Annotated in this window: 54 protein-coding genes (2 of these 54 cut by a window edge); 14 read left to right on the top strand and 40 right to left on the bottom strand. The window is 54.8% G+C overall.

Annotated features, from left to right (window positions below):
* The 11 genes from M2418_RS00510 to M2418_RS00460 all read right to left on the bottom strand — a co-directional run.
* Positions 1-731, bottom strand: the 5' portion of a protein-coding gene (locus M2418_RS00510; RefSeq protein ID WP_259142405.1) for an ABC transporter permease. The gene continues 94 nt to the left of window position 1, outside the view; the window shows 731 of its 825 coding nt (coding positions 1-731); it begins with the start codon at positions 729-731; the stop codon falls past the left edge of the window.
* The gene (locus M2418_RS00505) at positions 728-1,678 is read right to left on the bottom strand and encodes an ABC transporter permease (protein ID WP_259142402.1); all 951 of its coding nucleotides are present in this window, start codon (positions 1,676-1,678) and stop codon (positions 728-730) included. Before M2418_RS00505 ends, M2418_RS00510 begins: the two co-directional genes overlap by 4 nt.
* A gap of 56 nt (positions 1,679-1,734) precedes the next feature.
* Positions 1,735-3,270 (bottom strand): ABC transporter substrate-binding protein, encoded by a 1,536-nt coding sequence (locus tag M2418_RS00500; RefSeq protein ID WP_405049356.1) that lies wholly within the window; start codon positions 3,268-3,270, stop codon positions 1,735-1,737.
* 124 nt (positions 3,271-3,394) lie between these two features.
* Positions 3,395-4,297: a LysR family transcriptional regulator gene (locus tag M2418_RS00495; protein WP_259142393.1), complete on the bottom strand. Its 903-nt coding sequence runs from the start codon at positions 4,295-4,297 to the stop codon at positions 3,395-3,397.
* Between the two features lie 112 nt (positions 4,298-4,409).
* Entirely contained in the window at positions 4,410-5,159 is a 750-nt protein-coding gene (locus M2418_RS00490) for an ABC transporter ATP-binding protein (RefSeq protein ID WP_259142392.1), read from the bottom strand.
* The gene (locus tag M2418_RS00485) at positions 5,156-5,989 is read right to left on the bottom strand and encodes an ABC transporter ATP-binding protein (RefSeq protein WP_259142391.1); all 834 of its coding nucleotides are present in this window, start codon (positions 5,987-5,989) and stop codon (positions 5,156-5,158) included. Before M2418_RS00485 ends, M2418_RS00490 begins: the two co-directional genes overlap by 4 nt.
* A complete protein-coding gene (locus M2418_RS00480; RefSeq protein WP_259142388.1) occupies positions 5,986-6,915 on the bottom strand; it encodes an ABC transporter permease in 930 nt (309 codons plus the stop codon). Before M2418_RS00480 ends, M2418_RS00485 begins: the two co-directional genes overlap by 4 nt.
* On the bottom strand, positions 6,912-7,970 hold the full coding sequence (locus M2418_RS00475; RefSeq protein ID WP_405049369.1) for an ABC transporter permease: 1,059 nt from the start codon (positions 7,968-7,970) through the stop codon (positions 6,912-6,914). The genes M2418_RS00480 and M2418_RS00475 overlap by 4 nt, the downstream gene beginning before the upstream one ends.
* Positions 7,971-7,998: 28 nt before the next feature.
* A complete protein-coding gene (locus tag M2418_RS00470; protein ID WP_259142371.1) occupies positions 7,999-9,639 on the bottom strand; it encodes an ABC transporter substrate-binding protein in 1,641 nt (546 codons plus the stop codon).
* 31 nt (positions 9,640-9,670) lie between these two features.
* On the bottom strand, positions 9,671-10,732 hold the full coding sequence (locus M2418_RS00465; RefSeq protein WP_259142368.1) for a dipeptidase: 1,062 nt from the start codon (positions 10,730-10,732) through the stop codon (positions 9,671-9,673).
* A 212-nt stretch (positions 10,733-10,944) separates the two neighbouring features.
* Entirely contained in the window at positions 10,945-11,619 is a 675-nt protein-coding gene (locus M2418_RS00460; RefSeq protein WP_259142365.1) for a phosphoribosyltransferase, read from the bottom strand.
* A gap of 241 nt (positions 11,620-11,860) precedes the next feature.
* On the opposite strand from M2418_RS00460, the gene M2418_RS00455 reads away from it, so the two are divergent.
* Complete coding sequence (locus tag M2418_RS00455) at positions 11,861-13,033, top strand: M20 aminoacylase family protein (protein WP_259142363.1); 1,173 nt, start codon at positions 11,861-11,863, stop codon at positions 13,031-13,033.
* 66 nt (positions 13,034-13,099) lie between these two features.
* Here M2418_RS00455 and M2418_RS00450 read toward each other — a convergent pair whose 3' ends face one another.
* The 8 genes from M2418_RS00450 to M2418_RS00415 all read right to left on the bottom strand — a co-directional run bounded on the left by M2418_RS00450 (position 13,100) and on the right by M2418_RS00415 (position 21,680).
* Positions 13,100-14,893, bottom strand: a complete 1,794-nt coding sequence (locus M2418_RS00450) for an adenine deaminase (RefSeq protein ID WP_405049355.1) — start codon at positions 14,891-14,893, stop codon at positions 13,100-13,102.
* On the bottom strand, positions 14,890-15,819 hold the full coding sequence (locus M2418_RS00445) for a nucleoside hydrolase (RefSeq protein WP_259142361.1): 930 nt from the start codon (positions 15,817-15,819) through the stop codon (positions 14,890-14,892). The genes M2418_RS00450 and M2418_RS00445 overlap by 4 nt, the downstream gene beginning before the upstream one ends.
* Position 15,820: 1 nt before the next feature.
* A complete protein-coding gene (locus M2418_RS00440; protein ID WP_259142358.1) occupies positions 15,821-16,843 on the bottom strand; it encodes an ABC transporter ATP-binding protein in 1,023 nt (340 codons plus the stop codon).
* Positions 16,836-17,615, bottom strand: a complete 780-nt coding sequence (locus M2418_RS00435) for an ABC transporter permease (RefSeq protein WP_250982305.1) — start codon at positions 17,613-17,615, stop codon at positions 16,836-16,838. Before M2418_RS00435 ends, M2418_RS00440 begins: the two co-directional genes overlap by 8 nt.
* On the bottom strand, positions 17,612-18,439 hold the full coding sequence (locus M2418_RS00430; protein ID WP_259142356.1) for an ABC transporter permease: 828 nt from the start codon (positions 18,437-18,439) through the stop codon (positions 17,612-17,614). Before M2418_RS00430 ends, M2418_RS00435 begins: the two co-directional genes overlap by 4 nt.
* A 119-nt stretch (positions 18,440-18,558) precedes the next feature.
* Positions 18,559-19,581 carry an ABC transporter substrate-binding protein gene (locus M2418_RS00425; RefSeq protein WP_250982307.1) on the bottom strand — a complete coding sequence of 341 codons (1,023 nt, stop codon included), beginning with the start codon at positions 19,579-19,581 and terminating at the stop codon, positions 18,559-18,561.
* Positions 19,578-20,645: a LacI family DNA-binding transcriptional regulator gene (locus M2418_RS00420; protein ID WP_250982308.1), complete on the bottom strand. Its 1,068-nt coding sequence runs from the start codon at positions 20,643-20,645 to the stop codon at positions 19,578-19,580. The genes M2418_RS00425 and M2418_RS00420 overlap by 4 nt, the downstream gene beginning before the upstream one ends.
* A gap of 120 nt (positions 20,646-20,765) precedes the next feature.
* A complete protein-coding gene (locus M2418_RS00415) occupies positions 20,766-21,680 on the bottom strand; it encodes a LysR family transcriptional regulator (RefSeq protein ID WP_259142337.1) in 915 nt (304 codons plus the stop codon).
* A gap of 96 nt (positions 21,681-21,776) precedes the next feature.
* On the opposite strand from M2418_RS00415, the gene M2418_RS00410 reads away from it, so the two are divergent.
* From M2418_RS00410 to M2418_RS00400, 3 genes are all read left to right on the top strand, one after another.
* Positions 21,777-22,964 carry an acyl-CoA dehydrogenase gene (locus tag M2418_RS00410; protein ID WP_259142334.1) on the top strand — a complete coding sequence of 396 codons (1,188 nt, stop codon included), beginning with the start codon at positions 21,777-21,779 and terminating at the stop codon, positions 22,962-22,964.
* Positions 22,965-23,291: 327 nt separating this feature from the next.
* Positions 23,292-24,728 (top strand): NAD-dependent succinate-semialdehyde dehydrogenase, encoded by a 1,437-nt coding sequence (locus tag M2418_RS00405; RefSeq protein WP_259142324.1) that lies wholly within the window; start codon positions 23,292-23,294, stop codon positions 24,726-24,728.
* Between the two features lie 117 nt (positions 24,729-24,845).
* Positions 24,846-25,943 (top strand): DNA alkylation repair protein, encoded by a 1,098-nt coding sequence (locus M2418_RS00400; protein WP_259142322.1) that lies wholly within the window; start codon positions 24,846-24,848, stop codon positions 25,941-25,943.
* Between the two features lie 11 nt (positions 25,944-25,954).
* On the opposite strand, the gene M2418_RS00395 is transcribed toward M2418_RS00400, so the two are convergent.
* The 5 genes from M2418_RS00395 to M2418_RS00375 form a co-directional block, all read right to left on the bottom strand.
* Positions 25,955-26,980 (bottom strand): sulfate/molybdate ABC transporter ATP-binding protein, encoded by a 1,026-nt coding sequence (locus M2418_RS00395; RefSeq protein WP_192487982.1) that lies wholly within the window; start codon positions 26,978-26,980, stop codon positions 25,955-25,957.
* Positions 26,977-27,870 (bottom strand): sulfate ABC transporter permease subunit CysW, encoded by an 894-nt coding sequence (gene cysW / locus M2418_RS00390; protein ID WP_259142302.1) that lies wholly within the window; start codon positions 27,868-27,870, stop codon positions 26,977-26,979. Before cysW ends, M2418_RS00395 begins: the two co-directional genes overlap by 4 nt.
* A 4-nt stretch (positions 27,871-27,874) precedes the next feature.
* Positions 27,875-28,696 (bottom strand): sulfate ABC transporter permease subunit CysT, encoded by an 822-nt coding sequence (cysT, locus tag M2418_RS00385; protein WP_259142300.1) that lies wholly within the window; start codon positions 28,694-28,696, stop codon positions 27,875-27,877.
* 73 nt (positions 28,697-28,769) lie between these two features.
* A complete protein-coding gene (gene cysP, locus M2418_RS00380; protein ID WP_259142298.1) occupies positions 28,770-29,756 on the bottom strand; it encodes a thiosulfate ABC transporter substrate-binding protein CysP in 987 nt (328 codons plus the stop codon).
* A 177-nt stretch (positions 29,757-29,933) separates the two neighbouring features.
* Positions 29,934-31,013, bottom strand: coding sequence for an enoyl-CoA hydratase/isomerase family protein (locus M2418_RS00375; protein ID WP_405049354.1), 1,080 nt, complete (start codon positions 31,011-31,013; stop codon positions 29,934-29,936).
* Positions 31,014-31,319: 306 nt separating this feature from the next.
* Here M2418_RS00375 and M2418_RS00370 point away from each other — a divergent pair, with 306 nt between their 5' ends.
* Positions 31,320-31,541, top strand: a complete 222-nt coding sequence (locus M2418_RS00370; RefSeq protein WP_250982315.1) for a DUF2934 domain-containing protein — start codon at positions 31,320-31,322, stop codon at positions 31,539-31,541.
* A 44-nt stretch (positions 31,542-31,585) separates the two neighbouring features.
* Here M2418_RS00370 and M2418_RS00365 read toward each other — a convergent pair whose 3' ends face one another.
* Together M2418_RS00365 and nspC are read right to left on the bottom strand one after the other, a co-directional pair.
* Entirely contained in the window at positions 31,586-32,827 is a 1,242-nt protein-coding gene (locus tag M2418_RS00365; RefSeq protein ID WP_192487977.1) for a saccharopine dehydrogenase family protein, read from the bottom strand.
* An 83-nt stretch (positions 32,828-32,910) separates the two neighbouring features.
* Positions 32,911-34,008 (bottom strand): carboxynorspermidine decarboxylase, encoded by a 1,098-nt coding sequence (gene nspC, locus M2418_RS00360; RefSeq protein ID WP_259142294.1) that lies wholly within the window; start codon positions 34,006-34,008, stop codon positions 32,911-32,913.
* A 376-nt stretch (positions 34,009-34,384) separates the two neighbouring features.
* Between nspC and M2418_RS00355 the strand changes: the two genes are divergently transcribed.
* From M2418_RS00355 to galE, 3 genes are all read left to right on the top strand, one after another.
* On the top strand, positions 34,385-34,726 hold the full coding sequence (locus tag M2418_RS00355) for a YqjD family protein (protein ID WP_259142273.1): 342 nt from the start codon (positions 34,385-34,387) through the stop codon (positions 34,724-34,726).
* An 8-nt stretch (positions 34,727-34,734) separates the two neighbouring features.
* Entirely contained in the window at positions 34,735-35,151 is a 417-nt protein-coding gene (locus tag M2418_RS00350; protein WP_259142271.1) for a hypothetical protein, read from the top strand.
* Positions 35,152-35,285: 134 nt separating this feature from the next.
* Positions 35,286-36,263 (top strand): UDP-glucose 4-epimerase GalE, encoded by a 978-nt coding sequence (gene galE / locus M2418_RS00345; protein ID WP_259142262.1) that lies wholly within the window; start codon positions 35,286-35,288, stop codon positions 36,261-36,263.
* A gap of 74 nt (positions 36,264-36,337) precedes the next feature.
* Here galE and M2418_RS00340 read toward each other — a convergent pair whose 3' ends face one another.
* Positions 36,338-36,919 (bottom strand): PRC-barrel domain-containing protein, encoded by a 582-nt coding sequence (locus M2418_RS00340; protein ID WP_250982320.1) that lies wholly within the window; start codon positions 36,917-36,919, stop codon positions 36,338-36,340.
* 283 nt (positions 36,920-37,202) lie between these two features.
* On the opposite strand from M2418_RS00340, the gene M2418_RS00335 reads away from it, so the two are divergent.
* Complete coding sequence (locus M2418_RS00335; RefSeq protein ID WP_259142251.1) at positions 37,203-38,897, top strand: sensor histidine kinase; 1,695 nt, start codon at positions 37,203-37,205, stop codon at positions 38,895-38,897.
* A 252-nt stretch (positions 38,898-39,149) separates the two neighbouring features.
* Here the strand turns inward: M2418_RS00335 and M2418_RS00330 are convergent, their stop codons facing one another.
* Together M2418_RS00330 and M2418_RS00325 are read right to left on the bottom strand one after the other, a co-directional pair.
* Complete coding sequence (locus tag M2418_RS00330; RefSeq protein WP_259142241.1) at positions 39,150-40,139, bottom strand: sensor histidine kinase; 990 nt, start codon at positions 40,137-40,139, stop codon at positions 39,150-39,152.
* Positions 40,140-40,247: 108 nt separating this feature from the next.
* On the bottom strand, positions 40,248-41,042 hold the full coding sequence (locus tag M2418_RS00325) for a response regulator (RefSeq protein WP_192487969.1): 795 nt from the start codon (positions 41,040-41,042) through the stop codon (positions 40,248-40,250).
* Between the two features lie 139 nt (positions 41,043-41,181).
* On the opposite strand from M2418_RS00325, the gene M2418_RS00320 reads away from it, so the two are divergent.
* Together M2418_RS00320 and M2418_RS00315 are read left to right on the top strand one after the other, a co-directional pair.
* Positions 41,182-41,385 (top strand): NepR family anti-sigma factor, encoded by a 204-nt coding sequence (locus M2418_RS00320; protein WP_259142232.1) that lies wholly within the window; start codon positions 41,182-41,184, stop codon positions 41,383-41,385.
* A complete protein-coding gene (locus tag M2418_RS00315; RefSeq protein ID WP_250982323.1) occupies positions 41,382-41,948 on the top strand; it encodes a sigma-70 family RNA polymerase sigma factor in 567 nt (188 codons plus the stop codon). The genes M2418_RS00320 and M2418_RS00315 overlap by 4 nt, the downstream gene beginning before the upstream one ends.
* 69 nt (positions 41,949-42,017) lie before the next feature.
* Here the strand turns inward: M2418_RS00315 and M2418_RS00310 are convergent, their stop codons facing one another.
* The gene (locus tag M2418_RS00310; protein WP_192487966.1) at positions 42,018-42,488 is read right to left on the bottom strand and encodes an Lrp/AsnC family transcriptional regulator; all 471 of its coding nucleotides are present in this window, start codon (positions 42,486-42,488) and stop codon (positions 42,018-42,020) included.
* Between the two features lie 176 nt (positions 42,489-42,664).
* Between M2418_RS00310 and putA the strand changes: the two genes are divergently transcribed.
* The gene (putA, locus tag M2418_RS00305; protein WP_405049353.1) at positions 42,665-46,354 is read left to right on the top strand and encodes a trifunctional transcriptional regulator/proline dehydrogenase/L-glutamate gamma-semialdehyde dehydrogenase; all 3,690 of its coding nucleotides are present in this window, start codon (positions 42,665-42,667) and stop codon (positions 46,352-46,354) included.
* Positions 46,355-46,447: 93 nt separating this feature from the next.
* On the opposite strand, the gene M2418_RS00300 is transcribed toward putA, so the two are convergent.
* The 6 genes from M2418_RS00300 to speB all read right to left on the bottom strand — a co-directional run bounded on the left by M2418_RS00300 (position 46,448) and on the right by speB (position 52,210).
* Positions 46,448-47,230 carry a carbon-nitrogen hydrolase family protein gene (locus M2418_RS00300; RefSeq protein ID WP_259144665.1) on the bottom strand — a complete coding sequence of 261 codons (783 nt, stop codon included), beginning with the start codon at positions 47,228-47,230 and terminating at the stop codon, positions 46,448-46,450.
* A 2-nt stretch (positions 47,231-47,232) separates the two neighbouring features.
* Positions 47,233-48,033 (bottom strand): ABC transporter permease, encoded by an 801-nt coding sequence (locus M2418_RS00295; protein ID WP_250982324.1) that lies wholly within the window; start codon positions 48,031-48,033, stop codon positions 47,233-47,235.
* Positions 48,030-48,884, bottom strand: coding sequence for an ABC transporter permease (locus M2418_RS00290; RefSeq protein WP_250982325.1), 855 nt, complete (start codon positions 48,882-48,884; stop codon positions 48,030-48,032). The genes M2418_RS00295 and M2418_RS00290 overlap by 4 nt, the downstream gene beginning before the upstream one ends.
* The gene (locus tag M2418_RS00285) at positions 48,881-49,918 is read right to left on the bottom strand and encodes an ABC transporter ATP-binding protein (protein ID WP_259142191.1); all 1,038 of its coding nucleotides are present in this window, start codon (positions 49,916-49,918) and stop codon (positions 48,881-48,883) included. The genes M2418_RS00290 and M2418_RS00285 overlap by 4 nt, the downstream gene beginning before the upstream one ends.
* 73 nt (positions 49,919-49,991) lie before the next feature.
* Entirely contained in the window at positions 49,992-51,080 is a 1,089-nt protein-coding gene (locus M2418_RS00280; protein ID WP_259142188.1) for a PotD/PotF family extracellular solute-binding protein, read from the bottom strand.
* Positions 51,081-51,157: 77 nt separating this feature from the next.
* Complete coding sequence (speB, locus tag M2418_RS00275; protein WP_259142186.1) at positions 51,158-52,210, bottom strand: agmatinase; 1,053 nt, start codon at positions 52,208-52,210, stop codon at positions 51,158-51,160.
* A gap of 171 nt (positions 52,211-52,381) precedes the next feature.
* Between speB and M2418_RS00270 the strand changes: the two genes are divergently transcribed.
* Positions 52,382-53,344: a LysR substrate-binding domain-containing protein gene (locus M2418_RS00270; RefSeq protein ID WP_259142150.1), complete on the top strand. Its 963-nt coding sequence runs from the start codon at positions 52,382-52,384 to the stop codon at positions 53,342-53,344.
* Positions 53,345-53,405: 61 nt separating this feature from the next.
* On the opposite strand, the gene M2418_RS00265 is transcribed toward M2418_RS00270, so the two are convergent.
* Positions 53,406-54,740 carry an aspartate aminotransferase family protein gene (locus M2418_RS00265; RefSeq protein ID WP_259142148.1) on the bottom strand — a complete coding sequence of 445 codons (1,335 nt, stop codon included), beginning with the start codon at positions 54,738-54,740 and terminating at the stop codon, positions 53,406-53,408.
* A gap of 141 nt (positions 54,741-54,881) precedes the next feature.
* Here M2418_RS00265 and M2418_RS00260 point away from each other — a divergent pair, with 141 nt between their 5' ends.
* Positions 54,882-55,430, top strand: coding sequence for a cupin domain-containing protein (locus M2418_RS00260; protein WP_259142146.1), 549 nt, complete (start codon positions 54,882-54,884; stop codon positions 55,428-55,430).
* 12 nt (positions 55,431-55,442) lie between these two features.
* Here M2418_RS00260 and M2418_RS00255 read toward each other — a convergent pair whose 3' ends face one another.
* The 3 genes from M2418_RS00255 to M2418_RS00245 all read right to left on the bottom strand — a co-directional run.
* The gene (locus M2418_RS00255; protein WP_259142144.1) at positions 55,443-56,339 is read right to left on the bottom strand and encodes an amino acid ABC transporter substrate-binding protein; all 897 of its coding nucleotides are present in this window, start codon (positions 56,337-56,339) and stop codon (positions 55,443-55,445) included.
* Positions 56,340-56,393: 54 nt separating this feature from the next.
* Positions 56,394-57,263 carry an amino acid ABC transporter substrate-binding protein gene (locus tag M2418_RS00250; RefSeq protein ID WP_259144663.1) on the bottom strand — a complete coding sequence of 290 codons (870 nt, stop codon included), beginning with the start codon at positions 57,261-57,263 and terminating at the stop codon, positions 56,394-56,396.
* A gap of 77 nt (positions 57,264-57,340) precedes the next feature.
* Positions 57,341-57,671, bottom strand: the 3' end of a protein-coding gene (locus tag M2418_RS00245) for an EAL domain-containing protein (RefSeq protein WP_310503175.1). The gene runs 1,868 nt beyond the window's last position; only the last 331 of its 2,199 coding nucleotides appear in the window; its start codon lies off the right edge, out of view; the stop codon is at positions 57,341-57,343.

Here is a 57,671-nt window from a genome sequence, read left to right as displayed (position 1 = left end):
ATGATGGCAAGCCATGGGGCCACACCGAGATAGGTTTGTGCGTCCGACAGCATACGCCCCCAGGTTGGGGTTGGTGGTGGCATGCCAAGACCAAGGAAACTCAGACCCGTTTCGGTGAGAATGGCTAGACCAAGTTGGATAGTAATCTGCACAGTAATGATATGGGCAATATTCGGCAGAATATGTGTCCGCGTGATCTGCAGACGACTGCGCCCCATGGCAATGGCTGCGGTAACATAATCACGCGTCCAGATTTGAAGCGCTGAGCCCAGCGTCAATCGCGCAAACACCGGCACCATGAACACGGCAATCGCGACGATGGCCGTGAAACGTCCGGCACCGATAAATGCGCCAAGCATCATCGCCGAAAGGATGGGCGGTAAAGCAAAGATGATATCGCACAGGCGCATGACGACGTTTTCTGTCACGCCTCGTTTGGCGGCCACCACAACACCGATCAGGCTGCCAACACTGGCACCGAGCGCCACGGCAATCAGCGAGATCGAAAGTGAGTTCCAAGCGCCCACCATCAGCATCGACAGAACGTCACGCCCGAAATGATCCGTGCCAAGCAACCCCTGCTCCAGCGGTGCCTTGAGCTTGTTGGCGATCTGCATTTTCGTGGGCGAATACGGCGTCCAGAATAGCGACAACACGGCCATGGCCAGCAACAGCATGGTTATGACCAAACCGCTCATGAAGATCGGGCGACGTATGGCGGATATCGTCATGACACCTGCTCTCTCAAGCGAGGGTCGAGGAAGAGATAAGCCAGATCGACAAGGAAATTCATGATGATAACCAGAGCGCAGAAAAACATGATCACGCTTTGCATGACAATGATATCACGCTGTGTCAGGGCCTGATAGGCAAGCCTGCCCAATCCCGGCAGGTTGAAAACATTCTCGACCAGCACAGTTCCGGCAATCAGGAATGTGAACTGCAATCCGATCATCGTCACCACAGGAACCAGCGCGTTGGGCACTGCGTGGCGCCAGATGGTGGCAGCCTCGCTTAAACCCTTGGCGCGCGCCGTGCGGACATAATCCTCATTGAGCACTTCCAGCACGGCCGACCGGCTGACCCGTGTCAGCACACCGGCCTGTGAAAGCGCCAGTGCAACCGCTGGCATGACAAGCGCCTGCAAACTGGCAGCAATGCCAGCCTGCCAGCCGGGAAAACCACCGGCGGGCATCCAGCCCAGCAATGTTGAAAACAGAATGATCAGCAACAGCCCAACCCAGAAACCGGGCACTGCTATGCTGACATAAGAGAACATGCCAGCCACCACATCAAACGTACTGTTGCGGTTTCTGGCCGCATGCACACCGAGTGGCAAGGCAATGGCGATGGACAGCACAATAGCCATCAACGCCAGTGGCACTGTGACCTTCAGCCGTTCCAGAACAAGACCCGTCACCGGCACGCCATAGGTGATGGACTGCCCGAGATCGCCCTGTAAAACACCGGCCAGCCAGTGCAGATAGCGCAGTGGCAAAGGCTGGTCCAAGCCGAGCTGTTGTTGAAGGGCCGCAAGTGTTTCCGGACTGGCCGAGGTGCCAAGCATGATGGCCGCCGGATCACCCGGCAGCAGCCCCATCACAAAAAAGATCAGCACGGACACTATAGCCAGAGTCAGCATCAGATTGAGAAAACGGCGACCGACGAGTTTCAGCATAATACCTTCCACAACACGCCGGGCACACCACGTCTCTCAACCTGTAAACCCAAGGGTTACTCTTCCCAATGAACGTCGGTCAGGACGTTAGACGGAATAGGTTCGTTTTCCCATAATCCCTTTAGTTTCCCGTCCCAGACGCCCAGTTTTGGCATCACGAACAGGAACAGCGCTGGCACATCCTTCGCCAGAATTTCCTGTGCGTCTTCGTAGAGCGCATCCTGCTGGGCAATGTCAGGCGTCATCTCGACATTGCGGATGATCTCATTGAAGGCCGGGTTGCGATAATTGAAGTAGTAGGGATCCCGTGAGTAGATATCGATGTCCATCGGCTCGGCATGCGCGACAATGGTCATGTCGTAGTCTGCACCCTTCAGCACATCGGAAACCCATTTGGCCGGAAACTCCGTCGTTTCGATATTCATCGTTACGCCAATTTCCGCAAACATCGCCTGAAGGACTTGCGATGTACGCTGGGAATAGGCCATCTGTGGCGCCTTGATCGTAAACGTCAGGCCATTGGCGTACCCGGCTTCAGCCAACAGTGCCTTCGCCTTTTCAGGGTCATAAGGATATGTCCCGGTCATATCGACATAGGCGCGGTCATTGGGCGTGTAGTGGCTGCCAATCGCAGTACCATAACCAGACCATGCACCTTCGATAACGGCCGAGCGGTCCACGGCCATCATCAGGGCCTGGCGAACCCGCTTGTCGTCAAAAGGCTTGCGGGTATTGTTCATTCCGGCAACAACCTTCAGTTCGGTGTTGCCGATGACGGTCACCAGACGCTTGTCGCCATCAAAGGAATGCATCAGTTCCGGTGCACCAAATTCCGGAAACGCATCAACATCACCAGCCTTGAGGGCTGCGGCCTGCGCTTGCGGGTCGGTAATGAAGCGGAAAGTCGCCTTTTCAAGCTGGATCGATGCGGAGCTATCCCAATAGGCATCGTTACGAGCCAATTCGACCTTGTCGCCCTTGGCCCAATTCACGAATTTGAATGGTCCGGTACCGACGGGGATGGTCTTGTTGTTCTCGGCAGATTTCGGAGCAACCATCACCGATGCTGGCCAACCCAGCCAGTACAGCAGGCTGCCAGCGGGTTGCTTCAGTTTGATGACGAGAGTGGTGGCATCAGGCGTGTCGATCGTATCAATCGAGGTAAAGAACCGTTTTTGCGGGTTAACCGATGCATCGCCACGCGCCCGGTCCAGCGCAAACTTGGCGACAGAGGAATCGAACGCTTCACCATCATGGAAGCTTACACCGCTGTGCAGCTTGAATGTGTAGGTCTTGCCATCATCAGACACCGTCCAGCTTTCCGCCAGCTGCGGCTGGATTTTGCCGTCGTGGTCGATGCGGACCAGACCTTCAAAAATATTCTGCCATGTCACCTGACCGATCGCGACAGGTGCGGCAATGGTCGGATCAAGCCCTGCTGGTTCTATGCCCATGCCAAGAACAAGCGTGGACTTGGGTGCAGCCAGCACGGATGCAGGAACAAAGGACAGTGCCAGCGCACCACTGAAAGCAATGCCAAGCGCAACGCGCCGCGTCAGCTGTACCGGCTGAGAAAAATATCTGCGCATCATCATCCCCCGTTGGGCGGCAACTGCGAAAAACGCACTGGCCGCACATTTGCAAAAGAGAGCAACCATTTTGTGTTCGTCGCGTTGCCGAAATCGCTACACGAAGTTAGGGGTAAAAATCAACCACCTATTCTGAAACAGATTGCTGCATGTAGTGTTCAATGAAATCGGCAAGCGTTGAAGCGGCAAAGGACAGCTCCCGGTCCGGCGCGACACAAAGCTCGACATGGGTGCGAACGCCCTTGGTCCCAATAAGGGGAATGGCCACCATTTGCCCGGACTTGATTTCACGTTTCACCGCCATGGCCGGCAACACCGTTATGGCGGTTTCGTCCAGGACGAGCTCTTTCAGAATTTCGAGTGAGCTTGCCGTAACAACCGGTTCGCAGGAAATCCCGGCTTCGTCAAACAGGGCATCAAAGGCCTGTCGTGCCGCAAAATTCTTTTCCGGAAGCGCCAATGGCAGGATCGCAAGGTCTGCGAGTGATAAGCCATCTTTACCGGCAAGAGCATGGCCTGCTGGGAGAATGACGTCATAGGCGACTTCGCGATGGGCGCGAATTTTGACCTCGGCGGTCTTTGGCGCAAACAGCGTGATGGCAATATCGGCCTGCGCGGACACAAGCGCATCGATGGCCTGACGGGCGCTGGTGATCCGCACTTCGAAACGCAGTTTGGGATAGGTCCGGCTGAACTGGGCAAGAACCGGTGCAAGCAGGCTCGAAACCGCCGCGCCATTGGCATAGATCGTTACCTGTCCACGCTCTAGTCCCTTCAGGTCATCGATCAGCTGATGGACCTGATCGAGTTCACGCAGGGTCTTGCCTGCCCGTGCGGCCAGAAATTCGCCGGCAGCCGTCAGCGTCACGCCCCGGCTGGATCGTTCCACGAGTTGTGTTCCGAAATACTCTTCGAGATTTTCAATCTGGCGGCTGATGGCGGTTGGCGCAACGTTGAGGTTTTCCGCTGCCGCACGCATCGAGTTGGTGCGCACCAGTTCGTCGAAATACAGCAATGCACGCAGGTTCATCCGGCAGAAATCCTTCTAAAACGGGCGGAGCATAGGGGAGATAATGTCACGCGAAAACATCTCATTCCTGACACGCACAGGAATGAGATGGATCGAGAGACAGACGTCTTGCTCAGTTACGGCGGAAACCTTCGCTCGCAACAAGCAGCTTGTGTGTGTAATCGGCAGAAAACTCGCGGGTTTCCAGCGCCTTTGCAGCCAGCATCTCCACAACCTTGCCGCTTTTCATCACCGCCAAGCGTTCGCACATATGGCTGATGACACCAAGGTCGTGGCTGACCATGACGAAGGTCAGCTTGCGCTTCTTTCGTGCCGTTTCCAGAAGGTTGAGGATTTCAGCCTGAATGGAAGCATCGAGAGCAGACGTCGGCTCATCCAGCAGCAGGATTTTTGGCTCCACGATCAACGCGCGGGCAATGGCAATACGTTGACGCTGGCCACCTGAAAGCTGATGCGAATAACGGAAGCGGAAACCCGCACCGAGACCAACCTCATCGAGCGCACGCGATATACGCTGCTCGCGGTTATCCATACCGTGAATGACAAGCGGCTCCAACAGCAGGGCATCCACCGTCTGGCGCGGATGCAAGGAACCATAGGGATCCTGAAACACCATCTGCACGTCGCGGTAAAAGCTCTTGTCGCGCTTTTTGCCCTTGTACGAGCGTCCGGCAACCGAAAGGCTGCCCTCCTCAAAAGAGGCAAGCCCGGCAATCGCACGCAACAGCGTGGATTTACCAGAGCCGGATTCACCCACGATGCCGAAGGATTCGCCCTGCGCCACATCAACACTGACCTGATCAAGCGCCACGAAATCATCAAAGGCGACAACCATGTCACGAACAGAAAGTACAGCCGTCATAGCGCCCACTCCGGTTTACGTTCCAGAACCGGCAGGGGATGACGATCATCACCGATCTGCGGAAGACATTTCAAAAGCCCCTGTGTGTAGGGGTGCTTGGCCGACGCTAGGTCTGCGGAAGGCAGTTCTTCAACCACCCGCCCTGCATACATCACGATAACCCGGTCACAGAAGGACGACACCAGTCGCAAATCATGGGACACAAAAATCAGCCCCATGCCACGCTCGGTCACAAGCTTGTCGAGAATGCCAAGCACCTCCAACTGCACCGTCACATCAAGCGCCGAAGTCGGTTCATCGGCAATCAGCAGTTCTGGCCCGCAGACCAGCATCATGGCAATCATGACGCGCTGGCCCATGCCGCCTGAGACTTCATGCGGATAAAGATTGAACACACGTTCCGGGTCACGGATCTGTACCGCTTCCAGCATGTCCAAGGCCCGCTTGCGTGCCTCGGAAGATCCGATGCGCTCATGTGTTTTCAGCGTTTCGACAATCTGGCGACCAATCGTCATGACAGGATTGAGCGAATATTTCGGGTCCTGCAGGATCATGGCAACACGCTTGCCACGCAGCGCCCGCCTTCTGCCGGCAGACATCCCAAGCAAATCCTCGCCCGCAAACTCGAGACGGTCTGCCTCGATTTTCGCGTGCCCCGGTGTCAGGCCCATAATGGCCCTGCCCGTCTGCGATTTGCCGGAACCGGATTCACCCACGATGCCCAGACGTTCCTTGCCAAGCGTAAACGACACGCCGCGCACGGCTTGCACCTCACCCGTTCGTGTCGGGAAGGTCACGCGCAGGTTTTCAACCGTCAAAAGCGGCGTCATTGTCCAGCCTCCTTCGGGTCAAGCGCATCACGCAAACCATCACCCAGCAGGTTGAAGCCAAGGCTGACGACGAGAATGGCGATACCCGGCATGGCGGCAACCCACCACTGGTCAAGGATGAAGCGACGCCCGGACGCGATCATCGCACCCCATTCAGGCAGCGGCGGCTGTGCGCCAAGGCCGAGAAAACCGAGACCGGCAGCCGTCAGGATGATGCCAGCCATATCCAGCGTCACACGCACGATCAGCGACGACATGCACAGCGGCATGACGTGTTTCAGGACGATGCGAAGCGGTGAGGCACCCATCAACTGCACAGCAGCGATGAAGTCCGAATTGCGGAAGGTCATGGTCTCTGCACGGGCAATACGCGCGTAGGGAGGCCATGAGGTCAGCGCAATCGCCAGAACCGCATTTTCAATTCCCGGTCCGAGAGCCGCAACCAGCGCAAGCGCCAGAACCAGCTTTGGAAATGCCAGAAAGATATCGGTAATGCGCATCAGAACCGCATCGACCCAGCCACCGGCATAACCGGAAACCGTACCGATGATCAGTCCGACGGGTGCTGCAATGATCGCCACCAGTCCAACGACAAACAGCGTCAGCCGCGAACCGTGGATAAGACGCGACAGGATATCGCGTCCCTGATCGTCAGTGCCAAGCCAGTACCCTGCCGTGCCTGGTGGCATAAGGCGCGCATTGCGCAAATCGCCCTGTACCGGTGAGTGCGGCGCCAGCACATCGGCAAAAATGGCCACCAGAATAAGAGCAAGAATAATACCGAGACCAGCAAGCGCCAGCCGGTTTTCAGAAAACCGGCGCCAGATAATATAGGCACGACCAAGCCGTGCCTGCTTGCGCGAGGTTGGACGGTCTGACAGCAGCCATTCACGGCTATAGGGTTTAAGTGTAGTCAGTGTATTCATCGGCTGCGCGTCCTCGGATCGAGTGTGCGGTACAGCAGGTCGGACAACAGGTTGATACCGACGAAGACGGCACCCACAACGATGGTACCACCCAGCACGGCATTCATGTCCGCATTCTGAAGCGAATTGGTAATATACAGCCCAAGACCGGGCCATGCGAAGATTGTTTCCGTCAGCACCGAGCCTTCCAGCAATCCGGCATAGGACAATGCAATCACCGTCATCAGCGGCACGGCAGCATTGCGCAGTGCGTGGAACCAGATGATGCGGGCCTCGGAAAGACCTTTGGCACGAGCTGCCACGACATATTCCTGTGCCAGTTCATTCAGCATGAAGCTGCGCGTCATGCGGCTGATATAGGCAAGAGAGAAATAGCCAAGCAGACCGGACGGCAGAATGATGTGACGGAACAGGTCCCACAAAACATCCCATTGCCCCTGCCATGCGGCATCGAACAGATAAAAGCCGGTAATGGGCGTGAACGTAAATTCGTAAACGATATCAATACGCCCGGGATAGGCAACCCAGTTCAGCTGCGCATAAAATACCAGAAGAGCCAGAAGTCCAAGCCAGAAGATCGGCACGGAATAACCAACAAGTCCAATGATGCGAACGATCTGGTCGATAAAGCTGCCGCGTTTGACAGCCGCCAATACTCCAAGCGGAATGCCAAACACCGCACCGATCAGCGTACCAATCGTGGCAAGCTCCATGGTGGCGGGGAAAACGCGCTTGATGTCCTGCATGACCGGGTTGGTCGTGAGAACGGAAATGCCGAAATCACCCGACAGTGCCTGCCGGATGTAAATGATGAATTGATGCCACAAAGGCAGATTGAGACCGAGTTGCTCACGCACCCGTTCCACAACATGCGCCGGTGCACGGTCTCCCACGATGGCCAAAGCCGGATCGATAGGCACAACACGACCGATAAAAAAGGTTACCGCCAGCAGACCCAAGAAGGTCGTGATGACGGTAAGGGCGAAGCCGAGAACGGCTTTAAGGCGTGCGTTGGCGCGGCTTTTGCCGCGCCTTGCCTTTGGTTTTGAATCCACGATGCTCAAAAGCGTGATCCCTTACGGATCAATCCTTGGAGATCGGGAAAACGAAGTTGGTGTCAAAGCTTGGACCAAGCTTGAAACCCTTCAGTTTGGCGGAATAACCGGCAACTTCTGTCTGCTGGAAGATCACGACAAACGGGCCAGCTTCAAGAACCTTCTTCTGAAGGTCTTCGTAAATTGCCGCACGCTTGGCATTGTCTTTTTCCAGAAGCGCAGACTGTGTTTCCTTCGTCAGCTCAGGCACGTCCCAGGCGTTGCGCCAGGCAAGTGTCTTGTTCTTGCCTTCGTCGGAGTTGTCGTAGTTGATGGTGAAGGTTTCAGCATTGGAGTTCGGGTCGAAATAGTCCGAGCCCCACTGGCCGATGTAGATGTCGTGCGTGCGTGCACGATACTTGGTCAGTGTCTGCTTGCCGTCACCTGGAATGATTTCCAGCTTGATACCAGCCTGCGCAAGTGTCTGCTGTACGCTTTCGGCAATGCCGGTTACCGGCTGCGTGTTGCGAACATCCATGGTGACAGTGAAGCCATCAGCAAGACCGGCCTTTGCCAGCAGTTCCTTGGCCTTGGCAACGTCCAGCTTGTATGGGTTCTCGTCGAGTGCACCCAACTGGCCCTTTGGCAAGAATGTCTGGTGGATTTCGCCGATACCCTTGATCAGGGTTTCGCCAATCGCGTCGTAATCAACGAGGTATTTGAAGGCCTCGATAACTTCAGGCTTCTTCAGGTTCTCGTTTTTCTGGTTGAGGCTGAAGTAATAGACGGTGCCTTTTGGTGCAGAGGTAACCGAAAGGCCTTCCTTCTTGGAAACGGCTTCCATGTCGCCCGGCTCAAGGTTACGCGCAACGTCGATGTCACCATTTTCCAGCGCCAGACGCTGGCCGGAGCTTTCCTTCATGTGACGGTAAACGACGCGCTTCAGCTTTGGTGCTTCACCGTAGTAGTTGGTGTTGGCTTCCAGAATAACGGCTTCGTTAGCCTTCCAGCCAAGGATCTTGTACGGGCCGGAACCGGCGTAACCGGTCTTCAGGAACTCGTTGCCGAAATCTGTTTCATATTTGTATTCAGCGGTCGGAGTAACGGCCTTTGCCTTTTCCTCGATCAGCTTCTTGTCGACAACGGACGCGACAGTGGACGTCAGCACGTTGAGAACGAAGCTCGGTGCATAGGCCTTGTCGACTGTCAGGACAAAGGTTGCATCGTCTGAAGCCTTCGCCTTTTCAGTGACGTTATCGCCAGTCAGGCCGAACTGCGTCAGCAGGAATGCAGGGGATTTATCAAGCTTGACTGCACGCTCAAACGAGAACGCAACGTCAGCAGCCGTAATCGGATTGCCGGAAGCAAACTTCAGGCCCGACTTCAGCTTGAACGTATAGGTCATGCCATCGTCAGAGATCGTCCAGCTATCGGCCAGATCGCCAATCACCTTGGACGTATCGTCAATATTGATGGTGACCAGCTTGCTATAGGTGTTACCGGTCACTTCCGCAGCCGACAGCTCGAACGCCTCACCCGGATCGAGCGAAATAATGTCGTCGATTGCGAACCCTTCGACCAGCGTGTCCGCCGGTGTTGCAGCAAACACCTGCGGTGCAAATGCAACCGACAGGGCGAGCACAGCACTGGTGCTGAGAATACGCATGTTTTTATTGAACGACTTAATCATAGTTTCCCCTTTTCTGTGAGTACGACTGCACTCAACCTTTCACTGGCTCATGCCACGCTTGAGCCAGAACCCTCAGCCAGTTTTCCCGGCATATTTTAGCTATATCTTCTTCACCGTATCCCGCGTTTTGAAGCGCGGCAACCAGAATATGATTGCCACTCGCATCGGAAATTTCTGCCGGAATAGTTGCGCCATCGAAATCGGAACCAAGCGCCACACAATCAATTCCCATGCGCTCCACCATGTAATCGATATGGCGGATCATGTCGGAAATTGGCGTGTTGCCGTCATTGCGACCATCGGCACGCAGCATGGTCACGGCATAGTTGAGGCCCGCAAGTCCCTTGCTTTCCTTGATTGCATCCATCTGCTTGTCGGTCAGGTTGCGGGCGACCGGCGTCAATGCATGCGCATTGGAGTGGCTGGCAATCAATGGCTGGTCGCTGGTCTTTGCCACATCCCAGAAGCCTTTTTCGGTGATGTGCGAAAGATCGATCAGGATACCCAGGCGGTTGCACGCACGCACCAGTTCAAAACCGGTATCGGTCAAGCCGGGTCCGGTATCCGTCGTCATTGGATAGGCGAATGGAACACCATGACCGAAAATGTTGTGACGGCTCCAAACCGGACCGAGAGAGCGCAGGCCCGCCGCATAAAACACCTCCAACGCATCGAGATCAGCCCCGATCGCCTCGCAGCCTTCCATATGCATGACAGCAGCAAACACGCCATCCGCCATCGCCTTGCGAATGTCGGCGGTGCTGCGGCACAGTCTCCAGGCACCGGCATGGTCGAGCTTCAGGGCAATCGCTGCTTTCTCAAGCGCAATATCGAGAGAGGGGGACCGCTCCAGCGGTGCAGCCAAAGGCGTCTCGTAGTGACCGTTTTCATCCGGCTCTTTCAGGACCAGATCACCCGAGGGAATATAGATGGCACAAAGCCCACCAGCCACACCACCTGCCTTGCAGCGAGTCGCATCCATGTGCCCCTCTTTGGTGCCTTTCATAAACTCGGCAACGGGATCCGCGCCGGTTTTGCTGTTGTGCCACAAGCGAAGCAAAACATCATTGTGACCATCAAAAATCAATTGCATGCAGGAATGTCCGATACGGTTTGGGCGGGCGGCCATAATGGCCGTTTTGTCTGGCAGATGCCGGAATGTCACCGCGCGAGCAGCCTTCACAGGAGGCTACCTCCAAAGGCTCGAATATCTGTCGTATTCAAAGCTAAGAACATATCCTCAAAGAGTGCAAGCCGGATTTTTCATCACGACGCTTTTTTCACCAGTTCCTCTAAGCGGCCAGATTACGCCATCCAGCCGTCTTGCGTTTTGCCGAGAACAGGCGTGTGAAAGACGCCACAAACCTTTGCCTGCCAATCCGGATCCGAGGCGGAAACCCGGTCACGCCAACGGTCGGATTGCAGCATGGCCGCACCAATCACCACAGGAGCCAATCCACGCGCTGCAAGCAGCGACAAACCGGCAATAATCGATGTTCCGCTGGAGATCACATCGTCAACAAGCGCTATTCTTTTCCCCTCCATGAGGGGCAACATACGAGGGTCTATATAGAGGCGTTTCTGCTGGTCCGGTGTGGTGATGGAGGAAAGCGGCACCGACAATTCATCCAGGTACCAGAACTTGCGCGATGTCCCGAGCGGCACATACCGTGTGTGGCCAAGCTTACGGGCAACTTCCGAGGCAAGGGTCAGTCCCAGTGTCGGCAAACCAACAATCACATCGGGATCATAGGCTCTAAGCTTCGCGGCAAGGTTTTCCGCCAGCGCATCCAGCACCGTAAAACTGGCCTGATTGACGATCAGCGACGCAAGCGCATGCTGGCCATCGGCAAGCGGACGAATTGGCAGGCAAATCTGCCGACCATCTTCAAGACTTGCCGGATAAAATCCGTCATGGGGACCGGAAACATCAAAACTGCCAGCTGCGTGGATTTCCTGCCAGAATTCGTGAGGGAGCATATCGGGTACCTTGCTCTGAGTGCTGGAAAAGGTCAGTCAATTCAGAGGTTGCTGTTCATGTCACTGATTGCCGCGCTTATAAAGCATCAGATCAAAAAGTGTACGCGGTTTTCGGATAATTAGCGCCGCGGAACCAATTCTGATTTGTTTCCAGCCGCTACGGACTATAAGCTTGGCGGACATTTCGACAGACAGGAACCGCCGCTCGTTTCCGGTTCCATTTACCAGCAGGAATACCCCAATGCCCATGCAGGACAGAATATCAAAAGACGTGCCGTTTCTGACTGCACTGCGCCGGGACTTGCATGCCCACCCCGAGCTTGGTTTTGAAGAAGAGCGCACGAGCGATATCGTTGCAAAACTGCTGGAAGAAGCAGGCGTAAAAATCCATCGCGGCTTGGGCAAGACCGGCGTTGTCGGCACGCTGCAGATTGGCAACGGCACCAGAACCATCGGCCTGCGTGCCGACATGGATGCGCTTGCCATGCCGGAAGTGGCAGAGCGGCCGTACAAGTCGACCGTCGCCGGAAAAATGCATGCCTGCGGCCATGACGGGCACACCACCATGCTGTTGGGTGCTGCACGTTATCTCGCCGAAACCCGCAATTTTTCCGGCACGGTCCATTTCATTTTTCAGCCAGCCGAAGAAGGTCGTGGCGGTGCGCGCAAAATGCTGGAAGACGGTTTCTTTGACCTGTTTCCGTGTGACGCGGTCTACGGTCTTCACAACATGCCTGGCCTCGCAACCGATGAAATGGCCGTGGTCGAAGGCCCACAACTCGCCTCCTCCGACAGCTGGCGCATCACCTTCAAAGGCGTTGGGACCCATGGTGCAAAACCGCATCTGGGCCGCGATCCGGTCACCGCGGCGGGCAGTTTCCTTGCCTCGTTGCAAAGCATTGTTGGGCGGGTGGTTGATCCTTTGCAGCCAGCTGTCGTCAGCGCATGCTCCGTACAGGCTGGCAATCCAAAGGCTCTGAATGTCATTCCGGATATCGTTGAAATCGGCGGCACGGCCCGTGCGTATACACCGCATGTCCGAGACCAGCTTGAGGAGGAAATCGGCCGCCTCGCACATGGCACCGCCGCCATGTTCGGCATTGAGGTTTCCTATGAATTTGAACGTCGCATTCCGCCTGTTGTGAATGATACAGACGCAACAAAGCGGGCTTTGTCGGCAGCGCAAACTGTGTTTGGGCAAAAAACACAAACCAGCTTCCCGCCGTCAACGGCCGGCGATGATTTCTCGTTCTTCTCAGGCAAGGTGCCGGGCTGTTATGTCTGGCTGGGCAATGGTCCAGCCGTGGACGGCGCGCTGCACCACAACACATCCTATGACTTCAATGATGACGCCATCGCCTCAGGCGTGGCCTTCTGGTCGACATTGGTCGAGCAGGAATTGCTGGCCGAGTGAAACCTGAAGGTCAACGGACGTCACCCCCGCCTTAAGCGAAGGGGGGGGGGGGACAAGTTTGATATCTTAACCGACAACGGCCAGAACAGGGCTTGTCATGACCTTCCCGGTGACGACATCAGCAATGCCCATATCGGTCTGATGTGGACCAACATTGCAGGCAAGCGTTGCACCAAAGCAGGCCTTGAACACCAGATAAGGCGGTTGCCACTCAACGACATTGCCCACAGCTTCGCGAACCTGTTCAAAGGCAGAAGATACCTCGGCAAGTGGCGCCTCAGACACCAATCCTGACAATGGCAACGGCAGCAGCGCCGTCACTTTACCCTTCGACGCAACGGCCATGCCGCCGCCCGCCTTGATGACCGCATTGGCAGCCAGCGCCATGTCGTCGACATTGCCGCCAAATACCGTGAGGTTGTGGCTGTCATGGGCAACTGTGGTGGCAAATGCACCGTCCCACTCTCCCCACCCGACAAGGAAACCGGTGCGGGGTTTGGCAGTCGCCTTGCCGTGGCGATGAACAACCGAAATCATAGTTGTTCCCTGTGGCGGCACGACAAAACCATCAACGACGTCGGCTTCCGTTTCACCCCACTGGGTAAAGCGCGGCCGATCAATCGTTGCAAGACGAACTCTGTTGCCGGCAGATTTCACCCGGAAATCATCAGCCGACAGTTCTTCCACATGCACGGAGCCAAACAGTGGTTTGCTATCGGCAGCCGACAGAGCCACAGACATCACACCATTTTCGGCAACGGGTACACCGCCTGCAAAAACATGGCGTGCCCTAAAGTTTTGCAGGTCCTCAAACAGCACCAGATCAGCGCGTCTTCCCGCGGCAACCAGACCAAGGTCAGAGCGACCAAGCCGCATGGCGGCGTTTAATGTCGCGGCCTTCAGCGCCCAGACTGCTGGCAGACCGTAACGAACCAGCCGCCGCACAACATCATCCAGTCCACCGCCATTGAGCAGATCATCGGGAAACACATCGTCGGTGCACAGTGTCAGGGTTTGCGGCAGGTGGCGCAGCTTGTTCAACGCTTCGACAAATTCCGGCAGCAAGTGATCATGCGAACCGCGAAGCTCAATCGTCAGACCGGCCCGCAGCTTGGACATCAGATCTTCGGCAGAGGTCAGCTCGTGGTCAGACGTTACGCCAGCCGTCATGAAGGCATTGAGGTCGGCACCGGCAAGACCGCGCGCATGGCCGCAGATCAGCTTTTCGCTGGCAAGACCTTCCTGCATGATGGCGCTCATGCGCGGGTCGCCATCGATGACACCGCGCATGTTCATCATTTCCGCAACGCCACCAATTTCCGGCCAAAACAACAATTCCGACAGAACGCTGGCGTCGAAATCCGCACCAGCCTGCTCTAGACCCGGAGCGGATGGTACGCAGGATGGTGCAAGCACGATAGTTCTGAGATTGAGGCCTTTGACCGCTTCAACAGCCCAGCGCACGCCATCGACACCATGCACATTGCCGAATTCATGCGGGTCCCAGACGATGCTGGTCACGCCTCGACTGAGAACGGCACCGGCATAAACCGACGGCGTCACCATGGAGCTTTCGATATGCATATGCGTGTCGATCAAGCCCGGTGCGATGAAGGCACCGCTGGCATCGATTACCCGCTCGGCATCCGACCGGCTGCCAGCCTCATGCACACTGGCAATCAGCGGACCAACAAGACCGATATCGGCAGGCCGAAGCTCTTCCGTCACCATATCAACGAGTGTGCCGCCCTTGATAAGAATATCAAACGGCATGTCGCCACGGGCTGCCGCCACGGCACGGCTTCGCAGAGCCTCAACGTTCAAATCGTCAGGCTCATGCTGCGGATAATCCGACATCATCGCGCCCCCTCCACAACGAGGGTTTTCAGAATGATGTCGCGGGCACGCTCAGCATTGACCTCTGCGCCGTAACGGGCGTTGAACACGGCGCGACCGGGACGCGCTTCGAGAACCGTACGTCCCCGCGTGAACGTGCCCTGCAGCTCCACGTCAATACGTGCCTTTTGCCATGTCACAAGCTCAGGATAACAAAACGCCACAGCAGCAACCGGATCATAAAGCGCCATCGAGGAGCGACCACGGCTGGTTGCGATACGAATGAAACCACCGAGGAAATCGGCAATCATCTCCGCGTTGCGCCCACCGGCGTTGCGCACCGGATCAACATCCTCAGGGCTCGCGGTGACCTTACGGCAAAGGTCAAGATCCACCATGTGGAATGGCAGGCGGCTGGAAATGACAATCGAGAGGGCTTCGGGGTCCGCAAAGGCATTGAACTCGGCAGATGCCGTGTGATTGCCAGCGGTAACGCCGCCGCCCATCCATGTCAGGTCGGTAATTCGCTCGGCAAGATCGGGCCGTGCGAGACAGAGCGCTGCAATATTGGTGAGCGGGCCGAGCGCAAGAATACGCTTTTCCCCTTCGCCATTTTCCAGCCAGTCACATAATGCGGTAAAAGCCATACCGCGTGGAATGGTCAGCGGTCCAACATCCGGCAGGGTCCGGCCAAGCGTCGGAATGCCCGTTTCACCGAGAATACGCTCGGCAGTTTCCAGCTGGCCAAGCACCGGAAGTTCGCGGCCACTATGGATCGGAAAATCCCAGCCAAATGCCGCAACCGCACCTGCTGCATTCTGGCAGGCCTGTTTGAGTGGCGCATTGCCAAAGACCAGCGATACGCCGTCGATTTTAAGGCCAGACTGCATCACCACCAGAACGGCGGCAATGTCGTCAAAGCCCATATCGGTATCGATCCAGACGCCCATTTCAGACCTCGTTCAGACGTGCCGCTTTTTCAATCGGCAGGTCAAAATCAAGTTCGTCGCCCAGCGCATGCGATGGCAGTGCGGCATCCGTTTCCGCCTTGATCGGGCCAAGCGGCGTATCGAGAAGATATTCACGTGTGTTGCCGGCAAAGGATGTGCCGCGCACGGTACCCCGGAAAGGACCGGAACCGAGATTTACCATGCGCGGCCTCCAGGCCAGCCCTGCAGCAGCAGGGATCTGGCCGGAAAGAGCCACATTGCCGTTCGGCGTTTTCAACTGGCCATTGTCAAGCGAGAAGACATTTTCGAAGCCGACGAAGTCTGCAACGAAAGAAGAAACCGGAGCATTATAGATTTCCTCCGGCGTGCCGATCTGCTCGATGGCACCACCCTTCATCACGACGATGCGGTCAGCAAGCGCCAGCGCTTCGATCTGGTCGTGGGTAACGAAGATCATCGTTACGCCGGTTTCCTTCTGAACTCGCTGAAGTTCGGTGCGCATTTCAAGACGCAGACGCGCATCGAGGTTGGACAGCGGCTCGTCCAGCAGAAGTACTTTCGGCTCCATAACCATGGAACGGGCCAATGCCACACGTTGCTGCTGACCACCGGAAAGTTCCGCCGGCTTGCGCGACGCGAAGTTGGAAAGGCCAACCGACTTCAAACCGGAATTGACCTTGTCTTCCAGTTTTTTGCCCGTCATGCCCTTGAGCTTCAGGCCGAAGGCCACATTCTCAAATACCGTCAGGTGCGGGAAAAGCGCATAGGACTGGAACACAAGGCCGACCGCACGCTTGTTGGCAGATACGCGGGTAATGTCGACGCCATCAAGATCAATCCGTCCACCGGCAATCGGCATGAGGCCGGCAACTGCGCGCATGGTCGTGGTCTTGCCACAGCCCGACGGGCCAAGCAGCGCCAGCAATTCGCCCTTGCGGATGTTCAGATTGAGATCCTTGACGGCAATCGAATTGCCGTAGGCCAGAGAGAGGTTCTGAAGGGAGAGATATTTTGCGTCAGACATAACGGGAGAACCCCAGGAAACGTTCGGCAAGGAAAACAATGCCGATGGAAAGGAAAGCCAAGAGCGAAGAAAGCGCGGCAACGGACGGATCGAAAACAATTTCCATGTAGCCCAGCATGTCGATGGGCAGGGTGCGCACGCCTGGACCGGACAGGAACAGCGACACAGGCACCTGATTGAAGCTCGTTACGAAACCAAGAATGAAGGCGGACAGGATGCCGCCACGGATGTTGGGCAAAACCACCCGGAAGAAAGCACCAAGCCGCGAGGAACCAAGCAGAACAGCCGCTTCCTCAATGTCCGAGCGCAGGTTGTTGAGGCTGGCAGACACCACCCGCACCGCATAGGGCAGGATGAGCGCCGTATGCGCCAGAAACAGAGCCAGCGTAATGCCAACGCCGAATGGCACGACAAAGTAACGCAGCAACGCAAGACCAACGATGATGCCCGGCACGATAATCGGCGCGGAAACGATGGTTCTGACCGTCTCGGCAAACGGCAGCTTGTAGCGCGACATGGCGTAAGCTGCGGGAATGCCGAGCACCAGGGCCGTAAACGTGCCGCCAATCGCCAGGAACATCGACATGGCAAAACTTGCCCGGAAGCTCTCAACAGTAAAGACCTTGGCGATCCATTTCAGGGAGAAACCCTGCGGCGGAAAAGCCAGCGTATCACCGGCGGAGAAGGATGCCGCCACAATGATCAGGAACGGCCCGATAAGGAAGCCAAGCACCAACAGGAGCGTAATGGGAATGAAAAGGCGTTGGGTCATTTCTTGTTCCTCGCTGTCGCCAGTCGCTTGAGCAGGATGTTGGCAGCAAAGCTCATGATGATGAGAATGAAGGCGATGACGCTGGCGGATACGAAATTGTTCGAAACCGTAACCTGCTGGTAGAGCAGCGTTTCAAGCATCAGCACCTTGGAACCGCCGAGGATGGCGGGCGTGATATAGGCTGTCAGCGAACCGGTGAAAACCAGCGTACCACCCACCACCAGACCTTCTTTGGTCAGCGGCAGAATGACCTTCCAGAACACCTGGAACCAGTTGGCACCGAGCACGCGGGCCGCAGCAATCGTGTCCTTCGGCATGTTTTCAAGCGCACTGATCAGCGAAATGATCATCAACGGCAGGAAAAGCTGCAACAGACCGATAAATACGGCCGTTTCACTGAACAGGATACGGATCGGCGCGTCGCTCAAACCGATCGACATCAGCGCCTGATTGACGATACCCGTGCGGCCCAGAATAACGATCCACGCATAGGTACGGGCAACCGGCGAAATCATCAGCGGCAAAACGACCAGATTGACAGCGTGACCCTTGGAGCCAGGCGGCAAGCTGACAATGGCAAAAGCCGCCACATAACCGATAACCGCGGACACCAGCGTCACGATAGCGCCCAGCTTAAGGGTGCGCAGAAACACCGTCTGGTTCAACGGTTCTGAGAAGAAGTCGACATAGGCACCCAATGTCCACCCTTGCGGAGTGTGGAAACCCTCCGAAAGCAGCATGAACACCGGCACAAGAAAAACCGCTGCTGCAAAAATCGCTGCCGGCAGAGCAAGCACCAGAGCTTCAGTCCGGTTCTGAAACATTCAAATCATCCTTCAAGCGGTGCACAGTGCACCGCAAAGCGCAATCGAACCTCGTAAAGAGCGGAGTGCGGTCGGGTTATCCAGAGCCGCACTCCTCAAGCCTTGGGAGGCTATCTGTATTACTGGCCGACCTTGGCGTTCCACTCGGACAACCATGCGTCGCGGTTGTCGAGAGCGACAGCAGACGGAATGAGCTGCAGGCTCTTTGCGGTTTCTTCGCCATAGGTGATGTTGTTGGCAACATCGTCGGAAACCTTGACTTCCTTGTTGGTCGGGCTGTCGACCAGCTTTTCAGCGAGAGCCTTCTGAACGTCTGTGGACAGCCAGAAGTCCATGAACTGCAGCGCCAGGTCTTCGTTCTTGCCATCCTTTGGCAGGATCAGAACGTTCATGCCGCCCGTCTGGCCTTCCTTTGGCGTTGCCCATGCCAGTGGCAGGTCAAGCTTGGTGAAAGGTGCCCAGGAGAACCGACCGATCGGTGCGGCCCAGATTTCTTCCTGCTGCATGAGCTGCACGAGCTGCGAAGACTTCACGTAGAAGGTTACGATCTCGTCCTTCTTTTCACCGAGCGCTTCGATAGCGCCCTTCAGGTCCGGCGTGTCCTTGCCGATGGCCTTGCCGAGCATGTAGAGCGCTGGCGGGCCCTGGTTGGTGGTGACGTTCGGGAAAGCAACGTGATCAACAACGTCATCCTTCAGAAGATCAGCCCAGGAATCGATCTTCATCTTGTCGGTGCGATAAACGATGGATGTGGCGTAGAAGTTGACGCCAACACTCATGCCGTCGCCATTCGGGTCCTTGGCAATGTCGTACAGCTTTTCGATGTTCGGAACCTTGGCGGCATCGATCTTCTGCGTCAGGTCCTTGCGTGTGGCGGAAAGAGCGTCAGCCATCGAAACGATTGCGAGATCAACGACAGGATTTGCCTTGTTGGCTTCCATCTTGGCAAGACGTTCAACGCTGTTGCCGGTTTCAACGACCAGCTTGCAACCACACTTTTCTTCGAATGGTGTGTAGACGAGTTCCTTGAACTCATCCTGGGCAAATGCGTAGACGGAGATCGTCAGCGTCTTGTCCTGCGCCTGTGCGGCACCCATGGTCAGCATCAAGGCTGTGCCCGACGCGAAAAGAATCTTTTTCATGTTATTTGTTCTCCAGCTCTAGAGTTTTTGACGTTCATAAGACGATTGGTCACCGGGCCTGCCGAACCACGAATGACAAGTTCCATCGGCACCTTGGACACCTCCGAGGTGACATTTCCCGATATCTGTTTTCCGGCCACATCCTCGTTTTCGATCACGCTGACGAGTGCTGCCACGGCAATTTCTGCAATACGGTCCATATCCATGCGCATTGTGGTCAATGGCGGCGTGACGACAGGACCCCAGATAAGATCATCAAATCCTGCAACGCTGGCCTGCTCGGGCACGTTGATGCCTTCCCGCTGCAATTCCGTCAGGATACGCAGGGCATGCAGATCGGATACAGCCGCAAATGCTGTAAATCCGTTCTGGACCTTTTCCGCCAGTCCGAGACCGCAATCGCCGCCGGCCGTCTGTTCCAATCGTTCGATCCACAACGTCTCCGTCACGCAGCCATTTGGCAAGGCGGAGCGAATGCCACCCAATCGGTCATTCTGCACGTTGGAGTCAGGGTTTTTGCCGACAAGCAGGATTTTGCGATGACCGAGATCGGAAAGGTAATTGCCAAGAGTTGCGCCACCTTCCCAGTGGTCGGCAGATACCGTGTTCCCCGGTGTCGACGGGCTGTCGATAACAGCCACCGGAAAATCCACATCAGCAATGCGGGTGCCACGACGTGGAACAATCACCATGCCATCAACGCCCCGCTCGATAAGCCGGTTGATCGCTTCGGTCTGTTTGGAAATTTCGCCGCGGGAGTCGGCAATCAGCACGCCATAACCAGCATTGCCAGCGGCCTGTTCAATGGCCTGCGCAATTTGCGGGAAAAGGGGATTGGCAATGTCAGGCAGAACAAGCCCAAGAACGCCGCTGCGGCCGGTGCGAAGCGCACGCCCGGCAGAACTTGGCACATAACCCAGTTCATCGGCGGTTTTGCGGATTTTTTCACTCAATTCGGCAGAAACACGGCCCTTGCCCGACAGCGCGTTGGACACCGTCGCAACCGACACACCCAATGCCGTTGCGATCGCGCTCAGATTTGTTCCGGGCCGCAGAGTTGCCATACCAATCAATCGTAGTGATTAAACGTTTAATCAGCATAAGCGAGATGAATTTGCGAGTCGAGTCCCGTCGCCTCAAAAACAAGGGATAACGCTGTAACGCCCTCAAATGACGCTAAAAATTTATAAATTGGCCTGTTTTCGATATTGCTCGACCTGCCCCAGCAGCCACTCGCGGAACAGCTTTACCGGCACATGATTGCTGCGCGAAACCGGCGCGACGGAGTAATAGGAACTGGGGCTTCTGACCTGATGCGGAAACGCCTGCACGATATGCCCGACCTTCAACTCCACCTCGATCAGAAACAATGGCATCAATGCAATACCAAGGCCGGCAATACAGGCCTGCGCAACGCTGGAAAACTGTTCGAAACGCATGCCTTTGGAGGGAGACATGACAACACCCAAGCTCTGAAACCAGTGATCCCAGGCGCCCGGCCGTGATGCCATATGCAATAGTGGAAAATCGGCAATATCTTGCGCGGATTTGATGGGATGATCTGCCAGAAACGCAGGGCTGCAGACCGGTGCCACCATTTCCGGCATCAGAAACGTGCTTTCTGCCGCTGGCCAGTCCGGCTGCCCGATATGGATCGCCATATCGATGCCCTCCCTCTCGAAATCGAACTGACCGATACGGGTGGCAAAATTAATGGTGATCTCGGGGTGGCTGTCGACGAAATCGGGAATACGCGGCAACAGCCAACGTGTACCGAATGTCGGCAACATGGCCAGATTTAAGACACTGCCATGCGTTTTAGTCATAAGCTGCAGGGACGCAGCGCGTATTTCACCCAGCGCTGCACCGATCGCCTTGGCATAAGTGCGGCCTTCAGCTGTCAGCGAAACGCCGCGTGCACCACGCTCAAACAATCGTACACCAAGTTGCTCTTCCAGCGACATAACCTGCCGGCTGATAGCACCCTGCGTGAGCGACAACTCATCGGCAGCCAATGAAAAACTGCCAAGCCGCGCCACGGAATCGAAGGCGGCAAGTGCACTGGAGGACGGCAGTAATTTGCGGCTGAGCGTTGTCATGGATCATTACTATATGGAATAGGAAAATGAGTAAACATTGCTTGCTTGCGACGGCACAATGCCCAATTATCGCTCCTACAAACAGGAGACTTGATTGTGAGCGAGCGTGTTGCATTCAACTGGCAGGACCCTTTCCTGCTCGAAGACCAACTGACCGAAGACGAGCGGATGATCCGCGATACGGCGGCGGCATTTGCCGAAGCCGAACTTCTGCCTCGCATTCAGGAAGCCTATCTCACCGAGACATCCGAGCCAGAATTGTTCCGCCTGATGGGCCAGACCGGCCTGCTGGGTGTGACTTTGCCTGAGAAATACGGCGCAGCAGAAGCAAGTTACGTTGCCTATGGTCTCGTCGCACGCGAAGTCGAACGTATCGACAGCGGCTATCGTTCGATGATGAGCGTGCAGTCCTCGCTGGTCATTTATCCGATCTTTGCCTACGGCTCGGAAGAACAAAAAGACAAATACCTGCCAGGCCTCGTGTCCGGCGAACTGATCGGCTGCTTTGGTCTGACGGAACCGGATGCAGGCTCCGATCCCGGCGGCATGAAAACCCGCGCCGAAAAGATCGAAGGCGGTTACCGTCTGCGTGGCGCCAAGACCTGGATTTCCAACGCACCGATCGCGGATGTTTTTGTGGTCTGGGCAAAGTCTGAAGCACACAACAATGAAATCCGTGGCTTCGTACTGGAAAAAGGCATGAGGGGTCTTTCAGCTCCGAAAATCGGCGGAAAACTGTCCCTGCGCGCATCGATAACAGGTGAAATCGTCATGGACGGCGTTGAAGTTGGCGAAGACGCGCTACTGCCAAACGTCTCCGGCCTCAAGGGCCCGTTCGGTTGCCTCAACCGCGCCCGCTACGGCATTTCCTGGGGCGTGCTGGGTGCAGCGGAAGACTGCTGGGTCCGCGCCCGCCAATATGGCCTTGACCGTAAACAGTTCGGCAAGCCGCTGGCTGGCATGCAGCTTTACCAGAAGAAACTGGCCGACATGCAGACGGAAATCACCCTCGGCCTTCAAGCCTCCTTGCGGGTTGGCCGCCTGATGGATGAGCACAAGATGGCACCGGAAATGATTTCCATCGTCAAGCGCAACAATTGCGGCAAGGCACTGGATGTGGCGCGCCAAGCCCGTGACATGCACGGCGGCAACGGTATCCAGATCGAGTATCACGTCATGCGCCATGCCCAGAACCTCGAAACAGTCAACACCTACGAAGGCACGCATGATGTGCATGCACTGATCCTTGGGCGTGCGCAGACCGGTATTCAAGCCTTCTTCTGATCTTACAAGCCATCAGCAGCAAAAAACCGGCATCCAAGAAGGATGCCGGTTTTTTTCATTGATGAACATGGTTTGAAACGCACCAATTGGGCCCATCAGCATCTAAAACGACGTTTCAGTTCAATAAATTTGAACGCAAATCATATTGCAATGCAGCAGACGAAACCCAATATGTCAGGTGTCCGGTCTCCCATCCTATAACGGCACAAAGATTTTACAACGCGCTGTCAGCCAGTTTCACGTCTATGGTTTTGTAACCACCGGACAAGTCCTGGAATTGGTCTCTCCCCTGGCGCGCTGATACACACCAAATCACAAAGGTTTGACATGTACACTTATCCAGACATCCAGCTTTTCATCAACGGCGAATGGCGCAATGCCATCAACGGTGAGACGATTGCCGTCAGCGACCCCGCAACCGACGAAATCATTGGCAAGATTGCCCACGCCACCAAGCCTGATCTCGATCTGGCGCTGGCCGCGGCGGACGAAGGTTTCAAAGTCTGGCGTGATACCTCGCCTTATGATCGCTCCAAGATCATGCGTCGCGCTGCCGACATTCTGCGCGAACGCAAGGATTACATTGCCTGGATCATGACCCGCGAACAGGGCAAACCGCTGGCACAGTCTGCCATGGAAGTGGTGGGCGCGGCCGACACCATCGACTGGTTTGCCGAAGAAGCCCGCAGAACCTACGGCCAGGTCATTCCATCACGCGCCACTGGGGTTTCGCAGCTTGCCATCAAGCTGCCGGTTGGCCCGGTTGCCGCCTTCACACCGTGGAACTTCCCGATCAACCAGATCGTCCGCAAGCTGTCCGCTGCCCTGTCCACTGGATGTTCGATCATCGTCAAGGCACCAGAGGAAACCCCGGCATCTCCGGCCGAACTGATCCGCGCCTTTGCTGATGCCGGCGTTCCGGCTGGCGTTATCAACCTCGTTTATGGTGTTCCTGCCGAAATTTCCGAATACCTCATTCCGCATCCGGTTATCCGCAAGATTTCGTTTACCGGTTCGACACCAATCGGCAAACACCTTGCCGCCTTGGCTGGCAAGCACATGAAGCGCGCCACCATGGAACTGGGCGGTCACGCACCGGTTATGATCTTTGATGACGCCGACATCGAAAAGGCAATTGCTGTTACCTCCCTGTCGAAGTATCGCAATGCCGGACAGGTCTGTGTTTCTCCGACCCGCTTCCTGGTTCAGGAGGGTGTGGCCGATCGTTTCCTTGAAGGCTTCGTGGAAGCTGCCAAGGCCGTCAAGGTTGGCAATGGCCTTGAAAGCGATGTCACCATGGGCCCGCTGGCCAATGAACGCCGCATTCCGGCCATCGAAGCACTGATCAACGATGCTGTTTCGCATGGCGCCGAGTTGAAGACCGGTGGCAACCGCATCGGCAACCGCGGCAACTTCTTCGAGCCAACGGTTCTGGCCAATGTACCAACCCACGCCAAGATCATGAATGATGAGCCATTCGGCCCGGTCGCTATCATCAACAAGTTCTCGAAGTTCGAGGACGCAGTGACGGAAGCAAACCGCTTGCCCTTCGGTCTTGCCTCTTACGCCTTCACCGGTTCTGCCAAGACAGCCCACGACCTCGGTCGCCAAGTGGAAGCAGGCATGCTGACCATCAACCACAATGGTCTGGCCCTGCCAGAAGTGCCGTTTGGTGGCATCAAGGACAGTGGTTACGGCACGGAAGGTGGCTCTGAAGCCACACAGGCCTATCTCGAGACCCGCTTCATCAGCCAGATGAGCTGATAACAACACTGCTTTTCGAGGAAACCCGGCGCCATAAACGCCGGGTTTTCTTTTATCGATTGCCTCACTATCGTTTTACGATTAAGGAACAAAAAGAGAACAATCGGATCGCAGAAAATGGCGCAAGAACCCCAGCCCGCCCTAAAGGAAATATTCAATCGCGACCGCCTGCGGCACCTTGCGTCAATTACCAAGGCAGCACACGCACCGTTTGATGAAGCGGCTTTCATACACCATGCCATGTTGGGACTTGATGATCTCGGCATCATGCAACGCATGCGGCAAGTTGCCATTGCCTGGCACGCCGTTTTGCCCGGCGACTACAACCGTAATATAGAAATTCTCTCGGCTCTAGCGCCCCACATCAATCATGGTTTCACCTCGATCAGCCTCGCAGAATATGTGGCGCTTTTTGGTCAGGACCATTTCGAACAATCGATGCAGGCGCTGCAATATTTCACCCGTTTCGGCTCATCTGAATTTGCAATCCGGCATTTTCTGGCAAAGGACATGTCGCGCACATTGGATGTTATGAAGACATGGGCATTTGATGAAAACGAGCATGTGCGTCGGCTGAGTTCGGAAGGTTGCCGTCCGCGCTTGCCATGGTCTTTCCAGTTAAAGGCATTGGTAGACGACCCCGCCCCGGTCATGCCTATTCTGGAGAAGCTGAAAAGCGATCCGTCTCTTTATGTCCGCAAATCCGTGGCCAACCATCTCAATGACATCACCAAGGATAATCCGGCCTTCGTTTTGCAGAAGGTGGCGACATGGCCCACGGATAATCAGCACACCACATGGATCATCCGCCAGGCGCTGCGTACCCTGATCAAGAAAGGCGACAACTCGGCTCTGGCCATTCTTGGCGTGAAGGGCAAGGCAGACGTTGTTGTTGAAAGCTTTCAGGTATCACCTGACAACATCTCACTTGGAGAGAATGTGCGAATTACCGCTGCGATCAAGGCGACCGGTGCGGAGCGACAAAAGCTGGTGGTGGACTATGCCCTGCATTACGTCAAAAAAGCCGGCAGCACGGCGCCCAAGGTTTTCAAGTGGAAGGAACTGCATCTGGAACCTGGCGAGCGTGTCGAACTTGGCATCAACCGCGCTATCAAAGACTTTACGACCCGGACACATTATCCAGGCCGCCATCAGGTCGATCTGCTGATCAATGGTGAAATCAAGGCGCAGGGCGAATTTACCCTCACCTCATAATACCCACGGCTTTAGCTTGCTGGAAAAATCCGGGCCCGTCGCACAACCACATATCCGGTTTCACCGGCTTCAACGCCGTTTTCCGGGGGCACATCGAATTCGAGGATATCCCCGGCTTCGGTGCTGGCAATCACCCGTCGTTCACCGGCCCGGTCCAGCACCCGGATAACCTTCGCAGGCAACCCGTCGTGGAGGTGTTCCCAATCCAGATCGACTGGACGAACGAAGATATCGACCTTGCCGTCACCGGAATGATAGGCAAAGGGCAATTCCATTTCGCCGACAAACACCTTGCCGTTTCTGGCAACGCCGGAGATACGATTGGCATCGCCCAAAAAGCGCATGACGAACGGCGACACCGGATTGCGGCAAACCTCTTTAGACGTGCCCTGCTGCTCGATCTTTCCGTCTTTCAGAATGACGACACGGTCGGCCAGATCGAGCGCTTCCTCCTGATCATGCGTCACGAAAATCGTGGTGATACCAAGCTCCTCATGAATTTCGCGCAACCAGCGGCGCAGATCACGGCGCACATTGGCGTCGAGAGCACCAAAAGGCTCATCCAGCAGCAACACTTTTGGATCAACCGAAAGCGCGCGTGCCAGAGCAACACGCTGACGCTGGCCGCCGGAAATCTGCGCCGGAAACCGATCACCCAGCCCGTCCAGCTTGACCAGCCGCAACAGCTCGTCAACGCGTGCCGCAATCGCTGCCTTGTCACGTTTGACGCGTGACACCTTCATGCCAAAAGCAATGTTTTCATTGAGCGTCATGTGTGGAAACAGCGCATAATGCTGGAACACAAAACCAACCCCACGGTCTCTCACCGGAATATTGGTCGCGTCCTCGTCACCAAACATGATGCGGCCGCCATCGGCATATTCAAGCCCGGCCACCATGCGCAGGATCGTCGTTTTGCCAGAACCGGAAGGGCCAAGCAGCGCAAGCAGTTCACCGCTTTCGATATCCAGAGACACATCATGCACGGCACGGAATGTATCGAAGGTCTTCACCACATTTTCGAGGCGGATTTTCATGCATGTGTCTCCGTGGATGCAGCACTGGCACCATTGTCAGCCTTGCGGCCACGCCCGGCGCCGCGTCGTTCCAGCATGACCTTGGCAATGATGGTGACCACCGCCAGGAAAGCCAGAATGGAGGCGGACGCGAAGGCGCCCGCCGTCTGATAGTCATGATAAAGCAGCTCGATATGCAGCGGCAGCGTATTGGTTTGCCCGCGAATATTGCCCGATACCACTGACACCGCGCCGAATTCGCCCATCACACGCGCGTTACAGAGCACAACGCCATACAGCAAAGCCCATTTGATATTCGGCAATGTGACCGAGAAGAATGTCCGCCAGCCGGAAGCACCCAGCGAGGTTGCCGCCTCTTCCAGATCACGGCCCTGCGCCTGCATCAGCGGAATGAGCTCACGCGCCACAAAGGGTGCCGTCACGAACATCGACGCAATCACGATGCCCGGAAGGGCAAACAGGATCTTGATGTCGTAGGCATCCAGCAACGGCCCAAACAGCCCCTGCAGACCATAGACAAATAGATAGGCCACACCCGCAACAATCGGCGAGATCGAAAAAGGTATTTCAATGACCACCAGAAGCAGCCTGCGACCGGGAAAATCAAACTTGGTGATTGCCCATGCCGCCGCAATACCGAACACCGTATTGATCGGAACCGCAATCAGCGCCGTAACCACCGTCAGGAAAATCGCGTGGCGTGTATCCGGATGAATGATCGTCGCGGAATAGGCCTTCAAGCCAGCCGAAAAAGCCTCAACACCAATGATAACAAGTGGCGCAACCACCAGCAAGAAACCGATGATCAACACAAAGGCAATCAAGGAGCGGCGAACAAGCGGTGTATCACCGACGCGTGGCGGTTTGCGATGAGAAGAGATTGCACTCATGGCTTCAACTCCTCACCGTATAACGAAGGGCCCGAGCCTGCAGCAGGTTGGTCACCGCCAGCATCAGGAATGCCGTCAACAACAGCACCGATGCAATCGCTGCGGCGGCCTGGTAGTCATATTCCTCGAGCCGAATGAAAACGAGCAACGAGGTGATTTCAGTTTCAAATGGCTGGTTTCCGGCGATAAAAATAATCGCACCAAATTCACCCAGACTGCGGGCAAAGGACAGCGAAAGACCCGCCAGAATGGCGGGTGTGAGCAACGGCAGAATGACTTTGCGAAAGATTTCCCAGTCAGAGCCACCAAGCGATTGTGCGGCCTCTTCGAGAGCAGGATCGAGGTCTTCCAGCACCGGCTGCACAGTGCGCACGATAAAGGGCAGGCTGGTAAAGGCCATCGCAATCATGATGCCAATCGGCGTGTAGGCAACCTTGATACCGACCATTGCGAGAACGGAGCCAAACCAGCCATTGCCGGCAAACAGGGCGGTCAGCGCGATACCGGCAACGGCGGTCGGCAAGGCAAAGGGCAGATCGACAATCGCATCGACAAAACGCCAGCCAGGAAAACGGTAGCGGGTCAGCACCCAAGCCAGCGCCAATCCAAACACCACGTTGAAACACGTGGCCGCCAAAGCGCACAAAACCGTAACGCGGTAGCTTGCAACCGCACGCGGCGACGACACGATGCTCCAGTATTCAACAGGCCCAAGGCTGGCGGCCTTGAACACCAGCGCCGCCAGCGGCAGCAAAACGATAACGCCAACGTAAAAAAGGGTTACGCCGAGTGAGAGGCTTAACCCCGGCAAGACATTGCGTTTCAAACGGCATCCCCCAAACAAATTGACCCGGCAGGTTTGCCCTGCCGGGTTGAATCCGTATTCAGTTCGATTTTTATCAACGGTTGCCGTAAAGCTTGTCAAGGACGGCGCCGGAGGCAAAATGCTCCTTCTGCACCTTATCCCAACCACCGAAAACATCGTCCACTGTCACCAGGCGAATTGCTGGGAACTGATCCTTGAATTCTGCAGCGACCTTTTCGTTGTTGACGCGGTGGCCGAATTCAGCGGCGATCTTCTGACCTTCTTCCGTATAGAGGAAGTCGAGGTAGGATTTTGCCAGTTCACGCGAGCCGCGCTTGTCAATGACCTTGTCGACGACAGCAACAGGGAATTCTGCAAGCAGGCTGACCGACGGCACCACGCTTTCGAACTTGTCTGTGCCATACTGCTTGGCAATGCCACGGGTTTCCGCTTCAAACGTGATGATCACGTCACCGATTTCGCGTTCAACGAAGGTGGTGGTGGCAGCGCGGCCTCCGGTGTCAAAAACCGGAACGTTCTCAAAGATTTTCTTGACGAAACCTTCAACCTTCGCCTCGTCGCCGTTGAACTTTTCCTTGGCGTAAGCAGTGGCAGCCAGATAGGTGTAGCGGGCATTTCCGGAGGTTTTCGGGTTCGGGAAAACAATCTTCACGTCATCGCGGGCCAGATCGTCCCAGTCCTTGATATTCTTCGGGTTACCAGCGCGAACGAGGAAAGACGGGAAGGAATAAAATGGCGAAGCGTTGTTCGGAAAGTCTTTCTGCCAGTCAGCAGAGACAAAACCCTGCTTCACCAGAAAATCGATATCCGTTACCTGATTGAACGTCACAACGTCGGCTTCCAGACCTTCGACAATGGCGCGCGCCTGCTTGGATGTACCAGCGTGAGACTGGTCAACCGTTACGCCCGGATGCGCCTTGATGAAGGCTTCATTTTCGGCAGCAAAGACTTCACGCGCAACGTCATAGGATGCATTGAGCAGCGTTTTCGGCGCTTCGGCAAAAGCCTGACCGGAGAAGAGAACAGCAAGTGCTGAACCGAGAATGAGAAGGCGCTTCATTGAATTCCCCACAAATGAACTGAGGATGAAACTATAGATAGCAGCCCGCTCATGCGAGGAATCCCCCTCCAACACCTCTACGGAAAGGAGAATTTTACGCCAAATGAATTGGCGGTATGCGATTAATATTCCCTCTCAGGCAAATAGGAGGAAGTATTGCCTAAAGCTTTCGCAAGTTTACAGCCTGTGGCTGGCAAAAACGGGGTGGGGATTTTGGCCAAAATACCGTGCGACATCTTCATCTGTGACATCGCTGAGCATAGCCGGTTGCCACTGGGGATTGCGGTCCTTGTCGATGATCGCCGCCCTCACACCCTCATAAAAATCATAGCCCTTTAAAACCTCTAATCCAGCCGCGAATTCACGCTCCAAACATTCGATCAGACCGGAACTGTCACGGGCCAGCCGCAACATACGCAAGGTGATTTTCAGGCTGGTTGGTGATCTCTTCTGCAGGGTCTGTAGTGTCGTTTGCGAAAAAGCATCATCCCTGGCCTTCAACGTGGCAATAATCTCTTCAACCGTATCATGGCTAAACACGGCATCGATAAGCTCGCGACCGGTTTCAAACATCCCCGGTGCTGGCGGCGTTGAAAATTGCGCCAACAGCATCTCAATGCCCTTATGCACATGCGATGGACCAAGTGCAGAGATTGCTTTGGTCAACTCCTCCAATCGCTCTGACGGAACGTGCACATCCGCAAGTCCTGCAAATATCGCATCCGCAGCATTGACCTCATTGCCGGTCAAACCCATCCATGTACCAATTTCCCCGGGCGCCTTTGGCAAAAGCCAGCTGACCCCGACATCTGGAAAATAGCCTATCCCGGTTTCGGGCATCGCAAGACGTGTCGTCTCCGTCACCACACGGAACGCACCGTGGGCGGAAAGCCCCACGCCACCTCCCATGACAATGCCATCCATTAGAGCGATATAGGGTTTGGGATAATGTGCGATAGTATAGTTGAGCGGAAATTCCTCCCGCCAAAAACGGCCGACATCAGGGTCGTTTGCCTTGCCAAGGTCATGGATAATGCGGATGTCACCGCCGGCGCAAAAGGCCCGTCCGCCCTCACCTGTAACAATAACACTGGTTATCTCAGGGTCATCGGCGAAGGTGGCCAATGCCTCCCTCATATGATGCACCATATTCAGGTTCAGACTGTTGAGTGCACGCGGCCGGTTAAGCTGGATGATCCCAAGATAACCTTTGCGCTCGACCATGAGCTGATTGTCGGGACCGGTCATGTCATTCATCTGATCACCTAAAATTGAATGCCAGGAAGCGCTGTTCGGTTTTCATTGTGAAAGTACATTTTACAGGTGGCAATGCATTGATAAACACCAATGCCGGTCCAGGATCGATACAACTTTCGTCCCAAAAATCGCATGGATTTGACAAATGGCAACCATGGCGTTCTTGCAGCGCAGCAAGAACGCTTGACGCCTGCCGAATCATGCCTTGTAATGACCTCTCAGATTGCCGGCGCAATCCCTGTCCAGCGTCCTGCCGGCCATGCGTATCGCGTTGCACAAGCAACGATCATCAACAGGAGATTTGAAATGCAGTCTTCGGAATACGAATGGATCAGCAAGCGTGCCTACACCCTGTGGGAGGCAGAAGGACATCCAAATGGCAGGGATGCCGAACATTGGGGTCAAGCGACCCGGGAGTTTAAACTTTTGAACGAATCCACTGCCACCCATCCGGCCGTCAAAAGAAAAACCGCTGCAAAGGCTGCCGCACCTGCCAAACCGAAAAAGATCAAGGTTCCGGCCGAATAGGCCATAAAAAAGCCCCGCAATTGCGGGGCTTTTTTTGTCTATCTTCAAGAGAAGTCCAGCGCGCGATCGCCGTTCTCATCCTTGATGCGCGTCGGCAGGCCGATGCGGTTCAGGATGTCGAGGAATGGCTGCGGCGGCAGTTCTTCCACGTTCGCCATCTGCTTCACATCCCACTCACCGGTCGCAATCAACATCGCCGCAGCAACTGGTGGCACGCCAGCAGTGTAGGAAATGCCCTGACTGCCGACTTCTTCATAGGCTTCCTTGTGGTCAGCCACGTTGTAAATGAAGACTTCGCGTTCCTTGCCGTCTTTGGTGCCCTTGACGATATCGCCAATGCAAGTCTTGCCGACATAATCAGGTGCAAGAGATGACGGATCAGGCAAAACGGCCTTGACCACCTTCAGCGGCACAACTTCAAGACCTTCGGCGGTCTTAACCGGCTTTTCAGACAGAAGACCAAGGTTGTTCAGCACGGTAAAGACGTTGATGTAGTGATCACCAAAGCCCATCCAGAAACGGACATCGGCGCCGTCCATGTTCTTGGACAGCGAATGCACTTCGTCATGGCCGGTCATGTAGGCTTTTTGCTTGCCAACAACCGGCAGGTCAAATTCCTGACCCACCTCGAACATCTTGTTGGTCTGCCACTGCTGGTTCTGCCAGGAGTAAACAACGCCCGTAAACTCGCGGAAGTTGATCTCCGGATCAAAGTTGGTGGAGAACCAGCGACCATGGCTGCCAGCGTTGATATCAACGATATCAACCGAGGTCACCTTGTCGAAATATTCATCCTTGGCAAGACGTGCATAGGCGTTCACGACACCCGGGTCGAAACCGACGCCGAGAATGGCAGTGATACCTTTTTCCTTGCACTCTGCGGCGCGCTTCCACTCGTAGTTTCCGTACCACGGTGGTGCTTCGCAGATTTTACCCGGATCTTCGTGGATTGCAGTATCCATATAGGCAACACCTGCATCCATACAGGCGCGAAGAACGGACATGTTCACGAAAGCCGAACCGACGTTGATAACAATCTCAACACCGGTTTTCTCTATCAAGGCTTTTGTTGCCTCAACATCCATAGCGTCAAGCGCATGGGCCTCAAGCTTCACCTCGGTTTTGAGGCTCTTCTTCTCGCGTACGGATTCGACAATCTTGCGGCACTTTTCAACGGTGCGTGACGCAATATGAATGTCTCCCAATACATCGCTGTTCTGGGCGCACTTATGCGCCACGACCTGTGCCACGCCACCGGCGCCGATGATGAGAACGTTCTTCTTCATTTCAGGTGATGCCTCCTTTTCCCCACGGGGATAAGATACTGTTGGATTAGGTTTTACAGGAGCTGCCCTTATCACAGCTCATGTTATGAAAGACTTTGCTCGTAATCGGCAAAATCAAATTCACGGACCGAACGGAGCGAGCCATCCAGTTCCTTGATGACGATGGCCGGCATTTTCACGCCATTGAACCAGTTCTTTTTGACCATAGTATAGCCAGCAGCGTCCTGGAACGAAATCCGGTCGCCGATCTTGAGCTCGGAGCCAAAACGGAACTCCCCGAATATATCGCCGGCGAGGCAGGACTTACCGCAGACCATAACGCTGTGATCGCCTTCATTTGGCGTTACCTTGGCATTTTCGCGGTAGATCAACAGATCGAGCATATGGGCTTCGATCGAGCTGTCGACAATTGCCAGGTTCTTGCCGTTATAAAGCGTATCGAGAACCGTCACTTCGAGCGTCGTGCTCTTGGTGATCGAAGCCTCGCCTGGCTCCAGATAAACCTGCACGTCGTATTTTTGCGAGAACGCCTTGAGGCGGTCACAGAATGCATCGATCGGGTAACCTTCGCCGGTAAAGTGGATGCCACCACCAAGGCTTACCCATTCGGCGCGAGAAAGCAGCGTTCCAAACTTTTCCTCGATCTGCGTCAACATGCGGTCAAACAGCGCAAAATCATTGTTTTCGCAGTTGTTGTGGATCATGAAGCCGGAGATCCGATCCATGACCTTCTCGACCTTGGCGACGTCCCACTCACCGAGACGGCTGAACGGACGGGCCGGGTCCGCCAGATCAAAACTGGACGAGCTGACCTGAGGATTGAGGCGAAGTCCGCGCGTGATACCAGCAGCCTTGTCAGCAAAACGCTCAAGCTGGCTGATCGAGTTAAAAATAATTTTGTCAGCATGCGAGATGACTTCATCGATCTCGTAATCGGCATAGGCCACGCTGTAAGCATGAGTTTCGCCGCCAAACTTCTCATGGCCAAGACGAACCTCGTACAGCGATGAGGATGTCGTGCCATCCATATACTGGCTCATGAAATCGAACACCGACCATGTGGCAAAGCACTTCAACGCCAGCAAAGCCTTGGCGCCGGACTTCTCCCGCACATAGGCAATCTTCTCCATGTTCTGGAGCAGTCTGGACTTGTCGATCATGTAATAAGGTGTCTGAATCATCGCGGTGTCACATCTTCGTCTATAGGATTTTGATGGGCCTTATATGATGCTTGTGACAGGAAAACAAATAACCACGCAGAAATGTTGTGCGTGTGCAAACCCTGTTTGCCAAAAAAAGCCGTCAATAGGCTGTCATCGCCAGCAAATTCCTTTTGTCATGGAACAATATGCAGTCTCGAGCTGTTTACAGCCGTAGTTGGTAAAGTTGGCGTGAAGCGTACCTGCGAGCGCCCTAATGGAGATAAATATGAGAGGCATTCTTCTCTGGCTGGTGGGTATTCCTATCCCAGTCATTATCCTTCTCTACTTCTTCGGCTATATGTGAGACACGCAATAGACCTATTTTTTACAGGGCAACAACTGAAAGGGACAACACATGGCTGGACCACGCAACGTGAATGAAAAGATCGATCAGGCGCTCGAAAATGAGAATGTTGCGGAGATTGCCGAGCAACTCGCACGCTTGCGAGAAGACCTTGCCGGCCTCGCCAAAAGTGTGAAAGCGCTTGGCGTTGATGCAACAGATGAGATCAAAGCGCAGGCAAGTCGTGTCACAGATGAGGCAATCAACGCCTCCACCCAAGCAGCGCAAAATGTTCGCGACGAGTTTTCCGCCCTCAACCAGATCCTGACAGAACAGGTGCAAAAAAAGCCCCTGCAGTCTATTGGCATTGCTGTTGCGGTCGGCTTTTTGCTTGCCGTTATCAACCGTCGCTAATAATCGCCATGCTCCAAACCCTTCTCGTTTACCTCAGCGACAGCCAGCGTGAGGGCAGAGTTATAACCCGCCGCATGCGCTGCAAGGCCATGTTGTGGGCATTCTGCTTGTTCAGTTTTCTGGTCGCTCTGATCTTCGGCATCATTGCTGGCGCCATCTATCTGGCCCGGGAAATGGGCGCCGGCCCTGCAGCTTTGTTGATTGCAGGCATCGCCTTCTTGCTTGGTGTTATCGCACTGATAATCTTGGCTGTAATGAGCCGGCCACGTGCCTACGGCCCTCCGCCTGGAATGGGGCAAGTCGCCATGGCGCCGCTTGTTGTGCAGTCATTGGTTGGCAACGCCATGCAGTCCCGGCCCTATGTAACCCTAGCGGTTGCCGGTGTGTTAGCATTTCTGGCTGCGCGGCCAATCGTGCGCAAGTAACAAATCTATCCGGCTGTTATCGGACGGCCGGATACCGTTCTCCCCTAATATTGCCGTAACAACTGTCTGCGTCTCTGGCCTCGATCTGGAAACCATGCAATGAAACGCGTGGTGCAGTAATTGAGAGACAATAGATGCCAGAAAAAATTCTCGTCGTCGGTGGGGCCGGATATATTGGCTCGCACACATGCCTCCTGCTTGCAGAAAGAGGCTACGAGCCCGTAGTTTACGATAACCTTTCCAATGGACATGAAGAATTTGTGCGCTGGGGCCCATTCGAGCAGGGCGACATCAGAGACCGTGCACGCCTTGACGAGGTCATTGCAAAGCACAAGCCAAAGGCGGTGATGCATTTTGCGGCGCTGATCGAAGTCGGAGAATCTGTCAAGGAACCGGTCGCCTTTTACGACAACAATGTCATTGGTGCACTGACCTTGCTCTCCTGCGCGCTAAATGCCGGGATCGATGCATTTGTGTTTTCGTCCACCTGCGCGACCTATGGTCTTCCGGAACGGGTGCCGCTGGATGAACAACACCCACAAGCACCGATCAATCCCTACGGCCGCACCAAGCTTATCATTGAACAAGCCTTGAAGGATTTTGGCACCTACAAAAATCTGCGGTCGGTTATCCTGCGTTACTTTAACGCAGCAGGTGCAGATTTTGAAGGCCGTATCGGCGAATGGCATACGCCGGAAACCCACGCCATTCCGTTGGCAATCGACGCAGCACTTGGCCGCCGTGAAGGTTTCAAGGTCTTCGGAACAGACTATGACACACGCGACGGCACCTGTGTTCGTGATTACATCCACGTGCTCGATCTGGCCGACGCCCATGTTCGTGCTGTCGATTATCTGCTGGCGGGAGGCTCAACCGTTGAGTTGAACCTTGGCACCGGCACGGGCACCACGGTCAAGGAATTGCTGAATACAATTTCCGACATATCCGGACGCCCATTTCCGGTGACCTATGCCGATCGTCGCGAGGGTGACTCCACCACACTGGTCGCCAATAATGACAAGGCACGCGAAGTTTTGGGTTGGGACCCACAATATACGTTAAAAGACATTATCAGCTCGGCCTGGCAATGGCATTCCACTCATAACGGCTGAAATGTCTCTGATAGACAGGCAACAAAAAAGGCGATGCCAACAGCATCGCCTTTTTATTTGAACTCAACCAACCATTACGGGGTGGTTGACGAGGTTGTCGAGGTATCAGGCATTGCTGGCGCCTGGGCATTCTGTGCATTACGCTTTTCTTCCAGCGTCATGAACTGTGGTGCCGCCTTCAGGGCATCAGCTGTTTCCATCGTCGTCAAACGAACGGTACCAGCTTCAGCGTCACGCGTTACAGTTACCTTGTCGATTGGCAGCGCTACGTTTTTAGCGCCAATACCAAGGAAACCACCGACACCGACGACAACTGCATCAATGCCACCGTTTTCCTGAATAATAAGGTCGGTCACGTTACCGATGCTTTCATCACCAGAGGTGTAGATCGACTTACCAATATAGTCATTGGCACTGACCTGCTGCTCAGACTGCTCGGTCAAATATTCACCCGACGCGGAAGCGGCTGTGTCTGGGGCAACAGTCGCATCAGGTGTTGCAGGAGCAACAGGAGTTGCGGGTGTAGCCGCAGGGCTTTCTACCGAAGGGCTTGCTGGAGCACCCGGGGCCGGTGTGGTTTGCGCCATCGCAAGTGGTGCGAAAGCAGTTGAACCCAACAGGGCAGCGGATGCGATCATGGTGAGTGTCTTCTTCATATCGAACCTTCCTTTCGTAACATCAAGAACTTGCAATAACCGGTATGTTCGGTTGTGTTTGCTGTTCGGTATGGAAACGGCACAAGGGCGGAGATGGTTCCTTATTTTATCGAGAATGTTGCTCAACACACGGAAATGTCTTTGCTTTTTCATTCTAACGCCCTAAATTTCGGGGTGTAATCATGCTTTTAAAATGATCCGGCATGACATAATGTATCGCCAGTTTGGCAATCGTTCTCATCGCCTGAAAGTGAAATCAGTCGCATGACCGACAAGGAACGGGATGATCGAGAAACTCAAAGCAAACCTTGGACGGTTGTTCCCGGTCGCTTCGCTAAGAGCTTATATTGTGGTGATGACCACTGTCGTCACCTTGCCGCTGATTGTTTTTACCGGCTACCTGATGTTCAAACTCGAGGCCGACGAACGTTCCGACCTGCAACGTGAAACCGTAGACGACGCCAGAGCGATAAGCCGCAGCATTGAACGCCGCCTACAGGAAATGGCAACATCCCTCAACTTGCTGGCACAGTTTCCAGAACTTGAAAGCAACGATCTTCCCGCCTTTCAGCGCCGTATTCATTCAAGCCTCGCGCAAGAAGGTCTTTACGTTATTGTCGCCACCAAAGACGGGCAGCAGAAGCTGAACACGCGCCTGCCATCAGGCGAAACGCTGGGAAAAATTCCTGAGCAGGCAGACCTCTCGAAATCGCTGTCTCAAAACCGCATAACCGTATCGAATATCTTTTTTGGCAACACCAGCAAGCAATGGGTGTTTAACGTTACATTGCCGCTACCGTCGAGACTTGCAAGCACAGGCGATGCACTGATCATGACGCAAAATGCCGCTGATCTTCGCCCGCTTATCTCGACAGAGAACCTGCCTGCTGACTGGTCTGTTGCCGTGCTGGACGATGAAGACAGGGTGATTATCTCAAGCGAACCAGGCAAGGTCGTGCCTGGAGAAGCATTTACCGAGGAAAATCTGCTCGGCCGCATGAGCGGTTTCAGTGGCAACTTTCTCGATGATCACGGCAACGTCTTCGCCTATTCCCAGTTTCTCGGCTGGTCATGGAAAACCGTTATCTGGGGTCCGGCATCCTCTAGCCAAGTCGCATTGGTCAGCACCTGGCGCAACATGATGATAGGCAGCGTGCTGATGGTGCTGGCCGCAATCACCGGCGCCTATATCGTCGGTCGGCAACTGCGAAGCTCGATACTGGAAATAACCGATATGGCGGAGCGCATCGGCCAGGGCGAAATTGTTGCACCGGTACAGACCAAGATCACCGAAGCGAACCAGGTGGCTATTGCTCTGTCCAATGCCTCCTTCGACCGAAGTCAGGCTGAAGACCATATGTTGCTGGTTCTGCACGAGCTTGTTCATCGATCAAAAAATATCCTGACACTTGTGCAAGCGATGATGCGGCAGCTTGCGCGTGAAAACACGTCGATTGCTGATTTCCAGAGAGAGGTCGATCACAGACTGCGTGGCCTTGGTATGTCTATTCGTGCCCTGACAGAAACCCAGTGGCAGGGATTGCCAATCAAGAAATTGATCGAAACCCATCTTGATGTGTTCGGCAGTGTAAGCCAGCAAGTCGTCAACAAGGGTGAAGACTTCATGCTCTCGCCAGAGGCAGCACAGAATCTCGGATTGATCCTGCACGAATTGACAACCAACTCCATCAAGTACGGTGCGCTGTCTGTCAAAAACGGTATCGTTGAAATTGAGTGGCAGCACTCTGAGAGAGATGATGGTCAGGAGATGATGACGATTTACTGGCGCGAGAAAAATGGGCCGGCGGCCGAACAACCAAGCCGCAAAGGATTTGGCTCAACCATTGTCAAACGTCATGCAGAAGGCGCGTTTTCGGGCGTTGTCGCCATGGATTACGCCACCTCTGGCTTTGCCTGGACGCTCACTGCCCCAACACGCTATTTCATCAAATCAAGCAAAACATCCGAGGCAGAATAAAAATGAAAATTTCTTGGGAACGAAATGAATGCTCACGCATTCTTTCTGCAAGCCAGGAATGTTACCCCGTCCCCCGTCATTCCCTTGGCTTATGCAGGTCCCGCCCTAAGACCTGTATAAAAAAGCCCGGTTCAGCCCCCGAACCGGGCTTTTTTTATGGCTGATTTCCTGAGTGTCGATCACTTGCCCACATGAATAACCCTCCCGCAACAAAATTGGGGAGGGCCGCAAAACTGGCAGAAGAAACCACTGTTAAATAGGGAACGTCAGACGATAGCGGATGTGGTCGGTATGAATTTCATAAACCGCCTCGCCAGCCAAAGCCGCCGGGACGACCTTTTCAAGCACAACACTGCCAAAATGGGCATTGTGTTTATGCCCCTCAGGCTTTGGTTCGATAGGCCGGTTTGAGAGTGGCTCCTCCCATAGAATTTCCAGCCGATCCTCCCCATCCGTCTGCGAACGGGTACAGTGCAAGGTAACTGGAAGATGGCTTGCCAAATTACCGCCATGAGAGATGGTGTTAACCACCAGCTCATGAAACGCCAACCCGACATAGACAGCACCATTCGGGTTCAGCAGCACATTATCGCCATGCATGCGAACCAGATGCGGATATTCCGGCAGATAGAGATTGGACTGCTGACGCAATAGGTCAAAAACCGAAGCGCCTCGCCAATCGGAATCGGTAATCAGATCCTGCGCCTGCGACAGCGCATGCAGACGCCCCCTGAACTTGCGCAGGAACTCGTCTTTAGACAGCGTAAAACGTGCCGTTTGCGAAGCAAGACTTTGAATGATCGCCATCAGGTTCTTCGACCTGTGGCTCACTTCACGCAATAAAGAGCGCAATAGTTGCTCACGCCTGCGTTCTGCAGTGACCTCACGGATCGTGGTTTTGATTACAAGCTGCTCACCGCGCGTGACGGTTGTGTAGGCAGCAAACTGGAAAATCCGGTCTTCGCCCGCATTCACCTCCAGCATACCGCTGGCACCGGACACGTTGAGCCCTTGCTTCAAATCTGAAAGCCGAAGGGCCAACTCCGATCCAAAAAGATTTTTATCAGTCGGTTCGCACCCGGCGGGAACCTGCCAAAGATCCGGGAGATTGGCTATGAAGATGTAGTTTGAGGAACAATCCTGAAGCATGACAGTCTCGCCGGAATCCAGCAGAGCGAGTATCAGCGATTCACGTAATTCCTGCTCATCCTGCCCAGGCGTGTACCAAGCCAGACGGTGCACTCATGATCTCCTTAAACAATGTCACAACAACCGCTTCGTGAAGGTTGTGACGAACACCATGTCCGGGGAAGAGCCTTACCCTTCACCCGTCATGACCGGGCAAATCACCTATGCAGCAGCACGTGAATTTTCATTAAAGAAGAGCGCCTGACTGATCAGTGCCTTCACCATATCTGGGTTGAATGGCTTGGTAACCAGGAAGGTCGGTTCTGGCCGTTCGCCAGTCAGCAGTCGCTCCGGGAATGCCGTGATGAAGATAACTGGCAGCGATGTGGACTGCAGGATTTCATTCATCGCTTCAAGACCGGAACTTCCGTCGGCCAGCTGGATATCTGCAAGAACCATCTTTGGACGGGTGGTCTTGAACAGCTCGATGGCTTCTTTGTGGGTACGAGCAATGCCGGTAACATTGTGACCGAGGTCTGTCACCATTTGCTCGATATCCATGGCGATCAAAGGCTCATCTTCGATAATCATGATATCGGTTGCCACTTGGCGGGCGATTTCCGATGCGGCTGTGTCGATCAGTTCGCCAAGCTTCTTTTCCGAAACCTGAATAATTTCCGCAGCTTCACTGGCGCTGAACTCTTCCACTGTGGTTAGCAGAAATGCCAGCCTTGGAAGAGGCGGCAGTGCTGCCAAATTGGCAGAGGCCTGCTTTTCCCAACCACTCAGTGGTTCTTCGGGGTTTATATTGATGCTAACGGAACCAAAAATAGAGACAAACAATTGATAGACTGAAACTCTGTCGCTGCTGGTCTTGGGATAAATACTGACATCGGCGATCAAGGCCTCAAGGCTCGCAGCAACATAGGCATCACCTGTGGTCTGGGAACCGCAAACGGCTCTCGCAAACCTGCGTAAATAAGGCAGATGAGGCGCTATACGAGTGGAAACTGACATTAATAATTCTCCCCTTACATGCGATTTGCCCTGCAAATCCGTGTGTAAACACAACACTTAAAAAAAAGTTCCACACTGCCGGAACTCTTTTTTGCTTGCCGCATTTTATTGTACGGCGATGAAAGGACTACTTTAAGTTATGAGTGATTTTCAGACAGATGATGATATTGTAGGAAAGGCGGATGGACCAGTTGTTCCAGCCTCCGGACGTACTGTTATTTCCCGCAAGTTAAGAGAACTCTACGACACTGTTCAAGACGAAGGTATTCCGGACAAATTTCTCGATCTGCTGGAAAAGCTGGATGAAGCCGAGCGTAACGCCGGTACATCGGAGGCGCGATGACCGGTTCCTCGGATCAGAACGAGCGCGACTTCAAGCGTGAAATGCTTGCTGCGCTGCCAAACTTGCGTGCCTTCGCCATTTCCCTGATTAGATCGCGCGATCGCGCAGATGATCTAGTTCAGGACACCATCATGAAAGCGTGGGCAAAACAGGACAGCTATCAACCTGGCACCAATATGCGGGCTTGGCTTGTCACCATTTTGCGCAATGAATTTTACAGCCAGATCAGAAAATCAGGCCGTGAAGTCCAGGACACCGACGGTGCTTTCACATCCAAGCTTTCAGTGCCACCAGAACAGAACGGTTCAGTAGACCTCCAGGATTTCAAGCAGGCACTTGCCTTGCTGCCGGATGACCAGCGTGAAGCCATTCTGCTGGTTGGTGCATCAGGTTTTGCCTATGAAGAAGCCGCCGAAATTTGCGGCTGCCCTGTTGGCACCATCAAAAGCCGTGTAAGCCGCGCGCGTCTGCGCCTGCAGGAACTGCTCGGCATTGAGGATGAGCGGGAGTTTGGGCCGGATGCCCAGATGACTGCGGTTACCACAAGCGCTATCATTCGCTGATATCGAGGCTTGAGAGTTCAACACTCTCAAGCCTTTTCCTTTTGCATGAAAACCACAGGCGCTTGCGCCTTAAATACCGGTGTCCTTCACGGACTGCATCACGACATAGGTCGATGTATTGGAAACGGATGGAAGGCTGGAGATTTTTTCACCCAGCACCCGGCGATATTTGCGAATATCCGTTGTTCTGACTTTGAGAAGATAATCGAACGAGCCCGCGATCATGTGGCATTCTTCGACTTCCTTGATTTTTCGTACAGCCGAGTTGAAATCCTCAAGCGCCTTTTCGCGGGTGTCGGACAATTTCACTTCAGTAAAGGCAATATGTTCAAGTCCAAGCTTGGCCGGATTAAGTGTTGCGCGAAAACCCAGAATATATCCGTCTTCGATCAGTCTTTTAAGTCGCGCCTGACACGGCGTTTTCGACAGGCCGACCTGTTTCGACAACTGCAAAACCGACATGCGGCCATCATCGCTGAGAGCTTCGAGGATCTTCATATCGAACTGATCCAAATCGCCTGATTTTACGCCTTGAACCATCAATATAGACTTTCATTATGATTTAATAAGACTGTTTTGCCTATTTTATTGCAAAAATAAGGACAATGCAATTTCCTGCGAAATGTTATGTTCTCAGCAGAGAAAAGGTGCGCGAAATATTTCTGTGCACCTTTGCAAAAACGATTTCATGCATTGAGAATTGGAAGGACGAACCGATGGCGGATGTCACAGGCAGCATGGGTGTGAATGGAAATACGACTGCTCAAGGCGTCTTCGAGCGGTTTGCACCGCCTGTACGCGAACAGAATGCATACCGTCAGGCCATTACCCAGGCTTATCGCCGCTCTGAGCAGGACTGCATTGCTCCTCTTCTGGAACGCGCCACTGTCACCGAACAGTCGGCACAAGAAATCCGCTCCATCGCCCGCAAGCTGATTGAAGCCCTGCGCTCCAAGGCAAAAGGCACCGGCGTGGAAGGTCTGGTGCAGGAGTATTCGCTGTCCAGTCAAGAAGGCGTGGCGCTGATGTGTCTGGCAGAAGCGTTGCTGCGCATTCCCGACACCGCAACCCGTGACGCACTGATCCGTGACAAGATTGCCAATGGTGACTGGAAGTCTCACATCGGTGGCGGTCGCTCGCTGTTCGTCAATGCCGCCACATGGGGTCTGGTGATCACCGGCAAATTGACATCGACCGTCAACGATACTGGTCTTTCCTCCGCCCTCACCCGTCTGATCGCCCGCGCGGGCGAACCAGTCATTCGTCGTGGCGTCGATATGGCGATGCGCATGATGGGCGAACAGTTCGTGACCGGCCAGACGATTGGCGAAGCCATCCAGCGTTCCAAGCCCTATGAAGCAAAGGGCTTCCAGTATTCCTACGACATGCTGGGTGAAGCAGCCACAACCGGCAAGGATGCGGAGCGCTATTACCAGGATTATGAGGCAGCCATCCATGCCATCGGCAAGGCATCTGCCGGCCGTGGGGTTTATGGTGGGCCTGGCATTTCCATCAAGCTTTCCGCACTGCATCCACGTTATTCGCGCTCGCAGGCAGACCGCGTCATGGCTGAACTGCTGCCACGCGTCAAAGCGCTGATGGTGATGGCGAAAAACTACGACATCGGCCTCAATATCGACGCCGAAGAAGCAGACCGCCTGGAGCTTTCGCTCGACCTCTTGGAATCGCTGGCGCTTGATCCTGATCTCGGTAACTGGGAAGGTCTGGGCTTCGTTGTGCAGGCCTATGGTCGCCGCTGCCCGTTTGTCCTCGATTACATCATCGATCTTGCCCGTCGCTCAAACCGCCGTATCATGGTGCGTCTCGTCAAGGGCGCTTACTGGGATGCGGAAATTAAGCGTGCGCAACTGGATGGTCTGGATGACTTCCCCGTTTACACCCGCAAGATCCACACCGACGTGTCGTACATTGCTTGCTCGCGCAAGCTGCTTGCTGCACGCGACGTGATCTTCCCGCAATTTGCCACGCACAATGCCCAGACAATGGCGACCGTCTACCACCTGGCCGGACCGGACTTCAAAATTGGCGATTATGAATTCCAGTGCCTGCATGGCATGGGTGAGCCGCTTTACAGTGAAGTTGTCGGCAAGGACAAACTTGACCGTCCGTGCCGTTTCTACGCACCTGTCGGAACGCATGAAACCCTACTCGCCTATCTCGTTCGCCGTCTTCTTGAAAACGGCGCCAACTCGTCCTTCGTTAACCGTATTGCCGATCCCGCTGTACCGGTCGATGACCTGCTGACCGACCCGGTTGCCATTGTGAAGGCAATGCCGGTTCCGGGTGCTCAGCATGACAAGATTTCGAGCCCAGCCGGCCTGTACGGCACAGAGCGCCGCAACTCCGACGGCATTGACCTTGCCAACGAAAACTCTCTGTCGGCATTGAGCGCCGCACTGACGGAAAGTGCAGCCATGCAGTGGACGGCGGCTTTCCCGGCATCGACGGGTGCAAGCCGACCGGTTTTGAACCCTGGCGACCACACCGATATCGTCGGCTACGTGACCGAACCGTCCGAAGCTGACGTCAAGCAGGCATTCGAGCCTGCCACCGCGTCCAATTGGCCAAACCTGCCAGTCGCAGAACGTGCAGCAATCATCGAACGCGCTGCTGATTTGATGCAGGCAAAAATGCCAATATTGCTTGGCCTGATTGTGCGCGAAGCAGGAAAGTCCCTGCCAAACGCCATTGCAGAAGTGCGCGAGGCCATCGACTTCCTGCGTTATTACGCGGAAGAAGCCCGCAACAACTTTGCAAGCGAACAGAAGGCACTCGGTCCAATCGTCTGCATCAGCCCGTGGAACTTCCCGCTGGCGATTTTCATCGGTCAGGTGACTGCAGCATTGGTCGCGGGAAATCCGGTTCTCGCAAAGCCAGCGGAAGAAACCCCGCTGATCGCCGCCGAAGGCATCCGCCTTTTGCATGAAGCAGGCGTTCCGGCCGATGCCGTCCAGCTGATGCCTGGCGACGGCAAAACTGGTGCTGCCCTCGTTGGTGCGCCGCAGACAGCTGGTGTCATGTTCACCGGCTCCACCGAAGTTGCCCGCCTTATCCAGAGCCAGCTTGCAACGCGCGTATCGGCAGGCAACCGCCCAATTCCGTTGATTGCGGAAACCGGTGGCCAGAATGCCATGATCGTCGACTCCTCTGCCCTTGCAGAGCAGGTTGTCTTCGACGTGATTGCTTCTGCCTTCGACAGCGCCGGTCAACGTTGCTCGGCACTGCGTGTCTTGTGCTTGCAGGAAGATGTGGCGGACCGCACGCTGACCATGCTGAAGGGTGCGTTGCACGAACTCAGCATCGGCCGTACCGACCGTCTGTCCGTGGATGTCGGCCCTGTTATCACTGCTGAAGCCAAGGGCATCATTGAAAGCCACATTGAGGGCATGCGTTCGATTGGCAATCGTATCGAACAGATCGAACTGGCTGGCGAAACTGGCAAGGGTACATTCGTACCGCCGACCATCATCGAGTTGAAAAACCTATCCGACCTCAAGCGCGAAGTGTTTGGTCCGGTTCTGCACGTCATTCGCTTCAAGCGTGACAACCTCGACAAGCTGATCGATGACATCAACGCAACCGGTTATGGCCTGACATTCGGCCTTCATACACGCCTTGATGAAACCATCGCCCATGTCTTGTCTCGCGTGAAGGCAGGTAACCTCTACGTCAACCGTAACATCATCGGCGCGGTCGTCGGTGTGCAGCCATTCGGTGGTCGCGGTCTATCTGGCACCGGTCCTAAGGCAGGTGGACCACTTTACCTTGGCCGTCTGTCGACCAAGGCACCGGTCTTTGCAGAAAAGCACAACGGTAAAGCCGATCCGGCGATTGCCGAATTTGCAAAGTGGCTGGATAGCAAGAGCAAGACATCAGCCGCCGCCAATGCCCGCAACACCGCAGACCTGTCCGCCGTCGGTTTTGAAACCGAACTGGAAGGCCCGGTTGGCGAACGCAACGTCTATGCTCTGCATCCGCGCGGTCGCATCCTGCTGGTTCCGGAAACTGAAAGCGGTCTCTACCAGCAACTGTCGGCAGCATTGGCAACAGGTAACAACGTGGTCATTGATACGGCTGCAAACCTGCAGCCATCGCTTTCCGGCGTGCCGCAGGCGATCGCAAATCGCATCACATGGTCTGCAGACTGGAAGAACGCAGGACCATTTGCTGGCGCGCTGATTGAAGGCAATGTCGACAAGATCAAGCAGACAAACGGGCTTATTGCTGCCCTGCCTGGCCCGCTTGTGCTCGTACAGGCCGCATCGAGCGCTGAACTGGCCGGTGAAGAGCAGGCCTATTGCCTGAACTGGCTGGTTGAAGAGGTATCTGTCAGCGTCAACACCACAGCTGCCGGCGGCAACGCCAGCCTGATGTCAATCGGCTGACACCACCAAAAATAAAGCACGTTGCTCAGATCACCTGAAGCAACGTGCTTCTTTCCATAACCCGGCAGATGCTCGAAGCTTCTGTCGGGTTGTTTATGTGAGTGGAATGAGATCGCGCAGATAGGTATTTTCCTGTCGGGATTGCGCGTAGGCCCCGGGCTCTATCTCAGCGTAAAGAAGGGCGTCATTGTCCGCGGACGCCTGTGCGAGGAATTGGCCGTCCGGCGCTGCAATACAGGATAGTCCGGCATAATCAAAGGCGCCGTCGCTCCCGGAGTGATTGACGTAAGCGACATAAACCTGGTTTTCAAAAGCACGCGTGCGGATCAATGTCTGGGCAATAAAGCTGCCCGACGCCCCCTTGGGCAAGGCTGTCGGCACAACCACCAGCTCAGCGCCGGCAAGTGCAAGACGGCGGACATTTTCCGGGAACTCGACATCGTAGCAAATGAGCATACCGAAAGTGATGCCACCATACTCAACCAGAACGGCCGATGGTTTTTCAGCACAAAACAGGCCACGCTCGTAATCGCCATAAAGGTGGGATTTTCGGTAGATGCGGCTATTGCCCTTTTCATCGACAAAGATCGCGCTGTTATAAACCTTGTCCCCGGCACGTTCTGCAAACCCCGCCACAACGGCAATCGAATAGACGCGTGCAATCTCTGCCAAGCGTTGTTCAATCTCGCCACCGGCCGGAGATGCCAGTGACGCCATGGCTTCGCCTCCCCCGTAACCGGTGACTGCAAGTTCAGGCACAATCAGCAATGCGGCACCCTGAGAGGCTGCCTCCTTTGCTGCCTGTTCAACACGCGCCAGATTGGCCGAAACATCTGCCAAAACCGATTGCATCTGCAAAGCTGCGATCTTCATGATACTCACTTGTCGTTGGAGGACATGGCACCCAGAAGTTTCGGCAAGTCACCGAACCGGGCCACCAGACCAAAGACCACAGCTGCAATTGTCAGGAATAACACGGTCACCGAGGCCATGGTCGGGGTGTAGCCGTAACGCAAAGCATTGAAGATCTTGATCGGCAGGGTTTCCATGGTGAAACCGACAGTCATATAGGCGACGATATATTCGTTGAGCGACAGCACGAATGCGAAGGCATAACCTGACACCAGATAGGGCAGGATCAATGGTAATACTACAGTCCTGAAGATGGTACGGTCATTGGCGCCCATCGTCGATGCAGCCTCGACCAGCGAGCGATCGATCGAGGAAAATCCGAGTGAAATCGTCACCAGCGGCAGTGTCACGAAAAAGATGGCGTGACTGACAACTGCCGTCCAGGGTTGACCATAAAAGCCCGTTGTTGCCCAGAAGGTCAAAAGGCCAAGCGCTGTGATAACTGGTGGTAGCGTAAATGGCGCAACACCCAGCACCTGAAAAACATTTGCCCATGGCGCGATACGACGCCACAGAAACCACGCCAGCGGCAAAGCGATCAACAACGCAAGGGCAGCCGAAAGAGCAGCCAGCGTTACCGATGCAAACAGCGCGTTACGCCATTCGACATTGGTAAAAATTTCGCCATACCACGACAGTGAAAAACCCTGCGGCGGAAATGCCAGCGTCTGTTTTTCATTGACCGACACACCGGCAACCACAATCAGCGGCATTGCCAGAAACAGGCCGAACAGTGTGAAGAAAAGGCGTTTCAGAAACGTAGTCATGCCGCTTCTCCCTTACGTCCTAGAAACAGCGTCAAGCCGACAAGTCCAAGGGTTACGAGAACAAGGAATACCGCCATGGCCGCTGCAAACGGCATGTTGGACTGGTAGATCGCCTGATCCGTAATCAGCACCGACAAGGTCCAATGCTGCGGACGACCGAGCAGCTGAGGCAGCAGGTAACAACCGAGCGCAAAGATGAACACCATGATCGAGGTTGCCATGATCGTGCTTCTGAGCGCTGGCACCACGACTGTGAAGAATGCCTTGATTGGAGAGGCACCAAGGGTGCGCGCAGCCTCGGTCAATGTCGGATCAAGCCGTACAAGTGCGGGATAAAGCACCAGTACGGTGTAAGGCAGTGCCTGGTAGACAATACCTGTCAACACAGCGCCAAAACTCGGGGTCAGAGCCTTTGCCTGCTCCATCAATCCGATCGCCACAAACAGGTTGGTGATACCAGCGGTGCGCGAAAACAACGTGGACCATGCAAAGCCGATCATGACTTCAGACAGCGACAACACCGACAACAAAGTCACCAGCCACAGTACCTGCACCTTTCGCGCCGAGCGCGACAGCAGGTAGGTGAAGGGCACGGCGATCACCACGCAGCAAATGGCTACAAGCACCGCCAGCATCAGTGAAAAGCCAAGCACGCGCCCGAAAAACAGGCTCATGAACCGGGCGTAATTGTCTAGAACGAAGGCCGGTTCGTAAAACGCCCCCTGCAAGCGTTGAAAAAACGAGACCGAAATCATCGTGCCAAACGGAACGACGAAGAAAATGATCAGCATCAGAGCTGGAAACAGCAGCGGCCCGTAATCGGTCAGTTTTTGCGGCGCTTCCCGTCTCATGATTTCAACACCACGCAGACATCAGCGCCGAGCTTCACGCCGACATTTTGCCCGACAGTAACCTGAGGACGGGCGCTCGGTGTCGACACGGCAACAATCTGCTTGCCGCCCGCCTCGACGAAGGTTTCGATCGTACCGCCAAGATCACGCACAAAGGTAACGGTTCCGGATATCGTGCCATGACCAGGCGCCGTCAGTTCGACATCTTCCGGGCGCACCGAAATCACGCCCTTTGACGGGCCGGACGAAAGTGCCAATCCCTCGACAGCTTCGCCAAGCACAACAGCACGGCCAGCACTGTCTGCGGAAAAATCAATAAGGTTGGTCATGCCGATAAAGTCGGCAACGAAGGTATCGGCCGGTTTACGATAGACATCGACCGGGGCTGCAGCCTGGCGGATTTCGCCGCCATTCATCACCACAACCGTGTCGGCCATGGTCATCGCTTCACGCTGGTCATGGGTTACCACAATGGTGGTAATGCCCAGACGCTGCTGGAGCTGGCGCAGTTCAACCTGCATCGCCTCACGCAATTTCGCGTCCAGCGCCGACAGGGGTTCATCCAGTAGAAAAAGCTTTGGCGAAATTGTTAGGGCACGGGCAATGGCGACGCGCTGGCGCTGGCCGCCAGATAGTTTGGAAACCGGGCGATCGGCGTAACCGGGCAGATGGATCATCGCCAGAAGCTCGTCAACGCGCTTTTTCTGCTCTTCCCTGCCAGCACCACGGATGCGCAACGGGTAGGCGATATTTTCGCCCACCGTCAGATGCGGAAACAGGGCCAACGACTGGAACACCATGCCAAGGTCGCGTTTGTGCGTCGGCACGGTTGTAATGTCATCGCCATCAAGGCGGATCGTGCCGCTGGTTGGCAAATCCAACCCGGCGATCATACGCATTAATGTCGTTTTTCCGCAGCCGGAAGGGCCAAGCAGACAGACGAATGTGCCGTGCGGAACATTCAGGCTGACGCCATTCACGGCCGTGAAGTTGCCGAATTGCTTGACGATGTTATTCAGGGCCAGACCGGACATACATTCCCCGTTATTTTTTTGAAAGCCGATCCGGGTTTCCCCCGGACCGGATGTTGTTTTGTAAATGAGTGCCTTAACCGGCAATCATCTCAGTCCACTTCTGGTTCAACCAGTCAGACTTGGTCTGGTAGAGATCGTAACGCGGGATAACTGGATCGATATCCGAAGACACTGCCGCGAACTCTTCCTCCGTCAGGTCGGTCAGTTCACGCTTTACGGTTGGCGCTGTGCCAACCTTGCGCGACAACACGGCCTGCGTTGCCGGTTGGCTCATATATTCGATGAAGGCATGCGCTTCTTCGGTTTTCTTGGATGCACGTGACAGAACCCACGAACCGGCGTCCTGAATGCCGCCTTCCTTCGGGAAGGTCGAGCGAACCGGCTGACCCTGCGAAGCGGCAAGACCGGTTACGTCGTGGTAGTACTGACCCATCGGGATTTCGCCCGACTTCAACGCCTGTTCGAACTGCGCCTCATCACGGTACCAGAGGCTGACATTGGACTTCACTTCCGCCAGCTTTTCAAACGCCTTGAGAAGACCCTCTTCGGTGTCGAGTGCATTGGTGCCGCCAAGATATGTCTTGGCTGTCACTTCCAGAAGGAAGGAGTTGGACACCAGTGCCAGAAGGCCGATCTTGTCGGCATTGGCCGGATCCCACAGGGCTTCCCAGGAGGTTGGTGCTTCCTTGTAGACATCCGTGTTGGTCACCAGCGTGATGTACCAGGACACCGCACCGATACCGGACACGCGACCGTCAGGATATTTGTTGATGAAACGATCGATCAGACCGGAAGAGCTTGGGATCTTGGCAAGATCAAGCGGTGCCCACAGATCAGTCGCCTGGCCCTTCAGAACCGCCACCTGCGACATCATGGAAACGTCGGCCGGAGCCTGACCTGCCTTGGCGGCCTGCTCAAGCTGTACCAGCCATGCTTCACCTGTCGGCTCAGCCACGGATTCAACAGCAATGCCGGTGGCCTTGGTGAATTCAGGGAAAATGTTCTTGTCGAACGAATCCTTGAAGTAACCACCGTAAACACCGACTTTCAACGACTTGTCCTGCGCGCGCAGGATGGAAGGCATAGCCAGCATGGATGCGCCAGCAAGACCGGCTCCCAGAACCGTGCGGCGACTGACCGGCAATGTAATTTTTTCAGACATCGACTTCTCCTTTATTGTTCGGCCTGTCTTCTTTTATCAGACCGTCCCCAGTTTTTGTTACGGATAATAAGTCATCATCAGCTTTTGACGGAAGGACTAAACACCATCAGGCTCAAGATTTCGAACAACATTTGCGCACCAGCCTGTGCGGTATTGGTTGTGGCATCATATTGTGGTGCCACTTCAACCACATCACCACCCACGATGTTCATGCCCTTCAGACCTCGAACCAACTCAAGAACCTCGCGCGTCGTCAGTCCGCCGATTTCCGGTGTGCCAGTACCGGGCGCAAAAGATGGATCAAGACTGTCGATATCGAAAGACAGGTAGGTCGGGCCGTCACCGATAATTGCCTTGGCCTTTTCGATGATTGCGGGCATACCGAGGCCGGTTACTTCCTCGGCGTGGATAACGGTCATGCCGGATTCGTAGGAGAACTCCCACAGATATTCGGACGAGCCGCGAATACCGATCTGGATCGTGCGGGTCGGGTCGAGAACACCGTCGAGGACCGCATTGCGGAACGGACCGCCGTGGTGGAACTTGGTCAAGTCATAGGCACCGCCAGTATCGCAATGCGCGTCGATATGGATCATGCCAACCGGGCGGTTTTTCCCGACCGCTTTGAGGATCGGATGGGTGATGGAATGATCGCCGCCCACTGACAGCGGCAGAACACCGGCATCGACAATCTGGTTCAGACGCTTTTCGATATCGTCATGGCTCATTTCCAGACGGTAACGGCTGCGGAATGCAACGTCGCCAATGTCAGCAACGCGCAGATCATGCACCGGCGCGCAATTGAGAACGTGATTGTAGGGACCAATACGTTCGATGGCGCGCAACGCGCGCGGCCCGAAACGAGAGCCGGTGCGGTTGGTCACACCAAGGTCCATCGGCACGCCAAGCAGGGCAACCTGAAGATTGCCGAAATCCGGCTCGTCATTGTCGACGGGCATATGCGGCGCAGCCAGCAGCGTCGGCATTCCAGCATAGGGCGCAACACGTGTGCCGCTCTTGGAAAAGATCTTGCTCGCCACCTTGCTGAACTTGGGATCGAACAGTTCTCCGCCATGGCTTTCGCCATACTTCGCTTTCAGTTCTTGCAGCTTTTTGTCGTCGAATGTCATCTTGTGGTTCCCATTCACATTGACCGGCAACGCATCCAAGTGCGCCGCACATTTTTTGGACTGTAAAAATACTGCCCATGTTTTCGTCATTTCAACGCAAGGCAATTGAAAAAGCAATTCACATTGTTGTAGCAATTAATGTGAATTTTTCTCACACAAGGACAATGCTCAATGTCCAGTCGTCTGCCCCCTCTCAACCCTCTCAGGGCTTTCGAAGCAACTGCCAGACGTGGCTCCGTATCAGCCGCCGCGCGGGAGTTGAACGTGACACATGGCGCCATCAGCCACCAGATCAAGTCGCTCGAGGAGTCGCTTAACACAGTGCTGTTTGAACGGGGCGGCAGACGGTTGAAACTGACTTCACAAGGTGCACTGCTGTTACCTGTCGTCACACAGGCATTCGGCAGTATTGCCGCAGCCACGGCGCTGATGGCACGCCCTGCAACCGGCGGAAAACTGACGATCGGCAGCGTGGCTGGCCTTCTGTCCCTTTGGCTGATCCCCCGGCTAAACAGGTTCTCGGAACAGTTTCCGGATATCAGCCTGACGCTGATGACCGGCAATGATCCGGCGATGCTCAACTCGTCCGATATTGATCTGTGCATTCTCTATGGAAACGGCCGGTGGCCCGGCATATGGAGCAGCCTGTGGAGCGAAATCCGGCTGTTTCCGGTGGCGAGCCCGACCCTGCTCAACAACCGGCCACTGCGTTCGATACGCGATCTGTCGGATCACGTGTTGCTGCATGGGGATACCGGCCGGGAATGGAACACCTGGCTGACGGCGGCAGACGCAACTGCCGTACCTCGCCCGCGCCAGCACTTCATGAGTGACGCCCATCTTTCCACACAGGCCGCCCTTTATGGACAGGGCATTGCCTTGGGCGACACCATCACCGCTGCAAACCTGATTGCCGAGGGTGAGCTTGTCCTGCCATTCGATTTGACTGTGCCGGCTGATGACGCGTTTCACGTCGCCTGTCGTCACGAAATGCGCAACGCTCCCATCGTCAGCGTGTTTATCGACTGGCTTTACGCCTCACTGGATGAAGACAAGCTGCCGGAGCCAAAACGGTCAGCGCATACATTGCTCCGCTCCCGCTCGGCAAGACAGGACACGGACGACAAACAATGATGGTGTTTCGAAACAGCCAACAAAAAAGGCGCCAGTGACTGGCGCCTTTTTTCAGGATTGATCAGGCGGCTCTTTTAATTGCGTCCCCTATAATCGACACAAGCGTATCGATCTGTTCCTTCTCGATAATCAGCGGCGGCGAAAGCGCAATCACATCACCGGTCACGCGGATCAACAGACCCTTGTTGAAGCAATCAACAAAGACGTCATAGGCTCTGGCACCCGGCGTACCCTCGCGTGGTGCAAGTTCGATCGCGCCAACCAGACCGAGGTTGCGCACGTCAACGACATTTGCATGTCCATTGAAGGAGTGCAGCGCCTCCTGCCAGTACTCGGCAAGCTCTGCTGCGCGGGTCAACAGGCCATCTTCAGCATAGACTTCAAGCGTTGCAATGCCAGCCGCGCAGGCAACCGGATGCCCGGAATAGGTATAACCGTGGAACAGTTCGATCTGGTTTTCCGGTCCCTGCATCAGTGCATCGTAAACCGGACGCTTTGCAAACACCGCGCCCATCGGGATCGTGCCATTGGTAATGCCCTTGGCCGTTGTAACGAGGTCAGGAACAACGCCAAAATAATCCGTGGCGAACGGTGTTCCAAGGCGACCGAAGCCGGTGATCACCTCATCGAAAATCAACAGGATGCCGTATTTGTCAGCCGTGGCACGCAGCTTCTCAAGGTAACCCTTTGCTGGCAGCACCACGCCGGCAGAACCGGACATTGGCTCAACGATCACGGCAGCAATGGTTTCGGCGCCATGCAGGCCGACAAGCCGCTCCAGATCATCTGCCAGTTCGACACCATGCTGCGGCAGGCCCTTGCTGAATGCATTGCGCTCCACATCCAGTGTATGGCGCATGTGGTCCGCCGGGATCTGCGGGAAAACACGACGGTTGTTGACGAGGCCACCAACCGAGATACCGCCAAAACCAACGCCGTGATAACCCTTTTCACGACCGATGATGCGGGTGCGCGTTCCCTGCCCAATGGCACGCTGATAGGCAATAGCAATCTTCAGCGCAGTATCGACGGACTCAGAACCGGAACCGGTAAAGAACACGCGGTCCAGCTGGGCAGCTTCACCGCCGGGTGCAATGGCGGCCAGCTTTTCGGCAAAATCAAAGGCAATCGGATGGCCCATCTGGAAGGTTGGTGCGAAATCCATGGTGCGAAGCTGACGCTCGACGGCTTCGGCAATCCGCCCACGGCCGTGACCGGCATTCACGCACCACAAACCGGCGGTGCCATCCAGAACCTTGTTGCCGTCAACGTCGGTGTAATACATGCCCGAGGCACTGGCCAACAGACGAGGCGCTGCCTTGAACTGCCGGTTGGCAGTAAATGGCATCCAGAAGTTTTCAAGCACGGGTGTATTGGGTTTGCTATGCGCGTTCATGATGCTCTCCATGTTTGCCAATTTGTGAAATATTTCCCCTTCTTCAACAAGCCTTTTTCTTCAACAAGCCAACCTATTGAAAAAACTGATGCCGAAGAGCTAATGTTTCGATATTTCGAACAACGACAACAGGGTTGAGGCATGTCAGTCGATATTGGCAACAGGTTGCGACATTTAAGAACGCTTCACAACCTCTCGCAGAGAGAATTGGCGAGACGTGCAGGCGTCACGAATTCCACCATTTCTTTGATTGAATCGAACGCCTCCAACCCGTCAGTTGGCGCATTAAAGCGCATTCTGGATGGAATCCCCATCGGCCTTGCCGAATTCTTCGCGTTTCAGCCGGAAAAACCAAGGCAGTTCTTTTACGCAGCGGAAGAATTGACTGAAATCGGCAAGGGCGCGATTTCTTTTCGCCAGGTGGGCAACAACCTGTTTGGCCGCAGCCTGCAAATTCTGAAAGAATGTTATCAGCCCGGTGCTGACACCGGCAAAGTGCCACTTGTCCATGAAGGGGAAGAAGGCGGCATTGTTTTAAGCGGTCGGCTGGAAGTCATCGTGGAAGATGAACGGCGCATTCTCGGGCCGGGTGATGCCTATTATTTTGAAAGCCGTCGCCCGCACCGTTTTCGCTGCGTGGGAGTGGTTCCCTGCGAAGTGATCAGCGCGTGCACGCCGCCAACATTTTGAAAAGTTTGAGTATTAGCCGCCGAGATTGACAGGATTGTCGAATGCCGCCTTCAGATCGTCAGTCATCGGCGTGTTGAGGTTGACGCCATCAGGTCCGATATCCGTCATGAACCATTTGTTGTAGATGTTGTTGATTTCGCCGCTTTTATAGATCGTCAACAAAGCGTCATTGACCGCATCACGAAAGCCAACGTCGTCCTTACGCAACATTAGCCCATAGGGTTGCGGTTCTGACAACGTGTCCGCAGACAACGCATAGTTCTCCGGATTTTGCGAGTTCGCCACCAGAGACGCCAGCAGAATTCCATCCATCACGAAGGCAGATGCCTTGCCCTGTGTGACCATATCAAACGCATCATTGATGCTGACGCCCTGCACCAGCGCCAGATAGAGGCTCTTTTCACGGTTGATGGTGTTCAGTTGGGCAATATTGGTCGAACCCTTGGTAACGACGACCGTACGTCCGGCCAGATCGTTGATCGAGTTGATTCCGCTGGATTTAAGCGTCACGAAGCGCGTCGATGTAATGAAGTGGCTATAGGAGAACCACACGCTTCTGCGGCGTTCTTCGGTATTGGTGCTCGAAACACATTCCAGATCGATAGACCCGTCATTCAACAGCACCACGCGGTTACTGGCAGTGCGTTCAACAAACTCAATTTTGATGTCAGGCCGGGAAAGTTTTTGCTTCACCAGATCGACAACCCGCCTGCATAAATCAATCGTATAACCGACCGGTTCACCCTTGTGATCGAGATAGGAGAACGGAATGTTTTTCGTCGCATATCCCAGTTTGATAGTGCCTGACTGTGTCATTCTCTCCAGTGTCGGCACCGGTTCATTCGCAAGAACCTGACCGGACGACGCCATCATCAAGCCGGTAAAAAGCAGAGCTTTAAGTCGCAACATGGTGATCCTCTGAAAGCATGAGCTTCATTTCATCATCAAACAACAGCATGTGGATTAATCGTTAAACTCCACTGGCGCTGCGTAGGCTTTTCTTAAAGCTGCAGACATCGGCAGGTTCATATTCATGTTGCTCGGCGGTATCGGCGAAGTGAACCATTTGCTGTAAAGTGCCTTGATTTCATCTCCCGCGAAAATCTCCCTCAGGCTGTCATTAACCAGCGTCTTGAAGGCTGTGTCTCCATGGCGAAGCATCAGACCATAAGGCTCCGGTTCACTCAGTGTTTCCTCAGACAGCCTGTATTTCGACGGGTCTGGTGACTGGGCGATCATTGCCGCCAGCAAAATACCATCCATCACAAAAGCTGATGCTCGTCCCGAGGCCACCAGTTCGAAGGACTCTTCGTTATTCTTGGTTGGAATGACCGCGATGTTCAGCTTTTGCTCGCGGTTGATCTGGTTCAGCTGATCAATATTGACCGTGCCGGATGCCGAGGTCACCGAACGCCCTGTCAAATCCTTCATGCTGGAAATGCCGTCTTCGGTCCGTGACACGAACTGCGTTGCGGTCATGAAATTCGAATAGGAAAAGTCCACCGTTTTGCGGCGCTCTGCCGTGTTGGTGGTTGCCGCACACTCAATGTCGATATTGCCTGTTTTGACGAGAATGAACCGAGTGGCCGGTGTCGCCATGACATACTCGACATCCAGCTTGTCCAGCTTCAGATATTGTCGAATATGGTCTGTCAGACTTTTGCAGAGATCGATGGAAAAACCGACCACCTCACCGGACGGCAAGCGGTAGGAAAACGGAGGTTCCGCCTCACGATAACCAATGCGGATTTTTCCCGATTTGGATATGGCCTGTAATGTCACACTTGTCGTTTCCGCGCTGGCTGTCGACCAGGACACAAGGCTGCCAAGCATAATAAGAGACAACGCAAATTTACGCATTCCAAGTCTCCTGCTGATTTACCTAAACATCTGAAAAGGTATTGTTTCGCTCAACCGTGAGCCGTTGCTTTCCTCAAAAAATCTTCATTCCCTGTCGACAGGTCATGGCACAGTTGCGACGCAGGCATCGGCCGCGCGAAGTAATAACCCTGCGCTTCCGTACAACCTGCAACCTTCAGCACCGCTACCTGCCCCGGCCCTTCAACACCTTCGGCCGTTACTTCCATATCCACCTGCCGCGCCAATGTGGTGATGGCGCTGATAATGGCGTTGCTGGTCGCATCATCCGGCAAGCCAGCCACGAATTCGCGGTCGATCTTCAATTTGGTGAAGGGCACGTTTCTCAACGCCCCGAACGAGGCGTAACCCGTTCCGAAATCG

This window comes from Rhizobium sp. BIGb0125, assembly GCF_024810055.1.
GTDB lineage: Bacteria > Pseudomonadota > Alphaproteobacteria > Rhizobiales > Rhizobiaceae > Agrobacterium.
The sequence above is the reverse complement of the archived record's forward strand: the minus strand, read 5'-3'. Positions and strand labels throughout refer to the sequence as shown.

What these genes read in the sequence shown, in the direction of transcription:
- M2418_RS00480 (WP_259142388.1), bottom strand. Translation starts at nt 6,915, where the DNA reads ATGAATACACTGACTACACTTAAACCCTATAGCCGTGAATGGCTGCTG.
- M2418_RS00370 (WP_250982315.1), top strand. Translation starts at nt 31,320, where the DNA reads ATGCAGTCTTCGGAATACGAATGGATCAGCAAGCGTGCCTACACCCTG.
- M2418_RS00260 (WP_259142146.1), top strand. Translation starts at nt 54,882, where the DNA reads ATGTCAGTCGATATTGGCAACAGGTTGCGACATTTAAGAACGCTTCAC.
- M2418_RS00270 (WP_259142150.1), top strand. Translation starts at nt 52,382, where the DNA reads ATGTCCAGTCGTCTGCCCCCTCTCAACCCTCTCAGGGCTTTCGAAGCA.
- M2418_RS00375 (WP_405049354.1), bottom strand. Translation starts at nt 31,013, where the DNA reads ATGAATGACATGACCGGTCCCGACAATCAGCTCATGGTCGAGCGCAAA.
- M2418_RS00500 (WP_405049356.1), bottom strand. Translation starts at nt 3,270, where the DNA reads ATGATGCGCAGATATTTTTCTCAGCCGGTACAGCTGACGCGGCGCGTT.
- galE (WP_259142262.1), top strand. Translation starts at nt 35,286, where the DNA reads ATGCCAGAAAAAATTCTCGTCGTCGGTGGGGCCGGATATATTGGCTCG.
- M2418_RS00295 (WP_250982324.1), bottom strand. Translation starts at nt 48,033, where the DNA reads ATGACTACGTTTCTGAAACGCCTTTTCTTCACACTGTTCGGCCTGTTT.
- cysW (WP_259142302.1), bottom strand. Translation starts at nt 27,870, where the DNA reads ATGAGTGCAATCTCTTCTCATCGCAAACCGCCACGCGTCGGTGATACA.
- M2418_RS00325 (WP_192487969.1), bottom strand. Translation starts at nt 41,042, where the DNA reads ATGTCAGTTTCCACTCGTATAGCGCCTCATCTGCCTTATTTACGCAGG.
- M2418_RS00425 (WP_250982307.1), bottom strand. Translation starts at nt 19,581, where the DNA reads ATGAAAAAGATTCTTTTCGCGTCGGGCACAGCCTTGATGCTGACCATG.
- M2418_RS00250 (WP_259144663.1), bottom strand. Translation starts at nt 57,263, where the DNA reads ATGCTTGGCAGCCTTGTGTCCTGGTCGACAGCCAGCGCGGAAACGACA.
- M2418_RS00455 (WP_259142363.1), top strand. Translation starts at nt 11,861, where the DNA reads ATGCCCATGCAGGACAGAATATCAAAAGACGTGCCGTTTCTGACTGCA.
- M2418_RS00490 (WP_259142392.1), bottom strand. Translation starts at nt 5,159, where the DNA reads ATGACGGCTGTACTTTCTGTTCGTGACATGGTTGTCGCCTTTGATGAT.
- M2418_RS00310 (WP_192487966.1), bottom strand. Translation starts at nt 42,488, where the DNA reads ATGGTTCAAGGCGTAAAATCAGGCGATTTGGATCAGTTCGATATGAAG.
- cysP (WP_259142298.1), bottom strand. Translation starts at nt 29,756, where the DNA reads ATGAAGCGCCTTCTCATTCTCGGTTCAGCACTTGCTGTTCTCTTCTCC.
- M2418_RS00255 (WP_259142144.1), bottom strand. Translation starts at nt 56,339, where the DNA reads ATGTTGCGACTTAAAGCTCTGCTTTTTACCGGCTTGATGATGGCGTCG.
- M2418_RS00405 (WP_259142324.1), top strand. Translation starts at nt 23,292, where the DNA reads ATGTACACTTATCCAGACATCCAGCTTTTCATCAACGGCGAATGGCGC.
- M2418_RS00290 (WP_250982325.1), bottom strand. Translation starts at nt 48,884, where the DNA reads ATGAGACGGGAAGCGCCGCAAAAACTGACCGATTACGGGCCGCTGCTG.
- M2418_RS00495 (WP_259142393.1), bottom strand. Translation starts at nt 4,297, where the DNA reads ATGAACCTGCGTGCATTGCTGTATTTCGACGAACTGGTGCGCACCAAC.
- M2418_RS00355 (WP_259142273.1), top strand. Translation starts at nt 34,385, where the DNA reads ATGGCTGGACCACGCAACGTGAATGAAAAGATCGATCAGGCGCTCGAA.
- nspC (WP_259142294.1), bottom strand. Translation starts at nt 34,008, where the DNA reads ATGATTCAGACACCTTATTACATGATCGACAAGTCCAGACTGCTCCAG.
- M2418_RS00420 (WP_250982308.1), bottom strand. Translation starts at nt 20,645, where the DNA reads ATGGCAACTCTGCGGCCCGGAACAAATCTGAGCGCGATCGCAACGGCA.
- M2418_RS00335 (WP_259142251.1), top strand. Translation starts at nt 37,203, where the DNA reads ATGATCGAGAAACTCAAAGCAAACCTTGGACGGTTGTTCCCGGTCGCT.
- M2418_RS00395 (WP_192487982.1), bottom strand. Translation starts at nt 26,980, where the DNA reads ATGAAAATCCGCCTCGAAAATGTGGTGAAGACCTTCGATACATTCCGT.
- M2418_RS00485 (WP_259142391.1), bottom strand. Translation starts at nt 5,989, where the DNA reads ATGACGCCGCTTTTGACGGTTGAAAACCTGCGCGTGACCTTCCCGACA.
- M2418_RS00450 (WP_405049355.1), bottom strand. Translation starts at nt 14,893, where the DNA reads ATGATGTCGGATTATCCGCAGCATGAGCCTGACGATTTGAACGTTGAG.
- M2418_RS00280 (WP_259142188.1), bottom strand. Translation starts at nt 51,080, where the DNA reads ATGTCTGAAAAAATTACATTGCCGGTCAGTCGCCGCACGGTTCTGGGA.
- M2418_RS00415 (WP_259142337.1), bottom strand. Translation starts at nt 21,680, where the DNA reads ATGACAACGCTCAGCCGCAAATTACTGCCGTCCTCCAGTGCACTTGCC.
- M2418_RS00315 (WP_250982323.1), top strand. Translation starts at nt 41,382, where the DNA reads ATGACCGGTTCCTCGGATCAGAACGAGCGCGACTTCAAGCGTGAAATG.
- M2418_RS00445 (WP_259142361.1), bottom strand. Translation starts at nt 15,819, where the DNA reads ATGGGCGTCTGGATCGATACCGATATGGGCTTTGACGACATTGCCGCC.
- M2418_RS00365 (WP_192487977.1), bottom strand. Translation starts at nt 32,827, where the DNA reads ATGAAGAAGAACGTTCTCATCATCGGCGCCGGTGGCGTGGCACAGGTC.
- M2418_RS00440 (WP_259142358.1), bottom strand. Translation starts at nt 16,843, where the DNA reads ATGTCTGACGCAAAATATCTCTCCCTTCAGAACCTCTCTCTGGCCTAC.
- M2418_RS00470 (WP_259142371.1), bottom strand. Translation starts at nt 9,639, where the DNA reads ATGATTAAGTCGTTCAATAAAAACATGCGTATTCTCAGCACCAGTGCT.
- M2418_RS00350 (WP_259142271.1), top strand. Translation starts at nt 34,735, where the DNA reads ATGCTCCAAACCCTTCTCGTTTACCTCAGCGACAGCCAGCGTGAGGGC.
- M2418_RS00285 (WP_259142191.1), bottom strand. Translation starts at nt 49,918, where the DNA reads ATGTCCGGTCTGGCCCTGAATAACATCGTCAAGCAATTCGGCAACTTC.
- M2418_RS00340 (WP_250982320.1), bottom strand. Translation starts at nt 36,919, where the DNA reads ATGAAGAAGACACTCACCATGATCGCATCCGCTGCCCTGTTGGGTTCA.
- M2418_RS00435 (WP_250982305.1), bottom strand. Translation starts at nt 17,615, where the DNA reads ATGACCCAACGCCTTTTCATTCCCATTACGCTCCTGTTGGTGCTTGGC.
- M2418_RS00400 (WP_259142322.1), top strand. Translation starts at nt 24,846, where the DNA reads ATGGCGCAAGAACCCCAGCCCGCCCTAAAGGAAATATTCAATCGCGAC.
- M2418_RS00465 (WP_259142368.1), bottom strand. Translation starts at nt 10,732, where the DNA reads ATGCAATTGATTTTTGATGGTCACAATGATGTTTTGCTTCGCTTGTGG.
- putA (WP_405049353.1), top strand. Translation starts at nt 42,665, where the DNA reads ATGGCGGATGTCACAGGCAGCATGGGTGTGAATGGAAATACGACTGCT.
- M2418_RS00505 (WP_259142402.1), bottom strand. Translation starts at nt 1,678, where the DNA reads ATGCTGAAACTCGTCGGTCGCCGTTTTCTCAATCTGATGCTGACTCTG.
- M2418_RS00430 (WP_259142356.1), bottom strand. Translation starts at nt 18,439, where the DNA reads ATGTTTCAGAACCGGACTGAAGCTCTGGTGCTTGCTCTGCCGGCAGCG.
- M2418_RS00320 (WP_259142232.1), top strand. Translation starts at nt 41,182, where the DNA reads ATGAGTGATTTTCAGACAGATGATGATATTGTAGGAAAGGCGGATGGA.
- speB (WP_259142186.1), bottom strand. Translation starts at nt 52,210, where the DNA reads ATGACATTCGACGACAAAAAGCTGCAAGAACTGAAAGCGAAGTATGGC.
- M2418_RS00265 (WP_259142148.1), bottom strand. Translation starts at nt 54,740, where the DNA reads ATGAACGCGCATAGCAAACCCAATACACCCGTGCTTGAAAACTTCTGG.
- M2418_RS00460 (WP_259142365.1), bottom strand. Translation starts at nt 11,619, where the DNA reads ATGCTCCCTCACGAATTCTGGCAGGAAATCCACGCAGCTGGCAGTTTT.